Here is a 57,671-nt window from a genome sequence, read left to right on the forward strand (position 1 = left end):
CAGCGCCACGCCGATGCGGCGGGCCAGATCTTCGTTCAGTTCTTCCGGCACGCGGCCGCGGATGTCATAGGCCTTGAAGGCGGGCAGGGGCATTGATCGGGATCCTTGGGTGGCTCGGCACCCGATTGTAGTACCTGTCTTGTATGGGAAGCGTTTCCATGCCGCAACGCCACGTGACCGCCTGCTGCGCTGGCCTAGAATGGTGTGATTACATCAACGAAGTGAGGGCGTAGATGAGCAATCCGGCAACGACCGGCGGAAAGCGCGGCAAGCGCTTCGCCAGTGCGGCGGAGGCCCTGCAGGGGGTGGTCGCCGATGGCCAGACCCTGGCCGTGGGTGGCTTTGGCCTGTGTGGCATTCCCGAGGCGCTGATCGCTGCGCTGCGCGACAGCGGCGTCAAGGGCCTGACCGTGATCTCCAACAATGCCGGCGTCGATGGCTTCGGCCTGGGCCAGCTGCTGGAAACGCGGCAGATCAAGAAGATGATTTCGTCCTACGTGGGCGAGAACAAGGAGTTCGAACGGCAGTTCCTGGCCGGTGAGCTGGAGCTGGAGTTCAACCCGCAGGGCACCCTGGCCGAGCGCCTGCGTGCCGGTGGCGCAGGTATTCCGGCGTTCTTCACTGCCACCGGCTACGGCACGGTGGTGGCCGAGGGCAAGGAGACCCGCGAGTTCGACGGCAAGCACTACGTGATGGAAACCGCGCTGCGCGCCGACGTGGCACTGGTCAAGGCCTGGAAGGCCGACGAGGCTGGCAACCTGGTGTTCCGCAAGACCGCGCGCAACTTCAACCCGGCCTGCGCGATGGCCGGCAAGGTCTGCATCGTGGAGGTGGAGGAGGTGGTGCCGGTCGGTGCGATTGATCCGGACCAGGTGCACCTGCCGGGCATCTACGTGCACCGCATCGTGCACAACGCGCATCCAGAGAAGCGAATCGAACAGCGCACCATCCGCGCGGAGGGCAACTGACATGGCGTGGACCCGAGATGAAATGGCCGCACGCGCGGCGCGCGAGCTGACCGATGGTGCCTACGTGAACCTGGGCATTGGCCTGCCGACGCTGGTCGCCAACCATATTCCCGACGGCGTGGATGTATGGCTGCAGTCGGAGAACGGCCTGCTCGGCATTGGCCCGTTCCCGACCGACGCCGAGGTCGACGCCGACCTGATCAACGCCGGCAAGCAGACCGTCACCGCACGTGCGGGCGCCAGCTACTTCGGCAGCCACGACAGCTTCGCGATGATCCGCGGTGGTCACGTCAACCTGGCCATCCTCGGCGCCATGCAGGTCACCGACAAGGGCGACCTGGCCAACTGGATGGTGCCCGGCAAGATGGTCAAGGGCATGGGCGGCGCGATGGACCTGGTGGCCGGCGTGCAGCGCGTGGTGGTGCTGATGGAGCACACCGCCAAGAACGGCGAGCACAAGATCCTGGCCGAATGCACGCTGCCGCTGACCGGCGTGGGCGTGGTCGACCGCATCATCACCGACCTGGCGGTGTTCGACGTGACTGACAAGGGCCTGCTGCTGGTGGAGGCCGCGCCGGGTGTCAGTGATGACGAGCTGAAGGAAAAGACCGGCGTCGCATTCCAGCGCGGCTGATCGATACGGGCAAGGGGGCCGCGTTGTGCCCCCTTCAACGTCAGCCGCGTCGGGCGTAGGCGTACTCGTCGCTGCTGGCATCGGCCTCGCCGAGGCAGGCTGCGGCTGTCGCGACGCGCAGTCCAGCGTGTTCGCAGCAGGCACCCAGTACACGTTCAATGGCGTGGGCCAGCGTTCCATCGATCTGGCCCTGCTCGATGTCGAAAGCGCTGCGATACAGATGCGCGTCCAACAATGGACGCAGGGCCTGCAGCCGCCACCAGCCCATGCTGCCGGCGCCAAACCGACTGGTGTCCACGGGTACTTCCAACCCAAGCCGCGCCTGCAGTCGAGCCAATGCGAGACCATTGCCGCCCACGAAATCAGCGACGGGCAACAGATGCCCTTCGGCCACCACCATGCCCAGCCCAGGGTCGGCCTCGAAGGCGGCAAGGATGCGTGCGGCACGCCCGCCCTGTACCAGCCGTTGCAGTAGTTCCTGCCGCCATTGGTCGCCATCTGCGCGATGGGTTGAGCGTTTCGTATGCAGCTTAAGCACCACTTCGTGCCCGGCCTGCAGCAGCCGTTCGGCGACCTCCAGGAACGGCAGGATGTCGCGACCGTGGTTGTCCACGGCCACCACCTCGCCCTCAAGCCCATGTGTCGCCAGGGCCTGCCGAACCTGATCGATCTGCGCAGCCGGGGTGGTCACTACGATTGCCCAGTCCAGTGTTGCCTCGCGCAGAGCTCGCAGCACTTCCGGCAGCGTCTCCAGATACCAGGCGTGGAGATGCACTGCCGGTGCGGGGCGCGGCGCCGGCGCCGGCAACAACGCATCACGGGTGGCCTGCAGCCAGGCATGGCCGAGGCGGGCATCCGGTTCCAGCACGGCACCTTCAGCCCACTCGTTCCAAGCGTTTATGAACACCAGTCGCTGCGCCTGCGGTGCTGCGGAGAGGCGTTCATGGATCGTGGTGCGCAACCAGTCACGGTAACCACGTGGTGAGGCGTGCAGGTACACGCGGCCGCGACCGGAACGTCGGGCCTCGTTGTCCCAACCGGGGTTGACCCCGGGATAGAGCGGATAATCGGGCAGGGCACGGGCGGCGATTTCGCCGGCCAATTCGCGCCAATCGCGGACATCGCCATTGAAATCGGGATTGAGCAGCCACTGCTGTGCCGACAGCGAAGAGGGATTGCTCATGTTCGGCGGAAACTCGACCGCAGCGTCAAAGCCGATGTCGCGTGGATCGGGGCGCTCGAAGCCCTGGACGTAGGCCAGATGGATTTCGCCCACGCCGTTGTCGCGGCACCAGCGGCGCCAGCGCTCGGCAGTCGCACGGGCGTCGGGCAGCAGGTTCGGGCGATAGACCAGCAGCATCGGCCGCCCCTCGACCTTCAATGCACGGCGGTCGCGCAGGTAGAGCGCGACATGTGCGATGAAGGCCAGATCGTCCTCAGCGCTGTGCTGCTGGCCGATCAGGATATCGTCGTCGCGGCCGTCCCAGCGTCGCGCCCAGTTTTCATTGGCCCAGCACAGGCAGAACGGCAGGTCGATGCTGTCATCGGCCAGCCATTGCCGCAGCGGGTCCTCCATCAACGTGCGGCCGCTGAACCAGTAGTAATAGAAGCAGAACGCGCCGATGCCGTACTCGGCGGCAAGCTGCGCCTGGTCGCGCATCACCTGCGGGTTGCGCAGGTCATAGAAACCCAGATCAGCCGGAAGCCGCGGTTGGATGTGGCCTTCGAACTGCGGTAGCGCACGGGTGACGTTGCGCCATTCGGTGAAGCCCTTGCCCCACCAGGCGTCATTTTCGGGGAAGGTGTGGAATTGCGGCAGGTAGAACGCGACCAGCGTGGCGGGCATCGGGTCCGGCAGCGCGCCCTTCTGGTGCGGGCGGTGGCCGATCGCGGCCTCGTCCGCGCGCCAGCGGAGCTGCGCGCTGGCCCGCGGCCTACCCGCGTCCTGCCGTCCCTTCGGCGGCGATGGCACCCAGTCGCCGTGCCGGGCCAGCCAGCGGGTACGCAGGCGGTCGCGCTGCGCCTGCGACAGCGGCAAGACCCGGAATACCGCGCGCAGCAACGGGAACAACGACTGGCGCAGGCTCATCGGGCGTAGCCCCAACCAGTCAGGCAATCGCAGGGTATCGGTATCTGGGCAACGGTCATGGGCTCATTTTCAGTGTTGGCGGCCACGACGGCAAACGCCGGCGAACGCCGGCGTGCTAGCGTGTGGCCATGCTGTTCCCCCACGACCTGCCCGACGCCGACGTCCACCACCTGCCGGGCTGGCTGGCCGCAGCCGACGCCGACCGGCTCATGGGGGCGCTGCTGGCCGACGTGCCGTGGGAGGTCCACCGCATCCGCATGTTCGGCAACTGGGTGGATTCGCCGCGGCTGAGCTGCTGGATCGGCGATCCTCAGGCCCGCTATCGCTATTCCGGTGCCGAGTTCGTGCCGCACCCCTGGCCGCCCGTGTTGCAGGCCGTGCGCGAGCGCCTGCAGGCCGAAGGCCACGGCCGCTTCAACAGCGTGCTGCTGAACCGCTACCGCAGCGGGGGTGACTCCATGGGTTGGCACAGCGATGACGAGCCGGAGCTGGGACCGGCCCCGGTGATCGCGTCGCTGAGCCTGGGCGCCGCGCGCCGTTTCCTGCTGCGCCGACGCGACGATACGGCGCGCAAGGCCGAATTCGTGCTGGGCCACGGTGACCTGCTGCGGATGGCCGGGCAGACCCAGCGCTTCTACCAGCACGCGCTGCCGAAGATGGCGCGGGTGCAGGGCGAGCGGATCAACCTGACCTTCCGCTGGATTACGCCGCGGTGACGAAGAAGGGGTCAGATCCCTTTCCCGTCGGGGAAGGGCTCTGACCCCTGCGACGCGTCAGCGCTTGGCTGCCGTGGCGTCGGCCTGCCCGCTCACCAGCGTCCAGCCCACCACATCCTGCGCCAGCTGCTGCAGGCCGCGCTCGAACGCCGCGGTCACCGCCGGTACGTCGGTACTGCCGACCGGCTGCGCCTGGCGGAAGGTGCGGTCGGCCACCACGCGCTGGTCGGCGACGTGGATCAGCTTGGCGTTGACTTCGATCACCACGGTCGGCGTAGCCTGGCCCTGGTAATCCGATTCGAAGCGGCGCACGTCGGTGGACAGCTTGTAGTCGGCACGGATGCCGGCGGTGCTGCGCGCCACGCCGCGGATGCGGCCGGAGTCTTCAAAGCCACGCAACAGCGTGTCCTCGATCATGTCGGTGGCCGGCTGCGCCCAGCTGGCGCCCTTGTAGATCTCCAGCTGCGAGGGCGTCGGCCGCACGTTGATGCGCGGGCTGTCGACCAGGCGCGCGGCGCTGGGCTTGGCCAGCACCAGCTGCCAGCTGGCCTGCGGCCACGCCGGGTCCGCCTTGACCTGCACGGACGGCGAGTACAGCGTCACTGCGGTTTTCTCGCTGCTGCCGAGGATGGAGCAGCCGCCCAGCAGGCCGACCATCGAAGCGGCCAGCAGCAGGCGCGGAAGGGAGGGCGTGCTCATTGGGGTTCGAACTCCTTCGGTGCGTCGCGGCCCAGCAGGTAGCGCGCGGGGTTGTTCTCGAGGCGGTCGCTGACCCGGCGCAGGTCGCGGATCAGGCCGCGCAGTTCGGTCAGCGTCGGGCCCAGCTGGCCGAGGCCATCGTTTGCGAAGCTGTTGATCGCGGCGCGGTTCTCGCCAAGGATCGAATCGGCGTTGCCGGCGGCCGAGTCGAGCTTGGCCAGGGTCGCGTCGAGCTTGTCGATGATGCCGGGCAGCTGCTGCACCAGGTTCTTGTCCAGGCGCTCGATGGTGCCGTTGGTGGTCTTCAGCGTGGTGTCCAGGCTGCGGGCGGCATCGCGCGCGCTGAGCAGCAGCGCCTGCGTGCCCTGGTCGCGGTCGGCCAGGCCGCCGCTGATCGTCTCCAGGTTGGCCAGCGTGGCGTTGATCGAGGCCACGTTGCGGTCGCTGAGGATCTGGTCCATGCGCTCGACGATGCGGTTGGCCACATCGGTGATGTTCTGCAGCGCCGAGGGCGTGGTCGGGATGATCGGTGCCGGATCCTTGTTGACCGTGGTCAGCGCCGGCGACTGCGGCGTGCCGCCGCTGAGCTGGATGATCGACGGGCCGGTCAGGCTGGTGATCGCCAGCTTGGCGCGGGTATCGGTCTTGACCGGCGTGTTGGAGTTCAGGCGGATGCGCGCGACCACCTGGCGCGGGTCGTCGGGCACCAGGTTCAGTTCGGTGATCGAGCCCACCGCGATGCCGTTGTACTGCACCGGGCTGCCCACCGACAGGCCGGTCACCGCTTCGCGGAAGACCACGCGGTACTCCTGCCAGGTGCGGTCGGAGGAGTACTTGGCTGCCCACAGTCCGAAGGCCAGCAGGGCCAGGCCGGTGATCAGGGTGAACGCGCCGATCAGCACGTAGTTGGCTTTGGTTTCCATGGCTCAGGCACTCTCGATCTGTTCGCCCCGCGCGGCGCGCGCGCGGGGTCCGTGGAAGTATTCCTGGATCCACGGATGATCCAGTTTCTCGATGTCCGGCAGCGGCGCATTGGCCACCACCCTGCGGTCGGCCAGCACGGCGACGCGATCGCAGATGGCGTACAGCGTGTCCAGGTCGTGGGTGATCAGGAACACGGTCAGCCCCAGCGCTTCCTGCAGGGTCTTGATCAGGCGGTCGAAGGCGGCCGCGCCGATCGGGTCGAGGCCGGCGGTGGGTTCGTCCAGGAACAGCAGCGGCGGATCCAGCGCCAGCGCCCGCGCCAGGCCGGCGCGCTTGCGCATGCCGCCGGACAGCTGCGAGGGCAGCTTGTTGATCGCATCGGCGGGCAGGCCGGCCAGCTTCACCTTCAGCAGCGCCAGTTCGTAGTGCCAGCGCTCGGGCAGCTCGCGGTGGTGTTCCTTCAGCGGCACCTGCACGTTCTCGCCCACGGTCAGCGAGGAGAACAGGGCACCATCCTGGAACAGCACGCCGGTGTTGCGTTCGATGTGCAGGCGGCTCTCGGCGTCGTCGGCACGCGCGTCGCGGCCCAGCACTTCGATCTGGCCCTCGTCGGGCGTGCGCAGGCCCAGGATCGAGCGCATCAGCACCGACTTGCCGGTACCGGAGCCACCGACCACGCCCAGGATCTCGCCGCGGCGCACGTCCAGGTCCAGGTCTTCGTGCACGGTCTGGCTGCCGAAGCGGTTGACCAGGCCGCGCACGCGGATGGCCAGCTCGTGGCCGTCGCCATCGCGCATGTCGAGCGTTTCAGGGGAAGAGGAGGTGCTCATGTCACCAGTCCATGTGCATGAACCACAGCGCCGCGAAGGCGTCGATGATGATCACCAGCGAGATCGTCTGCACCACGCTGGAGGTGGTGCGCTCGCCGACCGACTGCGCGGTACCCTCGACCTTCAGGCCCTCCAGGCAGCCGATCAGGCCGATCACCAGCGCGAACACCGGCGCCTTCGACAAACCCACCAGCAGGTGCCGCACTTCCATCGTCTCGTGCATGCGCGCGATGTACATCTGCGGCGGGATGTCGAGGTCGAACGCACCGACGGTGATGCCGCCGGCCAGGCCCGCGATCATCGCGATGAAGGTCAGCAAGGGCAGGGTGACCAGCAGCGCCAGCAGTCGCGGCAGCACCAGCAGGTCGACCGGGTCCAGGCCCAGCGTGCGCATTGCATCGATCTCCTCGCGTGCCTTCATCGCGCCGATCTGTGCGGTGAACGCACTGGCGGTACGGCCGGCCAGCACGATCGCGGTCAGCAGCACGGCGAACTCGCGCAGGAAGGCGATGTTGACCAGCTCGACCACGTAGATCTCGGCGCCGAAGTCGCGCAGGATGGTCGAGCCGAGGAACGCGATCACCGCGCCCACCAGGTAGGACAGCAACGCCACCAGCGGCACCGCATCCAGCCCCACCTGTTCCATCTGATGCACGGTGGCGGTCAGCCGGAAGCGGCGGGGTTCCTTGACCAGCCGGGCCGCCTTGACCAGGTTCTCGCCGAGGAAACTGCACAGGGCCTTGATGTTGTGGCCAGTGGCGTGGACGCTGACACCCAGCCGCTCCAGTGCCGCCAGCACGCCGAAATCGCGCTTGGCCCTGGGCCGGTCATCGGCCACTTCCTCGATGGTGCATACCAGCGCCTGGTGGTCCGGGCGGAACTGCAGCGCGTCTTCGTGGAGATCGGCGCGATGGGCCACGCGCAGCACCTGCAGCACGCCGGCCGAATCCAGCTGCTCGATGCCGGTGGCATCGATGCCGGTCAGCTTGTCGGGAACGCCGTGCAGGACCTCCGCCGCGGCCAGCGCGGTCTTCAAGGTCCAGGTGCCGGACAGGTGGATCAGGCCCGGGTCATGGGCATCCTGTTCGAGCTGGGGGGCGAGGTTCGGGGTGACGTGGGCCATTCGGGTCGCAGCATAACCGTTCTGTCTTGGGCATCGCGTCGAACTCGGATGAATTTCTCCGGTAAGCCCCTGCCTAGGTAATACTACGGCGCATGTCCGCAGATGCTCACACGATCCCCACGCCCCAGGCCACCTACGCGCAGCGCGTGGCCTTCGTTTCCGAGATCGCCGGACGCCTGCACAGCTATGGCACCACGGCCCAGCGGCTGGAGACGGCGGTGGTGGCACTGGCCCGCCAGCTCGATCTGGATTGTGAACCGTGGTCGAATCCCACCGGTATCATCCTCAGCTTCAGCGACCCGGCGCAGGCCATCGGCTCCAGTGACATCACCCGCGTGATCCGCCTGGCGCCCGGTGAAAACGACCTGCACAAGCTCAGCGTTGCCGACCATATCGCCGAAGAAGTGTCCAACGGGCGGATGAGCATCGCCCAGGGCCACACCGCGCTGCGGCAGCTGGACAAGGATCCGGGCCGGCGCGGCAAGCTGCGCACGATCCTGTCGTTCACCCTGGGCGCGGCCGGCGTGGCCGGCATGTGGAAGCTGCCGTGGCTGGACATCGCCACCGCCGGTGTCATCGGCCTGATGATCGGCCTGCTCGGCATGGTCACCGACCGCCGCCCGGCCACCCGCGAAGCCGCCGAGGCGCTGGCCGCGCTGCTGGCCGGCATGGTTGCCACTCTGGTGGCGTCCTTCATCGGCGCGCTCAACCTCAATACGGTGATCATCGCGTCGCTGGTGGTGCTGCTGCCCGGCATGTCGCTGACCAATGCGGTCAACGAACTGGCCAGCCAGCACTGGGTATCGGGCACCGCGCGCTTTGCCGGCGCGCTGACCACCATCATGAAGCTCAGCGTCGGCGCGATGATCGCGGTGACCCTGGCCGACGTGCTCGGCCTGGACCCGGTGATACGGGCGGCGCGACCGCAGGGACCGTGGGTGGAGTGGGGTTCGCTGCTGACCGCGGCCTTTGCGTTCGCGATGCTGTTCAAGGCCAACCGCCGCGATTACCCGTGGGTGATCGCCGCCTCGGTGGCCGGCTATGCGATCTCCAAGTTCGGTGGCCACGCCTGGGGCGCGCCGGCCGGCATCTTCCTGTCGGCGATGCTGCTGACCGCCGGCGGCAATCTGTTCGGTCGCCTGGTCGGGCGTCCGGGCGCGATCATCCGCCTGCCCGGCATCATCATGATGGTGCCCGGCAGCACCAGCCTGCGCGGTGTGCTGACCCTGGTCCAGCAACAGGATGTCGGCGCCGGCCAGAGCGTGTTCCTCACCGTGCTCAACGTGGTGATGGCGCTGGTCGCCGGCCTGCTGTTCGGCAACCTGCTGATGCCCGCCCGCAAAACCCTGTGATGATGTCGGTGGGTGTGGACCTCGGTCCACACACCGGAGAATGAAAAACGCCGGCTTTCGCCGGCGTTTTTCATTGCATCCCGATCCGGCCTCAGGCCTTCTTGATCAGGAAATCTTCCGGCTTCTTGTTGCCCTTGGCGGTCAGTTCAGCCATCCAGCGCGGCTGCTTGCCACGGCCGGTCCAGGTTTCCTTCGGATTGGCCGGGTTGCGGTATTTCGGTGCCACCTTGCCCAGCTTGCGGCCGGCGGTCTTCGACGGTGCCTTGGCGGCCGGGGCGGCCTTGCGGGCACGCGTGGCCGGGGCGCTGCCGAACAGTTCTTCGATGGTGTAACCCTCGGTCTTGGCCAGCTTGGTCAGCTGGGCCCGGACCTTGGTGATCGGCCGGCGCTTGGCGACGATGGTCTGCTGCTTCTTGGCGGTACGGATCAGGGCGCCCAGCTCGCGTGCTGACAGGCCGGTCAGGTCAATGCTCATTTACGGTTACTCCGGAAACTAATGTGTGGACGGGACAAGCCAGTCCATGGCGTCGGCGGACAGAATAGAGATGAATTAAACACAGCACAAATGCAGGCGGGTCATGGCGTGGCGGTATGCAGACGCCGTCGGGGTGATTTTGACCGGATTATGTCCGCTGCAATATCGGGGAAGGCCGCGGCAGAAAAAAAAAAGACCGGGGCAGGCCCCGGTCTTTTTGCCGATCAGCCCTGCAGGCGCTGCAGCAGGGAGGCCTTGTCCAGGCTTTCCGCTTCGCTGGCGCGGCGCGAGCGGTATTCGTAGGTGCCGGCGGCCAGGCCACGTTCGCTGACCACCACGCGATGCGGAATGCCGATCAGTTCCATGTCGGCGAACATCGCGCCGGGACGCAGGCCACGGTCGTCAAGCGCGGCGTCCAGGCCGGCGTCGCGCAGTTCCTGCAGCAGGCTGGCCGCGGCATCGGCCACGGCGGCGTCGCCCTTCGGATTGATCACGCACACCACCACCTGCCACGGCGCCATCGCGTCCGGCCAGATGATGCCGGCCTCGTCATGGTTCTGTTCGATCGCGGCAGCCACAACCCGCGAGATACCGATGCCGTAGCAGCCCATCGCCATCACCGCTGCCTTGCCGTTCTCGTCCAGCACGGTGGCGTCCAGCGCCTCGGCGTACTTGCGGCCGAGCTGGAACACATGGCCGACCTCGATGCCGCGGGCGATCTTCAGTTCGCCGCCGTCCACGGCACGATCGCCGGCACGCACGTTGCGGATGTCGGCCACTTCCGGCTCCGGCAGGTCGCGGCCCCAGTTGACGCCGGCCAGGTGGAAACCGGCCTCGTTGGCGCCAACGACGAAGTCGGACATCGCCGCCACTTCGCGATCGGCGACCACGCGGATGGCCTTGGCCGGGGCGACCGGGCCGAGGAAGCCCGGCACGCTGCCCAGGTACTCGGCGATCTCCGCTTCGCTGGCGAACCGCTGCTCGTCCAGGCCGGCGACCTTGGCGAGCTTGATCTCGTTGACTTCGTGGTCGCCACGCACCAGCACCAGCACGAACTGCTGGGCCTCGCCTTCGCCGGCGATCAGTGCCACCGACTTCACCGTGCGCTGCAGGTCGATGCCGAGCAGGGCGGCGACGTCCTCGCAGGTCTTCTGGGTGGGGGTATCCACCTTGCGCATCGCTTCGGTGGCGGCGGCACGCGGTGCCGGATCAGCGGCGATCGCCGCTTCCATGTTGGCCGCGTAGTCCGAGCCGGTGGAGAACACCAGCGCGTCCTCGCCCGAATCGGCGATCACGTGGAACTCCTGCGAGGCATCGCCGCCGATCGCGCCGGAGTCTGCCTGCACCATGCGGAAGTCCAGGCCGAGGCGGGTGAAGATGCGGCTGTAGGCCGACTTCATGTTCTCGTATTCGCGCACGAGGCACTCATCGTGCAGGTGGAACGAATAGGCGTCCTTCATCAGGAATTCGCGCGAGCGCATCACGCCGAAGCGCGGGCGGATCTCGTCGCGGAACTTGGTCTGTACCTGGTAGAAATTCACCGGAAGCTGCTTGTAGCTGGACAGCTCGCTGCGCGCGAAGTCGCAGGCGGCTTCTTCGGCGGTCGGGCTGTAGCAGAACACCTGGTCCTTGCGGTCCTTGATCTTCAGCAACTGCGGGCCGAACTTCTGCCAGCGGCCGGTCTGCTCCCACAGCTCCTTCGGCTGGATGGTCGGGATCTGGAATTCCACCGCACCGGCCCGGTCCATTTCCTCGCGCACGATGCGCTCGACCTTGCGCAGCACGCGCAGGCCCAGCGGCGACCAGGTGTACAGGCCCGATGCCAGCTTGCGGATCATGCCCGCGCGCAGCATCAGCCGATGGCTGGTCAGCTCGGCGTCGCTGGGGGTTTCCTTGGTGGTGTGCAGGTGGAACTGGGAGAGGCGCATCGTCGGCTTCGGATAACGGCAGAGACCTCTATTCTGCCAGCCCGGCCGGGGGGAGGGGTATCGGCAGGGCTGCGCCCTGCACCCGCGGTAGTGCCGGCCGCTGGCCGGCAACCTCAGAAGCAACAGCCGAAGCAACAACGGGTTATGCGGCTCATGCCCCCCAACCGGACCCACCCCGCCTTAGACAGTTTCCTGCGAGCTGTCGGAATGGCTCCCGGGGTCAGATCCGTTTTCCGCAGGAAAACGGATCTGACCCCGGATTCAATTCGAGATCCGACAGATTTCATCCACGCATGGCGTGGATCTACCACCGTCACCGGGAAACTGTCGAAGGCGGGGCGGTGTCGGATTGCGGGGTGTCCGCGGCATGGATGCCGCGGCCAAGCCCCCATGGATGGGTTTACGGCGTCCCCGCAATCCGACGCCGCCCCGCCCAACCCACAGAAAGCCCAGAGCCGGCTGTTGCCCTTGCTGTTGCCTCTGCGGGTGCAGGGCTGCAAGCCCTGCCGATACCCTCATTGTGCCGGGCAGTAAGCCTTGATGGCGGCCTCCGCCAATCCCCTCTGCGCGGTGTGCTGCTCCGGGGTCAACGGGGTATCGGCCTTGCCATCGCCATCGGTGTCCTGCATCACCTGGCCACCGCCGTCCAGCAGGGCCAGGTTGGCCCGGGCCGTGCTGCACTGCTCGGGGACCGGCGCGGCCGGGGCCTCGCTGCTGGCTGCGGCCTGCGGGGTGCGCGCCTGCTCGCGGGTCTCGTACTTCCGGCCCGCCGGCGGGGTCTCCGAGTACTGGGTCACGCCCCGGGCGTCCTTCCATTTGTAGACGGGACCGGCCACGGCGTTGGCACTGACCAACAGCAGCAGGCATCCAAGGCAGGACAGGGCACGCATGGCAGACTCCACGGAATGGGCGCAGAACATCGATTGCAGCATTGGCGCCGACCGCTGGCAAGTCGATTAAACTGGATTCCATGGACCCGATCACACCGCCGCCGCGCTCGCGCACGATTTACCTGCTGCCCAACCTGTTCACCACCGCCGGCCTGTTCGCCGGCTTCTACGCGATCATCGCCGCGGCCAATGGGGATTTCGTCAACGCCAGCATCGCCGTGTTCGTGGCGGCGGTGATGGATGGCCTGGACGGGCGCGTGGCGCGCCTGACCGGCACCAGCAGCGAATTCGGCGTGCAGTACGACTCGCTGGCCGACCTGGTCAGCTTCGGCATGGCCCCGGCGCTGGTGATGTACCACTGGTCGCTGTCGTGGCTGAAGTTCGACGATCCGCTGCTCGGCCGCGTCGGCTGGGCCGTGGCCTTCCTGTATGCGGCCTGCGCGGCACTGCGCCTGGCCCGCTTCAATACCCAGGTGGCGGTGGTCGACAAACGCTGGTTCGTCGGCCTGGCCAGCCCGGCCGCAGCGGGCCTGATGATGTCCTTCGTCTGGGCCTTTGCCGATGGCAACCTGGGCTGGGATGGCAACCAGCTGCGCTATGTGGCGCTGGCGGTGACGATCATCGCTGCGCTGCTGATGGTCAGCCGCATCCGCTTCTGGAGCTTCAAGGGCGGCGGTGCCAAGGGCACCCGTTCGGACCGCGTGCCGTTCCTGGTGCTGGCACTGGTGCCGGTGGCCATCGCCATTGCGGTCATCGACCTGCCGCGCGTGCTGTTCGCGGTCGGCATCCTGTACGCCTTGTCCGGCCCGGTGATGTGGGCCGTGCAGCGCCTGCGCAAGAAAACCGAGGCGGCGTGAGCCAGGACCTGCCCGTGCTGTGGTCCCCGGCCCAGCAGGCCTGGCTGCAGGCCATGGGCTACACCGTCTATCACGACGGCCAGCTTGCGGCCGAGCTGGACGCCGCGCTGCAGTTGAGCGTGGCCGAAGCCGAGGCCAGCGTTGCCCCGCCACACCCGGTGCCGCCGCTGGAGACGGCGCGCGCGCTGCCGGCCAGGCCGGCGCCCGCCACCGGCCAGCAACGCCCGGCACCGCCGCGCCGCGAAACGCCGGTCAGGGCGCCGGACACCGTGCCGGCCGCTGAGCGACCGTTGCCCAGCGGCACCGCGCGGGAACCGGTGGTGCGCCTGCCGGACCGTCTGCAGATCGCGCTGCTGCGCGCGTCCGGCTGCAACCCGAATGACCCGGCCACGCAGGCGCTGATGGACAGCTGGCCGCTGGACCAGCTGCGCCGCGATCCGGCGGCCAAGCGTGCGCTGTGGCCGCAGCTGCGAGCCCTGCGCAAGCGGGGAACGCCATGAGCGCGGTGACCCGGCCCGGTCCGGTCAGCCTGCGCGCGCTGCGCGAGAGCGACCTCAATGCCGTGATGGCGATCGAGCTGCGGGGCTATCCCTTCCCCTGGACCCGCGGCATCTTCATCGACTGCCTGCGCGCCGGCTATCCCGGCCTGGCGATGGAGCGCGATGGCCTGCTGGTCGGCTATGGCGTGCTCAGCATCGCCGCCGATGAAGCGCACGTGCTGAACATCTGCATCGATCCGCTGGCGCAGTCGCGCGGGCTGGGCCGCCAGCTGCTGCGCGCGCTGGTGCGGCTGGCCGCCGATCGCGGCGCACAGCGCGTGTTCCTGGAAGTGCGCCCATCCAATACGCCGGCACTGGCGCTGTACCACAGCGAAGGCTTCAACGAGATCGGCCGCCGCCCGCGCTACTACCCGGCTGCACAGGGCCGCGAGGATGCGGTGGTGATGGCCATCGAGCTGGTCGACGGCGACCTGCAGGCGATGCCGCCGCTGTAAAGGGGAGGGGTTGCCGGCCAGCGGCCGGCACCACCGATGCGTCGCTCACGCCAGGCGCAACGCCAGCACACCGCCGACGATGAGCACCGCTGCCAGCCAGCGCGCGCGGGGTATCCGCTCGCGCAGCAGGAACACCGAGATCAGCAGCGCGAACAGGATCGAGGATTCGCGCAGCGCCGAGACCATCGCCACCGGCACCTGCGTCATGGCCCACAGCGCCATCGCATAGGAGGCGGTGGTGCCGACGCCGCCGGCCAGCCCCAGCGGCCAATGCTGCCGTGCATAGTGCAGCACCGCGCTGCCGCGCGTGTACACCGCCCACAGCGGCAGCGGGATGCCGGACAGCAGGAACAACCACAACGTGTAGCTGAGCGCATTGCCGGACTGGCGTGCGCCGTGCGCGTCGACCAGCGTGTAGGTGGCGATCATCGCTGCGGTCAGCAGCGGCAGTCGCAGTTGGCCGCCCCGTGCACCCAGCGCCATGCACAGGATGCCGGTGCTTACCAGCACCACCCCGAGCCAGGCTGCCGCCGGCAGCGTCTCACCCAGCAGCGCGCCCGCCAGTGCGACCAGGATCGGCGCGCAGCCACGCATCAGCGGATAGGCCAGGCTCATGTCGACCTGCTGGTAACAGCGCGCGACCAATCCGTAGTAGGTCACCTGCAGCAGCACCGACGCGGCCAGCCAGGGCCAGCTGTGCGCGGCCGGGAACGGCAGCAGGGGCAGCGCAGCGGCGGACAGCAGCGCTGCGCTGCCGGTGACCAGCACCGTGCCGAGGAACTTGTCCGGCCCGCGTTTGACGATCGCGTTCCAGCTGGCATGCAGCGCCGCGGCAGCGAGGACCAACAGGAAGATGGAAATCGGCATCCGGTGATGATGCCATGCGAGAGAAATGCAGAGTCGAGCCATGCTCGACTGCTGTCATGCGTCGAGCAGCGCTCGACTCTACAGAAGGAAACGCCGGGCAGTGCCCGGCGTTTCCCCGCGGCGGTTACAGCTTCGCGCGCTGCTCGCGCAGGCCGGCCAGCTGGGTGTTCCAGTCGACCAGGCGCACGCGTTCCTGCTCGACCACCGCCGGCGGCACCTTGTCGGTGAACCTGGCCAGCTTGGTCTCGCTCTTTTCCTGTTCGCCTTCCACGCGCTTGATCTCCTTGTCCAGGCGCGCACGCTCGGCATCAAGATCGACCAGGCCTTCCAGCGGCACCAGCAGCTTCAGCTCGCCCACGATCGCGGCGGCGGCCGGCGGCGCGCTTTCGCTCTCGGCCAGCCACTGGACGCTGTCCAGCTTCAGCAGGAACGACAGCGAGGCGCTGAAGCGTTCGATGCGCACGCGGTCCTGCGCCAGGCCGGCCTGCAGGCGCAGCGGCACCTGCCTGGACGGCGCGACGTTCAGTTCGCTGCGCACGCGACGCACCGCACTGATCACCGCCTTCAGCCATTCCACGTCGGCCTCGGCCTGGGCGAAATCGCCCTCGAACTCAGCGGCAGTGGGGTACGGGCGCAACGACAGCGTGGTTTCGGCCAGGCCCAGGCGCGGCGCCAGCTGCTGCCACAGCTGTTCGGTGATGAACGGCGTCAGCGGGTGCAGCAGGCGCAGCAGCGCTTCCAGCACGTACAGCAGGGTGTGGCGGGTGCTCTCGGCGTCGGCGGCGTCGACGCCGTTCAGCGCCGGCTTGCTCAGTTCCAGGAACCAGTCGCAGAACGCGTTCCAGGCGAATTCGTACAGGCACTGCGCCAGCAGGTCGAAACGATAGGCGGCGAAATGGCCCTGCGCTTCGGCGGTGGTGGCGGCCAGGCGCGCCAGGATCCAGCGCTCGGCATCGGTACGCGGCTTGGGCACGCCGGTGAACGCAGCACCTTCGGTGTTCATCAGCGCGAAGCGGCTGGCGTTCCACAGCTTGTTGCAGAAGTTCTTGTAGCCCTCGGCGCGGTTCATGTCGAACTTGATGTCGCGGCCGTGGGTGGCCAGCGCGGCGATGGTGAAGCGCAGCGCATCGGCACCGTGGGCCGCAATGCCGTCCGGGAATTCCCTGCGGGTGGCCTTCTCGATCTTCTCCACCATCTTCGGCTGCATCAGGCCGCCGGTGCGCTTGGCGACCAGGTCGTCGATGCTGATGCCGTCGATGATGTCCAGCGGGTCGAGCACGTTGCCCTTGCTCTTGGACATCTTCTGGCCCTGGCCGTCGCGGATCAGGCCGGTGAAGTAGACGTCCTTGAACGGGATCTTCCCGACCAGGTTGTCGGTGGCCATGATCATGCGCGCCACCCAGAAGAAGATGATGTCGAAGCCGGTGATCAGCACCGACGACGGCAGGTAGCGGTCGAAGCCGCGCTCGGCCATGGCCTGTTCGTTGGGCCAGCCCAGGGTGGAGAACGGCCACAGCTGCGAGGAGAACCAGGTCTCCAGCACGTCGCTTTCCTGGTTCAGCACCACCTCGCTGCCCAGGTTGTGCTTTGCCCGCACCTCCTCTTCACTGCGGCCGACGTAGCAGGTGCCGGTAGCGGCGTCGAACCACGCCGGAATGCGATGGCCCCACCACAGCTGGCGGCTGATGCACCAGTCCTGGATGTTGTTCATCCAGTGGCGGTAGGTGTTGATCCAGTTCGGCGGCACGAAGGCAATGCTTCCGTCCTCGACCAATTCCAGGCCACGCCTGGCCAGCTCGTCCATCTTCACGAACCACTGGTCGGTCAGGTACGGCTCGATCACTTGGCCGGTACGGTCGCCGCGCGGCACCTGCAGCTTGTGCGCCTTGGTTTCGACCAGGATGCCGAGGTCTTCCAGTTCGGCCAGCACGGCCTTGCGCGCGTCATAACGGTCCAGGCCCCGGAAGCGCTCGGGCGCGTTCTCGTTCAGCGCCGCCACCGGGGTGAACAGGTTGATCATCGGCAGGCTGTGGCGCACGCCGACTTCATAGTCATTGAAATCATGGGCCGGGGTGACCTTGACCACGCCGGTGCCGAACGCGCGGTCCACGTACTCGTCGGCGATCACCGGCACGCGGCGGCCGGTCAGCGGCAGCACCACGCTCTTGCCGATCAGGTGCGCGTAGCGCGCGTCTTCCGGGTGCACCATCACCGCGGTATCGCCCAGCAGGGTTTCCGGGCGGGTGGTGGCGACCACCAGGTAGTCGCGGGTCTCGCGCAGGGTTTCCACGCCGTCGGCATCGCGCTCGACGTGCTCGTAGCTCAGGCCTTCATCGAGCGTGTAGGCGATCGACCACAGGAAGCCATCTTCCTCGGCGCTCTCCACCTCCAGGTCGGAAATGGCGGTCTTCAGCACCGGGTCCCAGTTGACCAGGCGCTGGCCGCGGTAGATCAGGCCCTGCTCGTACCAGCGCACGAACGCTTCGTTGACCGCCGCCGACGGCTGCGGGTCCATGGTGAAAGTGCTGCGCGACCAGTCGGCGGAGGTGCCGAGGCGACGCATCTGGCGCTCGATGGTGTCGCCGGACTGCTGCTTCCACTCCCAGACCTTGCCGATGAAGCCTTCGCGGCCCAGCGAGTCGCGGGTCTCGCCCTTGCCTTCCAGCGCCAGGTTGCGGCTGACCACCATTTCGGTGGCGATGCCGGCGTGGTCGGTACCGACCTGCCACAGCGTGTCGTAGCCGCGCATGCGGTGGTAGCGCACCAGCGCATCCATCAGGGTCTGCTGGAACGCGTGGCCCATGTGCAGCGTGCCGGTCACGTTCGGCGGCGGCAGCAGGATGGTGTACGGCTCGCCCGTGCCGGACGGCTTGAAGTGGCCGGCCTTCTCCCAGGCCTCGTAGAGGTCGGTCTCGAAGGACGTCGGGTCGTAGCTGGAGGCGAGTTGGGTCATGCGGGGGAACCAGGAGGTAATCGTTGAAGGATCAGGGCGCGGCGGCGGCCCATCAAGGGGGCCGGGGCGCGCTTACATGTCGTGCTTGTTCAGGTCGTAACCGGCCGCCTTGTACTGGCGCCAGCGCTCGCGCAGCGGTTCGCGCGCTTCCGGATCGGCCGGAACCACTTCCAGCACGCGCTCGCACTGGCCCAGCCAGGGCGCGTCGCGCAGGTTGATCACCAGCGGACGCGCCGGTGCCTCGGTGCCGGGCACGGCGATCAGCACCAGGGCTTCTTCCTCGTCCATGTCTTCCCCGGCGATCTGGTGCGGGATGTAGGCATCGTTGTCGAAGGCCCACAGCAGCTCGTCCAGCTCCTCGGCCTGGGCCTGGTCGCGGGCCAGCACCAGGGTGAACAACCCGGCGTCGTTGGCCTTGCGCGCCAGCTCGCAGACCAGGCGCAGGGGCTCGGTCAGGAAACGGGGCTTGGCGATCAGGTAGAAGTCGGCGCGGGGCATGGCAGGGTCCGGGTCAGGCAGGGGCCCGGCAGTGCCGGGCGAGGCCCCGGCCGGCGTCTGCCGGCCAGGGTCGGGTACGGCATCAGGCGCGGGCGACCTGGTCCAGCAGCCACTGGCTCAGCAGGCCGACCGGGCGGCCGGTGGCCATGCCGCGCTTGCCTTCATCGCTGGCCACGCCGGCGATGTCCAGGTGGGCCCAGCGCTGGCCTTCGGTGAAGCGCGACAGGAAGCAGCCGGCGGTGATCGCGCCGGCCCAGCGGCCGCCGATGTTGTAGACGTCGGCGAAGGTCGAATCCAGCATCGGCTGGTACTCGTCCCACAGCGGCAGGCGCCAGGCACGGTCGAACACCTGCTCGCCGGCGGCCAGCAGCTCGCTGGCCAGGTCGTCGTGCTTGCTCATCAGGCCGGCGGTCTGGTGGCCCAGGGCGACCATGCAGGCACCGGTCAGGGTGGCGACGTCGACCAGCGCGGCCGGTTCGAAGCGCTGCGCATAGGTCAGCGCGTCGCACAGGATCAGGCGGCCTTCGGCGTCGGTGTTGCCGACTTCGATGGTCTTGCCCGACATCGAGGTGATCACGTCGGACGGGCGGTAGGCGTTGCCGTCGATGGCGTTTTCCACCGCCGGCACCACCACCACCAGGTTCAGCGGCAGCTTGGCCTTGACCGCCGCGACGAAGGTGCCGATGACGTTGGCGCCACCGCACATGTCGTACTTCATCTCTTCGATGCCGCCCTGGGTCTTCAGGTTGACGCCACCGGTATCGAAGGTGATGCCCTTGCCGACCAGCACGTAGGGCTTGGCGTCGCCGCCATTGTTCCACTTCAGCACGACCAGGCGCGGGCGGTTGGCCGAACCACGGGCCACCGCCAGCAGCGAGCCCATGCCCAGCGCTTCCATCTGGTGCTCGTCGAGGATCTCGGCTTCGGCACCGTCGTGCTCGCCGGCGAACTTCACGCCGACCTCGGCCAGGTAGGCCGGGGTGCAGTAGTTCGGCGGCAGGTTGCCCAGTTCGCGGGCGAACTCGACACCGGCAGCGATCGCCTGGCCCTGGGCCAGCGCCTGGGCGTCGTCACCGGCAATGGCGAGCTGGGTCAGGCCGGCATCGTCGGCCTTCTTCTTGCCCAGGGTGGCGGTGTAGCGATACGCGGCGTGATCGGCGGCGATCACCGCCTGGCGGATCGCCCAGGCCGCATCGCGGTCCTTCACGGCCACTTCGGACAGGGTGAACAGCGCGCTGCGGGCGGCACCGGCCTTCAGCGCGCGCACCGCGTCGCCCACGGCCTTCAGGTACTGCGGCACGCCGAAGCGGGCGGCGTCGCCCAGGCCGACCACCAGCACGCGCGGCGCGGTCACGCCCGGCAGGTCGTGCAGCAGGGTGGTCGCGCCGGTCTTGCCGGACAGGTCGCCACGCTGGGCCAGGGCGGCCAGGCGGCCACCGCTGGCGGCGTCCAGGGCCTGCGCGGCCGGGGTCAGGGTATGGTCGGCATACGCGCCGACCACCAGGCAATCAACGGTGGCGGCGGCCGGAGCAACGTGGTTCAGGGTGAATTCGAGGGCCATTGAGCAGATTCCATTGGCGAGTCCGTACAATCGCAGGCCGTTTACGCCCAGACAGTAGACTGGGCGGCACCGCGAACGAACCCCAGAGTTTAAACCACCGCCCCATGCTGAAGCTCGACCGATACCTGCTGGGCGATTTCGTCCAGAGTTTCCTGGCTACCCTGATCGTCCTGCTGGTGGTCAGCGTGGGCGGCGTGCTGGTGGACATCCTCGGCAACATCGCCGACGGGCGCCTGCCGGCCAAGCTGCTGTTCTCGCAGCTGGGCCTGCAGTTCATCGCCTACCTGCCGCTGATCCTGCCGCTGGCGCTGATGCTGGGCCTGCTGCTGGCCATTGCCCGCCTGTACCGCGACTCGGAGATGGCGGTCATCACCGCGATCGGGGTAGGCCCCAAGCGGCTGCTGCGGCCGCTGCTGATGCTGGTGGTGCCGGTGGTGCTGCTGGTCGGCGCCTGCTCGCTGTGGCTGGGCCCGTGGGCCGGCCGGGTGGCCGAGCAGATGATCATCGAGGCCAACCGCAGCGTGCTGATGGCCGGCCTGGAGCCGGGCCGTTTCACGCCGCTGCCCAACGGCGGCGTGGTCTACCTGTCCTCGATCTCGCCCGACGGCACCCAGCTGGGCAAGGTGTTCCTGCAGCGGCAGAAGGACGACCGCCTGGAAGTGGTGTCGGCCAACAGCGGCCGCATGTACTTCGAGGGCACCCGCCAGCGTTTCCTGGAGCTGGATGATGGCCACCAGGTGGAGGGGCCGGTGGCCGGGGCGCTCGATTACCGGCTGGCGACCTTTGCCCGCAACGACGTGGCCCTGCCCGACGGCGCGCAGACCCGCACCGAGGACGACCCGGAACTGATGCCGACCCTGCAGCTGATCGGCGATGCGCGCCCGCAGGCGCAGGCGCAGCTGCATCGCCGCCTGGCACCGCCGCTGATCGCGCTGGCCTTCGCCCTGCTGACCGTGCCGCTGGGCCGCAGTTCGCCGCGCCAGCAGCGTTATGGCCGCATGATGCTGGCCCTGATGGCCTACATGGTGGGTACCAACCTGATGTTCATCGGCAGTGGCTGGATCGCCAACGGCAAGATTCCGGCCGCGCTTGGCCTGTGGTGGTTGACGGTGCCGCTGCTGGCGCTGGCGATCTGGATGTATGTACGTGATGGCCGCCTGGGCCGCCCGAAGGGAGCCCGCGCATGAGGCTGCGCCCGATGCGTTTCGACCTCTACCTGGGTCGCTCGGTGTTCACCACGGTGCTGCTGACCTGGGCGGTGCTGGTCGGCCTGGACGTGGTGATGGCCTTCTCCGGCGAGTTCAAGGACATCGGCAAGAACGGCTATACGCTGGGCCATGCCGCCGCCTGGGTGCTGTACACGGTGCCGCGCCGCGCCTACACGATGTTCCCGACCGCCGCGGTGATCGGTGCACTGATGGGCCTGGGCCAGCTGGCGGCGACCTCGGAGCTGACCGCCCTGCGTGCGCTGGGCCTGTCGCGCAAGCGCCTGAGCGTGTCGGTGGCGATCGCGCTGTCGCTGCTGACCGCGGTGATGGTGCTCAGCGCCGAGACGCTGGGCCCGTGGGGCCAGGACCGCGCCGACGCACTGAAGTCCAGCGCCAAGTGGGGCCGTGACATCTCCACCACCCGGTACTCGGGGCTGTGGGCGCGCGAAGGCGACACCTTCCTCAACGCCCAGAGCGGCGAAGAGCAGCTGGTGGGTGACAAGGGCACGCGGCTGATCCTGCGCGACGTGCGCCTGTACCGGATCGCCGAAGACGGCAACATCGCCTCGCTGACCCATGCGGCCACGGCCGAGCATGACAAGGACGGCTGGGTGCTGACCGGTGTGCGCCGCGATACCTTCGGCGAGCGCTCGGCCACCCGCCAGGAAGTGGCGCGTGAGCCGTGGAACTCGAAGCTGGATGCGGCGGCGCTGGCCACCGGCATCGCCAAGCCGCGCAATCTCAGCTTGGCCGAGCTGAGTACCAGCATCGCCTACCGCCAGCGCAACGGGCTGGATGCGCGCGATTTCGAGGATGTGTACTGGAGCCGCTGGTTCTACCCGGTGAACGTGCTGGCGCTGTGCCTGGCGGCGGTGCCGTTCGCGTTCGGGTCGCTGCGCAGTGGCGGCATGGGCAAGCGCCTGTTCCTGGGCATTCTGTTCGCGCTGGGCTTCTGGCTGCTGCAGCTGTTCTTCGGTCGCATGGCCGGCGCGCTGAAGTTCGATTACCGCATTGCCTATGCGCTGCCGCCGATCGTCATGCTGGCCGTGTCCGGACTGTTGTTCCGGCGCAAGTCGGGCTGACCCTCGTTGGTGTAGCGCCGAGCGCTGCGCAGGGTCGGATTGAAGGGTGACGCATCACCGCTTGGGCATGCGCACCAGGCGGGTGCCGCTGGCGCGGTCGTGCCAGGTCAGGCGTTCGCGGTCGACCCACGCCCACCAGAATCCCAGCCCGCCCAGCAGCAGTGACAGCGTGCCAATGGCGAAGCGCCGCCATAGCTGGCCGCGCCGCAACGGCGTGCCATCGCGCGATTGCACTTTCAGCCGCCACGGCCGCATGCCCAGCGTCTGCCCGCCGCGACGCCAGCTGGCAGTGGCGTACCAGCCGGTGATGACCCAGCAGGTCGCCCACAGCAGCCACTGCCAGGCACTGAACGGCGCGATGTTCTCGCGCTGCGCGTGGCCGCTGAAGGTGTAGGCCAGGGTGAACAACGTGCCGGCCAGCATCCACAGCGCCAGCACCGGCAACGCGTCATAGACCATTGCCAGCAGGCGCCACGGCAACAGTGCGCGCGGGCGGGGCAGTTCGCTGGCGGCTGCGGGGGCCGTGTCGGTGGCGGGGCGGGACATGCGCCGAGCATACGCAAAGCTGGCCGTGCCCGCAGTGGCCCTCGTATCCTGCACGCATGGCCCTTGTTTCCACCCCCGCCGAACGCCGCCAGCTGGTCCAGCAACTGCCCGAACTGCGCGCCGACGACAGCGCACGCATCCAGCGCTTTCTCGATGCGATCTGGGCCGAGAACGGCCTGGCCCGCGCCACCCTCGACAGCTACCGCCGCGATCTGGAAGGCCTGGCGCGCTGGATGGATGGACGTGACGGTGGCCTGGCCGGCATCGAACGCCCGGGGTTGTTCGATTACCTGGCCTGGCGCACCCGCCATGGCTGGTCGCCGCGCAGCAATGCGCGGTTGTTGTCGGCGCTGCGGGCCTTCTTCGCCGATGGCGTGCGCCGTGGCGAACGCAGCGAGGATCCCAGCGCGCTGCTGGATCCGCCCAAGCTGCCACGCTTGCTGCCCAAGGCGCTGGCCGAAAGCCAGATCGATGCGCTGCTGGCGGCGCCGGACATCGACAGCCCGCTGGGGCTGCGCGACCGCGCCATGCTGGAGCTGATGTACGCCGCCGGCCTGCGCGTCAGCGAGCTGGTGCTGCTGCCGGCCACCGCGGTCAACCTGCGCCAGGGCGTGCTGCGGGTCACCGGCAAGGGCAGCAAGGAACGGCTGGTGCCGTTGGGCGAGGAATCGCAGCACTGGCTGGAGCGTTACCTGCAGCAGTCGCGCCCGCAGCTGGTCGGCAAGGGCAAGGTGCAGGCCCTGCGCGATGGGCAGACCCCGTTGTTCATCGAGCCGACCCTGCAGGCGCTGACCCGGCAGGCATTCTGGCACCTGGTCAAGCGCCACGCGCAGGTGGCTGGCATCGACCCGGCACGGATCAGTCCGCATGGGCTGCGGCACAGCTTCGCCACCCATCTGCTCAACCGGGGTGCCGACCTGCGCGCGCTGCAGATGCTGCTCGGGCACAGCTCGCTATCCACCACCCAGATCTACACCCTGGTGGCGCGCGAACACCTGCAGAAGCTGCATGCCCGCCATCATCCACGCGGCTGAGCGCGGGCCTGAATCGCTGCCCGGGCCCGTCCATGGCAGCGCGGCCCGCTGCCGGCGGCTGTGTCAGAATCCGGGATCTTCTTCTGCCGCGGATCGTTCCATGCTCCGATTTGCCATCGCCGCCGTGTTCGGTGCGCTCAGCCTGACCGCCTGCGCCCAGCCGGCCCCGCCGGCCGCCAAGGCGCCCACCGCTGCGGCCAAGGCCAGCCCGGCCGCGAACGCTTCGGCCGACCAGGCCGTGCGCGCCGCGCTGACCGCGCTCAATCCCGGCTTCCAGGTGGACTACATCGGTGCTGCACCGTTCCCCGGCTTCCGCGAGGTCGTCGTTTCCGGGCAGCTGCTGTATGTGTCCGATGATGGTCGCTACCTGTTCCAGTCGCAGCCCTACGACACCCGCGCCAAAGGCCCGGCCAACAGCGAAGGCCTGCTCGGCTACCGTCGCGGCCTGCTGGCCAAGGCCAACCACGGTGATCGCATCGTGTTCGCCGCGCCGAACGCGAAATACACCATCAGCGTGTTTACCGACATCGAGTGCGGATACTGCCGCAAGCTGCACCAGGACATCGCCGAGCTCAACCGCAACGGCATCACCGTCGAGTATCTCGCGTTCCCGCGCATGGGGCTGGGCAGCAAGGACTACACCGACATGATTTCGGTCTGGTGCGCAGCGGATCGTCGCCAGGCCCTGACCAACGCCAAGCGCGGCGGCAGCGTGCCGGCCAAGAACTGCACCAACCCGGTGGCAATGCAGTACGCGCTGGGCCAGCAGCTGGGCGTGAATGGCACGCCGGCGATCTTCGCGCCGGATGGCACCCAGCTGGGCGGTTACCTGCCGCCGGCACAGCTGCGTGCGGCGCTGGAAAAGCTGTCGGCCAAGCGCTGATCGGCGCTGCAGGCAGGAGGCCGGGGATGCGTGTATCGCATCCCCGGCTTTTTTATTACTTCAGGCCATCACTGACCGCCTTGGTCAGCGTGCCCTGCGCATCGTCACCGCTGAACTCCCAGACGAACGCGCCGCCCAGGCCCTGGGTCTTCACGTAACCCATCTTGCGGGTGATGTTGGCCGGGGTGTCGAAGCTCCACAACGTGCTGCCGTTGTAGATCCAGGTGGCGCCGGCGGTGTTGTCGGTGTAGCCCGGCCACGCCAGGTTCTTCAGCACCTTCCAGTCCTCGATGCCGGCCTCGTAGGTACCCGGGGCGGCGCCGCTCGCGGTCTGGTACAGGCCGTTGTTGGCATTGGCCACGCCGGTCCAGCCACGCCCGTAGTAGCCGATGCCCAGGTTGAGCTTGGCGGCGGGCACGCCACGGCTGATGAAGGCCTCGATGGCGTCGTTGCTGTTGTACAGCTTCTGGTCGCCGGTGGACGGATCATTGGGCGAATCGAACAGCGCCGACTGGTGATTGGTCTTCGCATCCCACGCGCCGTGGAAGTCGTAGGTCATCACGTTGATGTAGTCCAGGTACGGGTGGTACGCGGCCGGATCGGTGACGCGGATCTTGTCGATGCCCGCACCCACCGCCACCGTCAGCAACAGGCCCGGACGCACTGCATCAAGCTGGCGGCGGAACTCGGCCATCAGCGCGGTGAAGTTGGCGTTGTCTTCCGGCTTGCCGCATTCGATGCCGCAGGCCACCGGGTATTCCCAGTCGATGTCGATGCCGTCGAACACGCCCAGTGCGGCACCGGCACCACCGGCACCGTCGGTCACCGGCAGGTTGCCCTTGATGTAGGCGTCGATGCACGAGGCGACGAACGCCTGGCGGTTTTCCGGGCGCGCCGCGCTGGAGAAGCCGCGCGACCAGGTCCAGCCACCCAGCGAGATCAGTACCTTCAGGTTCGGATACTTGGCCTTGAGCTGCTTGAGCTGGTTCCAGTTGCCGCGCAGCGGCTGGTCCCAGGTATCGGCGCTGCCGCTGACGCTCTCGGCGGCACTGAAGGCCTTGGTGTAGTCGGCGAAGGCATCGCCACCGGCACCGCTGTTCGGATCCGACGGCTGGGTGATGCCCACTTCGCAGCGGTTGTTGCGCACGTTGCCGAACGCGTAGTTGATGTGGGTCAGGCGCGCGGCCGAGCCGCTGCTGTCGATGTTCTTGACCCGGTAGTTGCGGCCATAGATGCCCCACTGGGTGAAGTAGCCGATGACCCGCTTGCCGGTGGTGCCGCCGTCACCGGCCAGCGTGGTGGCGCTGATCTCGGTGCCTTGTGCCGAGGCATTGCCGGCGTTGTCGCGGGCACGTACGCGGTAGCGGTAGGTGGTCGATGCAGTCAGCCCGCCATCGACGTAGCTGGCGCTGGACGGCGAACCGACCAGGCTGCCGTTGCGGTACACGTCATAGCCGGCCAGGCCACTGCCGCCGGTGTTGTCGGTGGACGGGCTCCAGCTGAGGGCGATGCTGTTGGCGGTACGGGTGCCGACCGCCAGCCCGCCCGGCACGCTCGGTGCGGTGGTGTCGCCACCGGCGGCGTTGACGGTGATGGTGATCGTCGCGGTGCTGGCGGTGGCGTTGTTGTTGTCGGTGGCGACCGCGCGCAGGGTGTGGCTGCCGGCACTGGCATTGGCCCAGCTGGCCGCATACGGCGCACTGGTGGCCACGCCGAGCGTGCTGCCATCGCGGAAGAACTCGACCTTGGCGACGCTGCCGTCCGGATCACTGGCGGTGGCGGTCACGTTGACCGTGCTGCCGGCACTGAAGGTGGCACCGTTGGCCGGCGAGGTCAGGCTGACCACCGGCGGCTGGTTGACGCCGCCGCCATCGCAGGCGCCGAGGTTGGTGTAGTAGGGCGCACCGGCCGGATGGTCCGGCGGCGCGTTCCAGATGTCCTGGTTCGCCCGATAGAGGACGCCTCCTTTCTGCAGGGTGTCGCCGGCCCGGTAGATCTTGGCCTGGTCCCACTGCGCCACCCCGGCACAGCTGGCGGCCTGCGCCAGGCCGGGCAGGGCGGCGGTACCGGCGGCCAGGGCAAGCAGCCAGGCCAGGTGGCGGGGACGACAGCTTCGGGTCGAACGTTCGGCACTGCGCACAATCGGGTCGTACATGGGTGAGTCTCCGATCAAAGGGCGCGCGGGCCCCGATGGCGCCGCGCGTGACGCAGGTCCGGGCGTCGCCCGGGAAGGCGACGGAGGGGCCGGACGGAGGCACCTGGGAGGCCGGGGAGAGAGTCCGGCACCAGGTGGGGACAACGTTGTCATCAATTGCGTGGTCAATCCGTGAGCAAGCGCATGGTTCGGCGATTTGGGCGGAAAGCGGCGCTGGCGCGCAGTCGGCGGCCATCGGCGGAGCCCCCTCGTGGCTGGCTTGCCGCTAACAGCGGATTTCTGGGGGTTGGCCGGGCGGGTGGGCTCAGGCGGGGACGCCGTGAACCCGTCCATGGGGGCTTGGCCGCGGCATCCATGCCGCGGACACCCCGCCTGAGCCCACCCGCCCGGCCACGGACAGGTTCCTGCGCGGCCAGCCACGAAAGACAGAAGAAAAAAACAAAGGCAAAAGCCGGTCGCTGCGCTCTTCAATGCCTGATTTCTGACATTTCCTAGGTGCCGGCCAGCGGCCGGCACTACCGGGGAGCATCCACGCATGGCGTGGATCTACCGCAGCTCGCGGAAATCTGTCGAAGGCGGGGTGGGTCCGGTGGCGGGGGTGTCCGCGGCATGGATGCCGCGGCCAAGCCCCCAGGGATGGGTTTACGGCGTCCCCCGCCACCGGCCCCCCCCCGCCATCCCACGGAAATCCTGCTTTTGCTTTGGCAGCTGCTGTTGCTGTTGCTGTTGCCCTGGCCTCGGCGGGTGCCGGGCGCCGCCCGGCCAAAGCCATCCCCCTGCTTCCGGTACAATGTCGGGCCCGTTTCCCAACTACGGTTCCCCGGACATGATGGTCCTCGAGGGCGCGCCCGCCCTGTCGCCGTTCCGCCGCGAACGTCTTGAATCCCGCCTGCAGTCCATCGCTCCCTCCCTGCGCATCAGCGGTGCCTGGCACGTCTACTTCGTGCAGCCCGAAGGCAGTGCCGCCCCCGACCTGGCCACCCTGTGCCGCATCCTCGAAGCAGCGCCGCAGGGCGAGGCCGTGGCCGACGGCGCGGTCAGCCGCATCGTGGTGCCGCGCCTGGGCACGCTGTCACCGTGGTCGAGCAAGGCCACCGAACTGGTGCGCGGTGCCGGCCAGCCGGTGAGCCGGGTCGAGCGCGGCCTGCGCATCGACGTGCAGGGCTGGCCGGCCGATGCCGCCGCCCAGCAGGCGCTGGCCAAGGCGCTGCACGACCCGATGACGCAGTCGGTGCTGGAAACGGTCGAGCAGGGCCAGGCGCTGTTCTCCGCGCCGGCGCGGGGTGAGCTGGAACGCGTGCCGGTGGACCAGCTGGAGGCCGCCAACCAGCGCCTCGGCCTGGCCATGGCCCAGGACGAGATCGACTACCTGCGTGAACGCTTCACCGCGCTGGGCCGGTCGCCGTCGGACGTGGAACTGATGATGTTCGCGCAGGCCAATTCCGAGCACTGCCGGCACAAGATCTTCAACGCCAGCTGGACCATCGACGGCCAGGAACAGGACCGCTCGCTGTTCCGGATGATCAAGAACACCCACCAGCAGACCCCGCAGCACACGCTCAGCGCGTACAGCGACAACGCTGCGGTGATCGAAGGCCATCCGGCCTCGCGCTACCGTCCCGATCCGGCCAGTGGCGAATACCGCCGCGAGCCGCAGGTACCCAGCGCCTTCCAGATCAAGGTGGAAACGCACAACCATCCGACCGCGATCGCGCCGTTCCCCGGTGCCTCGACCGGTGCCGGTGGCGAGATCCGCGACGAGGGCGCGACCGGCCGTGGCGGCAAGCCGAAGGCGGGCCTGACCGGCTTCTCGGTCTCGCACCTGCGCATCCCCGAGCTGCCGCAGCCGTGGGAAGCGCCGCGCGCGCTGAACCCGCGCATGGCGCCGGCGCTGGAAATCATGACCGACGGCCCGCTCGGCGGCGCCGCGTTCAACAACGAGTTCGGCCGCCCCAACCTGCTCGGCTACTTCCGTAGCTTCGAATTGCCCGAAGGCGCCGATCTGGTGCGCGCGTACGACAAGCCGATCATGCTGGCCGGTGGCCTCGGCGCGATCGACCGCGTCCAGGTCGACAAGATCCCGCTGCAGGCCGGTGATGCGGTCATCGTGCTCGGCGGGCCGGCGATGCTGATCGGCCTGGGCGGCGGTGCCGCCAGTTCGGTGGCCTCCGGTGAAAGCGCCGAGGACCTGGACTTCGCCAGCGTGCAGCGCGACAACCCGGAAATGGAGCGTCGCTGCCAGGAGGTCATCGACCGCTGCGTGGCGATGGGCGCCAACAACCCAATCAAGTTCTTCCACGACGTCGGCGCCGGTGGCCTGTCCAACGCCATCCCCGAGCTGCTGCACGACTCGAACGTCGGTGGTGTCATCGACCTGGGCAAGGTGCCCACCGATGATCCGTCGCTGTCGCCGATGCAGCTGTGGTGCAACGAGTCGCAGGAACGCTACGTGCTGGGCGTGGCCCAGGAACGCCTGGCCGAGTTCGCCGCCCTGTGCGCCCGCGAACGCTGCCCCTTCGCGGCCGTCGGCGTGGCCACCGCTGAAGAGCATCTGGTGGTGGCCTACGGCGCCGTGCCGGGCCACACCCCGACCGATGCACCGATCGACCTGCCGATGGACGTGCTGTTCGGCAAGCCGCCGAAGATGCATCGCGATACCGTGCATCCGCCGGCACCGCGCTGGCCGGCGCTGAAGACCGGCGGCCTGGACCTGCATGAGGCCGGCCTGCGCGTGCTGGCGCACCCGACCGTGGCCTCGAAGAATTTCCTGGTCACCATCGGTGACCGCAGCGTCGGCGGCCTGACCGCGCGCGAACAGATGGTCGGCCCGTGGCAGCTGCCGGTGGCCGACGTGGCGATCACCCTGGCCGACTTCGACGGCGTGGCCGGTGAGGCGATGTCGATCGGCGAGCGCACCCCGCTGGCCCTGCTCGATGCGGCGGCTTCGGCACGCATGGCGGTGGGCGAAGCGCTGACCAACCTGTGCGCGGCCCCGGTCGATGCGCTGGATGAAATCAAGCTGTCGGCGAACTGGATGGCCGCGGCTGGCCACCCGGGCGAAGACGCGCTGCTGTACGACGCGGTGAAGGCGGTGGGCATGGAACTGTGCCCGCAGCTGGACATCAGCATCCCGGTGGGCAAGGACTCGCTGTCGATGCAGGCGCAGTGGCACGACCAGGGCGAAGCGCACAAGAGCGTGTCGCCGGTGTCGCTGGTGATCTCGGCGTTCGCGCCGGTTGCCGATGTGCGCCAGCAGCTGACCCCGCTGCTCGACCGCGACGTGGAAAGCGAGCTGTGGCTGATCGGCCTCGGTGCCGGCAAGCAGCGCCTGGGCGGTTCGATCCTGGCCCAGGTGCACGCCGACCATGGCGACCTGCCGGCCTTCGCCGGTGCCGCTCCGGACCTGGACGATCCGCAGCGCCTGCGTGGCTTCTTCGAGCTGATCCGCGATGCGCGCCAGGCCGGCCTGCTGCTGGCCTACCACGACCGCAGCGACGGTGGTGCCTTCGCCGCGCTGTGCGAAATGGCCTTCACCTCGCGGATGGGCCTGGACATCACCCTCGATGCGTGGGGCGATGATCCGTTCCGCAGCCTGTTCAACGAGGAACTGGGTGCGGTGGTGCAGATCGCACGCGAAGACCGCGCCGCGTTCGCTGACCTGGTCGAGCGCCATGCACTGACCGAATGCGCACAGCGCATCGCCAAACCAACCACCGCACCGGTGGTGCGTGTGTCGCTGGGCGGTGGCAACCTGGCCGAATGGCGCTGGGAAGCGCTGTTCGACGCCTGGTGGTCGGTCACTCACGCGATGCAGAAGCGCCGCGACAATCCGGCCAATGCCGACGCCGAGCGCGGGGTGGCACGTGCCTTCAACGCACCGGGCCTGAAGCCGAAGCTCAGCTTTGATCTCAACGAAGATGTCGCAGCACCGTTCATCAGCACCGGTGCGCGTCCGCGCGTGGCGGTGCTGCGCGAGCAGGGCGTCAACGGCCAGATTGAAATGGCCAACGCCTTCGAACGTGCCGGCTTCCGCGCCTTCGACGTGCACATGAGCGACCTGATCGAAGGCCGCGTGGCGCTGCAGGAGTTCACCGGCCTGGTCGCCTGTGGTGGCTTCAGCTATGGCGATGTGCTCGGTGCCGGCCGTGGCTGGGCCACCTCGATCCTGGAGCGCAGTGCGCTGCGTGATGCCTTCGCCGCGTTCTTCGCGCGCGAAGACAGCTTCGCGCTGGGCGTGTGCAACGGCTGCCAGATGATGAGCCAGCTCAAGGGCATCATTCCGGGTGCCGAGCACTGGCCGCAGTTCCGCCGCAATGCCAGCGAGCAGTTCGAAGCCCGTACCGCGCTGCTGGAAGTGGTGGAGTCGCCGTCGATCCTGCTGCGTGGCATGGCCGGCTCGCGCCTGCCGGTGGCGGTGGCGCATGGTGAAGGCCAGGCAGTGTTCGACACGGCCGTCGACCAGGCCGCGGCCCGCGTCTCGCTGCGCTACATCGATGGCCATGGCAACGTTGCCAGCCAGTATCCGCTGAATCCGAACGGTTCGCCGGACGGCATCACCGGCCTCACCAGCAGCGACGGTCGCGTCACCATCATGATGCCGCACCCGGAGCGCACCCCGCGCGCGCTCAACCTGAGCTGGGCGCCCGCCGAATGGCAGGGGGATTCGCCGTGGATGCGCATGTTCCGCAATGCACGGGTGTGGTGCGGCTGATCGCATCATTCCGCGCAGGGCGCAATGCCATCGCGTATGGAAAAACCCGCTGCATTGCCAGCGGGTTTTTCTTTGCGCGTGTGAAACTCCAGTCGCGCCCGCTAGTTACATCGATTTTCATGCGCCAGCCGTTCGTCACGTCTGCATAACGAAATCCTTTTATAAACCCGTGAAATAGTGAACTGCTTCACGGCAATAGGATTTGTCGTGTCAAAGTCTTGACGTTCTCCAAAGTTGCCGTTAACACTTGAAGCCCGTTTCAGAATCATTCATTTCGCAGTAACCGCTTGGCGCACGCGCTCGGGTTTCTGTCGCTGCGCGCCGTTCGGCAATACCCGCAGTAAATCACGCGAATAGACGCCCCCAGGGGGGACGTTGGGCCGCACGGCCCGGCGGTGGCGTTGCTTTGCCCAAAACCAGTCCAATCAGGAGCCGTACCGATGAATCGGATTTATCGCAAGGTCTGGAACAAAGCATTGGGTCAGTTGGTCGTGGCCTCGGAACTGGCCTCTTCCGACAGCAGCGGTGGTGTGGTCGACCAGCGCCGCGACACGACGCAGGCAACGCCAGCCGCGCTGGCTGTGGCACTGGGGCTGGTACTGGGATTGGGCATGAGCAGTGCCGCCGTTGCGCAGTCGGTGCAGATCGGCGGCAGCGCTACCTGCGTGGCGTTCAGTGGCAAGCTGCTGGAAAAGTGCCTGGTTGAAGGCACGGCCAGCGCCAAGGGCAGCAACGCGGTGGCGATCGGCGGCAACAGCAGCGCGAGCGCGGCCAACAGCGTGGCGCTGGGCGCCGGTTCCAAGGCCGCGCGCGCCAACACCGTGTCCGTCGGCGATGCCGGCAAGGAACGGCAGATCACCAACGTGGCCGCCGGCACCCAGGCCACCGATGCGGTGAACAAGGCGCAGCTGGATGCGCAGGCGCGCGCCACGCAGGCGGCGCTGGCGGACGTGGCCGCCGATGGCGAGCGCTACTTCAAGGCTGATGGCGCCGGTGATGACAGCGACGCAGCGAAGATCGACGGGCAGGGCGCGGTGGCCGCCGGTGCCGGTGCACAGGCGTTGGCCAACGCCACGACTGCCATCGGCACCCAGGCCATTGCCGCCGGCCTGGGCGCCAGCGCATTCGGCCAGGGCGCCCTGGCCATCGGCGACGCCAGCGTGGTGGTCGGGCAGAGTGCGGCCGCGTTCGGCCTCGGTGACACCGCCGTCGGCGCCAGCGCCTATGCCGCCAGCGAGAACGGCGCGGCTACCGCACTGGGTGCCTTGTCCGAAGCAAGCGCCGACGGCGCCACTGCCGTCGGTGGCGGTGCCGTGGCGATGGGCCCGGGCAGTACCGCTCTGGGCCGTGGCGCCACTGCCGCCAATGAAGCATCGATCGCGGTGGGTGCGTTCAGCACCGCCGTGGGTGAGTACAGCACCGCGCTGGGTTCCAACTCGGCGGCGGTCGCCACCGGCAGCGTGGCGCTGGGTGCCGGCTCGCTGGCCGATCGCGTCGATACGGTGTCCGTCGGTGCCGCCGAGTACGGCCTGACCCGCCAGATCACCAGCGTCGCGGCGGGCACCGAAGACACCGATGCGGTCAATGTCGGCCAGTTGAAGGACGTGGCCGCCGTGGCCGATGCCACCGCCAGGCACTTCCAGGCCACGGGCAGCCGCAACAGCGATGCGGGCGCGCTGGCCGAAGGCGACGAGGCACTGGCGGCCGGCGAGGCGGCCAATGCGATCGGCAACGGCGCCACCGCCGTGGGCGCGGGCGCCAATGCCGTCGCACAGAACGCGACTGCGGTGGGCAACAACGCGCTGGCCTCAGGTCAGAACAGTGCCGCGTTCGGCAACAACGCGCAGGCGAACGGTCCGGGCAGCGTCGCTGTCGGTGGTGCTGCGGTGGATGCCGATGGCAATCCGCTGATCACCAGTGGTGGCGTGCCGGTCGAAACCGGCGCCACCAGCGCCGGTGTCGGTGGCACCGCGGTGGGCGCCAGTGCCGAAGCCAGCGGCTTTGCGGCGTCGTCCTACGGCGTCGGTGCCTATGCCGCCGGTGCCCAGGCCTCCGCGTTCGGTGCGGTCGCCAATGCCATCGGTGATTACTCCACTGCGCTGGGTACGCAGAGCAACGCCACCGGCACCAGCAGCGTGGCCATCGGTGGCCCGGCCGACCTGATTCCGGGCCTGGGTTTCTTCGTGCAGACCCAGGCCAGCGGCGAAGCGGCAACGGCCGTCGGCGCCGGTGCCATCGCAAGCGGTGACCGCGCGGTGGCCAACGGCAGCCTGACCGAAGCCTCCGGCGCGGAATCCACCGCCGTCGGCTACTTCGCTTACGCCCCGGGTGAGAATGCCAGCGCACTCGGCGCGCAGACCTGGGCCAGCGGCGCACAGAGCACGGCCGTCGGGTACTACGCCACTGCGCGTGGCGCCAACAGCGTCGCGCTTGGCGCGAATTCCGAAGCGGTGCGCGCCAACAGCGTGGCCGTGGGCAGTGCCGGCAACGAACGGCAGATCACCAGCGTGGCCGCGGGCAGCGAAGCCACCGATGCAGTGAACAAGGCGCAGCTGGACGCCGTGGCCAGTACCGCGGACAACACCGCGCGCTTCTTCCAGGCCCAGCCGGAAGCGGGCAGTGATGCCGGTGCGCTCGCCGAGGGCGAAGGCGCGGTGGCGGCCGGTTCGTCGAGCAATGCGATCGGCGCCGGCGCGGTTGCACATGGCGCGGCCGCTTCGGCCATCGGTGACGACGCCGTGGCGGTGGGTCGCAACAGCAACGCCACCGGCAACGGCGGTGTTGCCATCGGTGGCCTCGGCCAGGCCTACGACGAGTACAACCAGCCGATCATCGGTGCCGACGGAACGGCGCAGCAGGTGAGCACCACCGCCGTCGCCAACGCCACCGCAGTGGGCAGCGGCGCACAGGCCACCGGTGCCGCCAGCAGCGCGTTCGGCAATGCGGCCAAGGCCAGCGGGGACAACAGCTTCGCTGCTGGCGGCACGTCGCGTGCAACCGGCGGCTACGCGGTTGCGGTTGGCGACAGTGCCTTCGCCAGCAGTGACGACAGCACCGCCGTCGGTGGCTACAGCTGGGCCACGGCCAGTGGCGCCAGTGCCTTCGGTTCCGGTGCGTGGGCCACGGCCACCAATGCCTCTGCGTTCGGCAATGCGGCGTGGGCCAGTGGCAGCGGCGCAACGTCCATCGGTTACAACAGCTGGGCCAACGGTGCCAGCGCCACGGCGGTCGGCCGGGGCGCCTTCGGCTATGGCGACAACAGTGTGGCGCTGGGCTTCCAGGCGCTCGGCAACAGCGTCAACAGCATCGCCATCGGCACCAACACGGTCGCCGGTGGTGAAAGCGCGATCGCGCTCGGCGCCGGCAGCAACGCCAGTGCCAGCAACGCCGTCGCGCTGGGCGCCGGCTCGGTTGCCAACCGCGCCCGCAGCGTTTCGGTCGGCAGCGCCGGCAACGAGCGCCAGCTGACCAACGTCGCTGCCGGTACCCAGGCCACCGATGCGGTGAACAAGGCACAGCTCGACGCGGTTGCGACCACCGCCACCACCACCAGCCGCTTCTTCCAGGCCAGCGGCAACGGCGACGACGTGGCCGGTGCCCTGGTGGACGGTGACAACGCGCTGGCTGCCGGTGATGCGGCCAATGCCATCGGCAACGGTGCCACCGCGCTCGGCAGCGGTGCCAACGCGCTGGCCACCAACGCGCAGGCACTGGGCTTCAACGCCCTGGCCAGTGCCGCCAACGCCAGCGCCGTCGGCGCCAACGCGCAGGCGACCGGCGAGTACGCCACCGCACAGGGTGCGGAGAGCGAGGCCAGCGGCGAGCAGAGTGCGGCGTTCGGCGCCGCCAGCATCGCCAGCGGCGCCGGCAGCACCGCCAATGGCGTGCTGTCCGAAGCTTCCGGCGAAGAAGCCGTGGCGGTGGGCTACTTCAGCAGCGCCAGTGGCAGCGGCGCCACTGCGGTCGGCAGCGAAAGCGTCGCCAGCGGCACTGCGTCGGCCGCATTCGGCATCGGCGCCGAAGCGACCGGCGGCTACAGCACCGCCATCGGTGGCTACGCGCAGGCCTCGGCGTTCAACGCCACTGCCTTCGGCAACTTCGCCAATGCCTCCGGTTCCAACAGCGTGGCGCTGGGCGGCGACGCCGAAGCCTCGGGTGCCTACAGCACGGCCACCGGCCAGGGCAGCCTGGCGACCGGCACCAACAGCGTCGCCGTCGGCGGCTCGCTGTTCGGCGTGCTGGCCACCGAAGCATCGGGCAACTACTCGACCGCTGTCGGTGGCGGCGCCTGGTCGGCTGGCATCAACAGCACCGCGCTGGGCAACGCCGCCGAATCGCGCGCGGCCAACAGCGTGGCGCTGGGCGCCGACTCGATCGCCGACCGTGACAACACCGTGTCGGTCGGCGGTGGTGGCAACACCCGCCAGATCACCAACGTGGCCGCTGGCACGCAGGGCACCGATGCGGTCAACAAGAACCAGCTTGATGCCGTTGCCGACGCAGCGGAAAAGACCAGCAGGCAATTCCAGGCCAGTGGCAACGCCGACGGTGAAACCGGCGCACTGGTCGAGGGCGACAACGCGCTGGCGGCCGGTGATGCGGCCAACGCGATCGGCAACGGTGCCACCGCGCTCGGTAGCGGCGCCAATGCGCTGGCGGCCAACGCCACCGCCGTCGGCATCGACGCGCTGGCCACCGGCAACAACGCTGCGGCGCTGGGCAGCACCGCACAGGCCACCGGCGAGGACAGCCTCGCGCTCGGCACCGGCGCCAGCGCCAGCGAGCTGGGGGCCAGTGCCGTGGGTGCGCGGGCCCAGGCCAGCGGTGCGTACAGCACCGCAACCGGCACCGAATCCAATGCCAGCGGCACGCAGGCACTGGCCAGTGGCTTCCGCAGTGCCGCCTCCGCCGATGGCACCACCGCCGTCGGTGGCTATGCCGAAGCCAGCGGTCGCCTCGGCACCGCGCTGGGCTACGGTTCGGCCGCCAGTGGCGCCAACACCACGGCGGTCGGCTTCGGTGCCGCGGCGGCCGGTAGCGGAGCCGTTGCGGTCGGCCAGTCCAGCGAAGCCAGTGGCGCCGAGAGCGTGGCCATCGGTGGCAGCACCTTCTTCGGCCTGATCCCGTCGCGCGCCAGCGGCACCGGCGCGGCGGCCTTCGGTGCCGGCGCCTGGGCGACCGAAGATTACGCCACCGCGATCGGCTGGAATTCGTGGGCGGATGCGGCAGATGCCACGGCACTGGGCGCCAGTGCCACCGCCAGTGGGTTGAACAGCGTGGCGCTGGGCGCCGGCTCCAAGGCCGAGCGCGACAATACCGTGGCCGTGGGCACCGCCGGCGGCGAGCGCCAGGTGACGCATGTGGCGGCGGGCACCGAGGCTACCGACGCGGTGAACAAGGGCCAGCTGGACGCGGTTGCCAGCGTTGCCGACAGGACGGGCCGGCAGTTCCAGGCCAGCGGCAACGCCGATGGCGAAGCCGGTGCACGGGTGGAGGGCGACGATGCGCTCGCCGCTGGCAACGCGGCCAATGCGATTGGCAACGGCGCCACCGCAGTGGGCAGCGGCGCAACGGTGGTCGCGGCCAATGCAACGGCGGTCGGCGTCGACGCGCTGGCCACGGCCGAGCAGGGTGTGGCGATCGGCAGCGGTGCCAGCAGCACCGCAGGCGGTGCCGTCGCACTGGGTGCACAGAGCAGCAGCGGCGGCGCCGCCAGCATTGCGATCGGCGCGCAGTCGCAGTCGCAGGGCATCGGGGCGACCGCTGTCGGCGGCATGGCCGAGGCCGCCGGCCTGGCGGCCACCGCAGTGGGCTACGGCGCGATCGCCGATGGTCGCGAAACCACGGCAGTCGGCAACTTCGCACAGGCCAGTGGCTGGCGCGCCACGGCGTTTGGTGCAGGCGCCAGCGCCGGCTTCTTCGGCACCGCGATCGGCAGTGCCGCGCAGGCCGCTGACGTGTCCACGGCGGTGGGCCAGGGCACCATCGCGGAGATCGCCGGCGCCGGCTTTGGCGTGCAGGCCAAGGCGGGCGAGTACGGCACCGCTCTGGGCAACAACGCCGCGACCGGATTGAACGGCGTGGCGGTCGGCTTCAATGCACTGGCCGGACAGGATGCCGCCAGCGTCAGCGCTGGCCGGTTCACCACCGCCATCGGCAGCGAGGCGTGGGCCACCGAAGACGGCGCCACCGTGGTCGGCTACAACAGCTACGCGCAGGCCAGCAACGCGACGGTGCTCGGCAGCAACACCTGGACCACCAAGGACGCCGGCAACAGCGTCGCGTTGGGTGCGGGCTCGCTGGCCGACCGCGCCAACGCGGTGTCGGTGGGTGCCGCGCAGGAGTGGGTCGATGCTGCCGGCGTGACCCACAGCGCGATCAACCGCCAGCTGACCAATGTCGCGGCCGGTACGCAGGCCACCGATGCGGTGAACAAGGGCCAGCTGGATGCAGTGGCCGCCACCGCCGATGCGGTCGGGCAACGCTTCAAGGCCAACGGTTCGGGTACCGCCAGTGCCACCGGCGCCGATGCCGTGGCCATCGGCGGCAACGCCACCGCCAGTGGCAGCCGCAGCAATGCGCTGGGCAGCGGCGCCACGGCCATCGGCAACGCGGCACTGGCACTGGGCGCCAACAGCGGCGCCAGCGGCAACAACTCGGTGGCATTGGGTGCCGGTTCGCGTGCGCTGGAGGCCAATGTGGTCTCGGTCGGCGGTGGCAACGGCACCGCCGGTCCGGCCACGCGGCGCATCGTCAACGTGGCCGACGGGCGCATCGCGGCCGGCAGTACCGATGCGGTCACCGGTTCCCAGCTCAATGTCACCAACCAGCGCGTCGGCGCCGTGGAAACCCGCGTCGGTGATTTCGACGCGCGTATCGCCACGGTCGAGACCACGGCGGCCAGCGCGGTCGGCTATGACGATGCCAGCCGTGAGCGCCTGACCCTGTCCGGCATCCAGGGCACCACCATCGACAATGTCGGCGCCGGCAGCATCGCCGCCGGCAGCCGCCAGGCGATCAATGGCGGGCAGTTGTTCCAGTCGCTCAGTGACGCCGCCAGCTTCCTCGGCGGTGGCGCCAGCGTCGGCATGCAAGGCGTGTTCGTGGCACCGAACTATGTGATCCAGGGCGCTACCTACAGCAACGTCGGCGATGCGCTGGGTGCGTTGGACCGCAAGGTGAGCGAGATCGACCGCCGCACCGCCGGTGGCACGCGCGCCGGCACGGCCAGCCTGCGCGCAATGAGTGCGTCGCTGGATGACGGTTCGGCCAACCTGGGGGATGCCGCCGTGGCAGCCGATGCCGCACCGGCCGCGTCGACCGCTGGCAGCGCGCGCGTGCAGGGCACGCCGACCGTGGCCGCAGCGGGCGCCGGGATTCCAGTCGGAACCCCGGCGACCGGCGCCAATGCCGTGGCCATGGGCGAGGGGGCCGTCGCCAGCGGCGCGTCGTCCACGGCCATTGGCCAGGGTGCGAACGCCACGGCCGCAAATGCCGTGGCACTGGGCCAGGGTTCGGTCGCCGACCGTGCCAACACCGTGTCGGTCGGCAGCGAAGGCAACGAACGCCAGGTCACCAACGTCGCCGCCGGCACCACCGCCACCGACGCCGTCAACAAGGGCCAGCTGGATCGTGGCGTGGCCACGGCGAACAGCTACACCGATAGTCGCGTGCAGGCCGTCGCCGACAGCTTCGATGTGTTCAAGGGCGAAATCGATGGACGCCTGCGCCACATGGACCGCCGCATTGACCGCCAGGGCGCGATGAGCGCGGCGATGCTCAACATGGCCACCAGTGCCGCGGGCATCCGCACCCAGAACCGGGTCGGCGTCGGCATCGGTTTCCAGGGTGGCGAATCGGCGTTGTCACTGGGTTACCAGCGCGCGATCAGCGATCGCGCCACGGTCACCTTCGGCGGCGCCTTCAGCAGCGATGACAGCTCGGTCGGCGTGGGCGCCGGCTTCGGCTGGTAAGCCCGTCCATCGCGCCGGCGGCCACCCACGCCGGCGCATCACCTGCAACGAGGGCCTGGGGGGAGGTCACGGCAATCCCGGCTGGGCCGGCCGGGAGTCGTCAAGGAATGATGGCCGCAGTGTTGGTTCGATCCATGACCCAGAAGAGGAATTCGACGTGATCAAGAAGCAGAACCTTCGCATCAATGTGCTTGCCGCCGCCGTGCTGTCGATGACCGCGGTGGGTGCCATCCACGCCGCCGGGTTGCCGACCCGTGAACCGGTGCGCCAGGCCAGCACCGCCGAGCCGGGCGCCGAGCGCATCATCGTCAAGTACCGTGCCGGCACCGCTGCGGCGGGCGACCGTTCGGCCAAGCTGTCCACCGTGCAGTCCGCGCTGACCCGCGCCAGCCTGTCCGGTGGCACCGCCCGCGCCAGCACGCTTGGCCCGCAGGTCGTGCGCAGGCTCGGCGTCGGTGCCGACCTGATCCGTCTGCAGGGGCGCCTGGCGCCTGCGGAACTGCAGCGCGTGCTGAAGGAACTGAAGGCCGACCCGGCCGTGCAGTACGCCGAAGCCGACGTGAAGCTGCGCCGCACCGAGCTGCGTGCCGGTGACGTGCAGCCGGCGCTGGCACCGAACGATCCGTACTACCAGCAGTACCAGTGGCACCTGCACAACGCCACCGGTGGCATCAACGCGCCGTCTGCGTGGGATGTGTCGCAGGGCGAGGGCGTGGTGGTGGCCGTGCTCGACACCGGCATCCTGCCGCAGCACCCGGACCTGGTCGGCAACCTGCTGGAAGGCTACGACTTCATCAGCGATGCCGAGACGTCGCGCCGTGCCACCAACGATCGCGTGCCGGGCGCGCAGGACTATGGTGACTGGGTCGAGAACGACAACGAGTGCTACACCGGCTCCGTCGCCGAGGACAGTTCCTGGCACGGTACCCATGTGGCCGGTACCGTGGCCGAGCAGACCAACAACGGCGTCGGCATGGCCGGTGTCGCGCACAAGGCCAAGGTGCTGCCGGTCCGCGTGCTTGGCAAGTGCGGTGGCTACCTCTCCGATATCGCCGACGCCATCACCTGGGCGTCCGGCGGCACCGTAGCGGGCGTGCCCGCCAATGCCAACCCGGCCGAGATCATCAACATGAGCCTCGGCGGCAGCGGCAGCTGTGACGGGACCTACCAGGACGCCATCAACGGCGCGATCTCGCGCGGCACCACCGTGGTGGTGGCCGCCGGCAACGAGACCGACAACGCATCCAAGTACCGTCCGGCCAGCTGCGATGGCGTGGTGACCGTCGGCGCCACCCGTATCACCGGCGGCATCACCTACTACTCCAACTACGGCACGCGCGTGGACCTGTCCGGCCCCGGCGGCGGTGGCAGCGTGGACGGCAACCCGGGTGGCTACATCTGGCAGTCCGGTTCGGATGCGGCCACCACCCCGCAGTCGGGCAGCTACAGCTACATGGGCATGGGCGGCACGTCGATGGCGTCGCCGCACGTGGCAGCGGTCGCTGCGCTGGTGCAGAGCGCGCTGATCGCCAAGGGCAAGGATCCGCTGGCCCCGGCGGCGATGCGCACGCTGCTGAAGGAGACCGCGCGTCCCTTCCCGGTCAGCATCCCGGCTGCCACCCCGATCGGTACCGGTATCGTTGATGCCAAGGCGGCGCTGGCCAAGGCGCTGGAAGAGCCGTGCACCGAGAACTGCGGGCCGGTGGCGACGCCGCTGACCAACAAGGCCGCCGTGGGGGGCCTGAACGGTGCGGCCGGCAGCAGCCGCCTGTACAGCTTCGAGGCGGCCGCCGGCAAGCAGCTCAGCGTGATCACCTACGGCGGTACCGGCAACGTCTCGGTCTACATCGCCCAGGGACGCGAACCGAGTGCCAGCGACAACGACGCCAAGTCGACCCGCCCTGGCACGTCCGAAACGGTGCGGGTGAACAAGCCGGTCGCGGGCACCTACTACATCAAGGTGGTGGGCGAAGCGGCATACAACGGCGTGAGCATTCTCGCCACGCAGTAAGCACCCGTTGTCGTAGTTGAACGGCCGACGCCCGTCACCCTGTGTGACGGGCTTCGTCTTTTTACGAAAGGTGGCCGCGGGGCAGCGGAAATCACGGCTTAACTGCTAAAGTCGGGCCGATTGACAGGAGAGTCATGTGAACGCGCTCGCTGCACCCGTTACCGACGACGCCGAAGGCCACATTCTCGATGCGCTGCTGGCACGCGGCCGGCTCAAGGAAGGCGACCTGGCGCGCGCGCGGCCGCTGCATGCCGAGGCCGGCGGCAGCCTGCTGGGCCTGCTGGTGCGGCTGGGCCTGGTGTCTGAACGCGACCAGGCGCTGGCCAGCGCCGAAGTGCTGGGCCTGCCGCTGCTGGAGGGCAAGCAGGTGCCCGAAGCGCCGCCGCAGGCGCTGGCCGAAGGGTTGCCGCTGTCGCTGCGTTTCCTCAAGCAGTTCCACGTGTGCCCGCTGGAACTGGATGAACACGGGGTGCGGCTGTGGCTGGCCGATGCCCATGACGCCTATCCGCAGCAGGCCGTGCAGCTGGCGCTGGGGGTCCCGGTGACGCCGGTGCTGGGCATGCGCGCGGAGATCGATGATCTGGTCGAGCGCTGGTTCGGCCAGGGCCGCAGCGCGATGGGGGCGATCGTGGAAACCGCCGATGGCGAGGGCGGTGCCGTCGACGATATCGAGCACCTGCGCGATCTTGCGTCGGAAGCGCCGGTGATCCGCCTGGTCAACCTGGTGATCCAGCGTGCGGTGGAGCTGCGCGCCTCGGACATCCATGTCGAACCGTTCGAGAGCCGGCTGAAGGTCCGCTACCGCGTCGATGGCGTGCTGGTGGAGGGCGAAAGCCCGCCGGCCAACCTCACTGCCGCAGTGATCAGCCGCATCAAGATCATGGCCCGGCTCAACATCGCCGAACGGCGCCTGCCGCAGGACGGCCGCATCATGCTGCGCGTGCAGGGCAAGGAACTGGACCTGCGCGTGAGCACCGTGCCGACCGCGCACGGCGAAAGCGTGGTGATGCGACTGCTCGACCGCGAGACAGTGGTGTTCGATTTCCATCGGCTGGGTTTCACCGACGCCTTCCTGCCGCAGTTCCGCAAAGTGCTGGAACAGCCGCATGGCATCCTGCTGGTGACCGGCCCGACCGGTTCGGGCAAGACCACCACGCTGTACACCGCGCTGAGCCAGCTCAACACCGCCGACGTCAAGATCATCACGGTCGAAGACCCGGTCGAGTACCAGATCGAGGGCATCAACCAGATCCAGGCCAAGCCGCAGATCGGCCTGGACTTCGCCAATGCGCTGCGCAGCATCGTCCGCCAGGATCCGGACATCATCATGATCGGTGAAATGCGCGACCTGGAAACCGCGCGCATTGCGATCCAGTCGGCGCTGACCGGCCACTTGGTGCTGTCCACCTTGCACACCAACAATGCGGCCGGTGGCATCACCCGGCTGCTCGACATGGGCGTGGAAGACTACCTGCTCACCTCCACCATCAACGGCATCCTGGCCCAGCGCCTGGTACGCCGGCTGGAGCCGACCCACGCCGAGCGCTACGCAGCCTCGCCGGAGGAGATCGAACGGTTCGAACTGCGCCGCCTGCAGCCGCAAGGGCCGATCCATCTGTACCGCCCCAAGCCGTCTGCGCTGGCGCCGACCGGCTATCTGGGGCGTACCACCATCATGGAATTCCTGGTGATGAACGATGCGCTTCGCCGTGCGGTGATGCGTCGCGACGGCATGGGCGAGATCGAACGCATCGCCCGCGAGGCCGGCATGCGCACGATGTACGAAGATGGCCTGTCCAAGGCGCTGAGCGGGCAGACCACCATCGAGGAAGTGCTGCGCGTGACCGAGGAAAGCTGATGCGCGCAGGACGCCGGGGCTGACATGCCGAACTATCGCTACAAGGCGCTCAACCCGCATGGCGAGGTCTTCGACGGGCAGATGGAAGCGGCCAGCGAGGCCGAGCTGATCGCGCGCCTGCAGGACCAGGGCCACCTGCCGATGGAGACGCAGCTGGCCGACGCCGGCGCGATCGGCGGCAGTAGCTGGCGCAACCTGCTGCAGCAGCGCCCGCTGCAGGGTGCCGCATTGCTGCAGTTCACCCAGCAGCTGGCGACCCTGCTCGGTGCTGGCCAGCCACTGGATCGCGCGCTGTCGATCCTGCTGGGGTTGCCCGAGGACGAACGATCACGCCGCGCGATCACCGACATCCGCGACGTGGTGCGCGGCGGTGCGCCCCTGTCCACCGCGCTGGAACGCCAGCATGGGCTGTTCTCGCGCCTGTACGTGAACATGGTGCGTGCCGGCGAGGCCGGTGGCAGCCTGCATGAAACCTTGCAGCGCCTGGCCGACTACCTTGAGCGCAGCCGTGCGCTGCAGGGCAAGGTCATCAACGCACTGGTCTATCCGGCGATCCTGCTGGTGGTGGTCGGTGGCGCGCTGTTGTTCCTGCTCGGCTACGTGGTGCCGCAGTTCGCGCAGATGTACGAAAGCCTGGACGTGGCGCTGCCGTGGTTCACCAACGCGGTACTGCAGCTGGGCCTGTTCGTGCGTGACTGGTGGGTGCTGCTGCTGGTGGTGCCCGGCGTGCTGGTGCTGTTCTTCGAGCGCAAGGCGCGGCAACCGGCGTTCCGTCTGGCGCTGGATGGCTGGCTGCTGCAGCGGCGTGGCATCGGCCGACTCATCGGCGAGCTGGAAACCGCCCGGCTGGCGCGCACGCTGGGCACACTGCTGCGCAATGGCGTGCCGCTGCTGGGGGCACTGGGCATCGCGCGCAACGTGCTGGGCAACCGTGCCCTGGCCGCCGATGTCGAAACCGCCGCCGATGAAGTGAAGAACGGTGCCGGCCTGTCGCTGGCGCTGTCGCGCGGCAAGCGGTTCCCGCGCCTGGCGCTGCAGATGATCCAGGTCGGCGAGGAATCCGGCGCGCTCGATACCATGCTGCTGAAAGCCGCCGATACCTTTGAACAGGACAGCGCCCGGCGCATCGACCGCATGCTGGCGGCGATGGTGCCGGCGATCACCCTGGTGCTGGCCTCGGTGGTCGGTGCGGTGATCGTGGCCGTGCTGGTGCCGCTGTACGACCTGACCAATGCCATCGGTTGACGATGGCACGCTCCGCAACCCTGACACTCCGCAACTGAAAGGACCGTCCATGATTGCCAGTCGCCGACCGATCCGCCTTTCCTTCGCCGCCGCGCGCAACCAGTCGGGCATGAGCCTGCTGGAGATCATCATCGTCATCGTGCTGATCGGCGCGGTGCTGACCCTGGTCGCCAGCCGCGTGCTGGGCGGTGCCGACCGTGGCAAGGCCAACATCGCCAAGGCGCAGGTGCAGACCGTCGCCTCCAAGATCGACAACTACCAGATCGACACCGGCAAGCTGCCGGGCACGCTCAATGACCTGGTGACAGCGCCGGCCGGCGTCGGCGGCTGGCTCGGCCCGTACGCCAAGCCGGCCGACCTGAATGATCCGTGGGGCCACGCGCTGGAATACCGCGCACCCGGCGAAGGCCAGCCGTACGAGCTGGTCAGCCTGGGCAAGGATGGCAAGGCCGGTGGCAGCAGCGTCGACGCCGATATCCGCTATCAGCCGTAAGCGCGCATGACGCCTTTCCTGCCGCGCCGGGTGCCGCACCCGCGCCTGCCCGGCAGGCGCGCGGCGGGCCTGTCGCTGCTGGAGATGCTGCTGGTGATCGCGCTGATCGCGGCGATCGGCCTGATCACCGCTGCCGGCCTGTCACGAGGGTTCGCCGGCATGCAGCTGCGCGGCGCCGGGAAGGACATCGCCAACCAGCTACGCATGGTGCGCGCGCAGGCGATTTCCCGTGGTGAGCCGCAGCGCTTCGTGATCGAGCCGGCGCGGCGGCGCTGGGAGGGAGCCAACCGGCGCCAGGGCGAGGTGCCGGCACAACTGCAGGTGCAGTTCGAAGGCGCCGCGCAGCTGGCCACGGCACCGGGGCAGGGCGTGATCGAGTTCCATCCCGATGGCGGCTCCAGCGGCGGCCGCATCCGGTTGCAGCGCGACGGCGCCGAGTGGCGCATCGAAGTCGGCTGGCTCACCGGCGAGGTCCGCTCCGGGCCCTGGCGGGCGCCATGAAGCGGCGCGCGCGTGGCTTCACCCTGCTGGAAGTGATCATCGCCTTCGCCCTGCTGGGCCTGGCGCTGACCCTGCTGCTGGGCAGCCTGTCCGGTGGCGCGAAACAGGTGCGTGACGCCGAACTGCGCACGCGCGCGGTGCTGCATGCACAGTCACTGCTGGCCCAGGCCGGCGTCGACACGCCGTTGCAGGTGGGCAGCCAGCAGGGTGACTGGGAACAGGGGCGCTATCACTGGGAGCTGCAGGTCCAGCCGTGGGTCGAACCACGCGCCGGCAACGTCGTGCAGGCCACGTCACCGGGTGCCCCATGGCTGGCCGAGCTGCAGCTGCAGGTGCGCTGGGGCGACAGCGAGCGCGAACAACTGCACTGGCGCAGCCTGCGCCTGTTGCCGCCCGACCTGGAGAACGCGCGATGAAGCAGCGCGCCGCGGGCTTCACCCTGGTCGAAGTGATGCTGGCGACGGTGCTGCTGGCTGGCGGCCTGGCATTGGCCTTTGCCAGCGTGCGCTCGGCGATGGCGGTCAGCCAGCGCGGCGAGCAGATCGCTGCCGAAAGCGAACGCATGCGCGCCGTCGAGTCGTTGTTGCGCAGGCAGCTGGCGGGTGCACTGCGCACCCCGCTGGAGGCCCCGGACCCCACCCGCGAGCCGGTCTTCTTCCAAGGTGAGGAGCAGCGCATGTTGTTCGCCGCCGACCTGCCCGGTTACCTCGGCCGTGGCGGACCCTACCTGCACGCGCTGCAGGTGGACGGACGCGGTGGCCAACAGCGCCTGTTGCTGGACCTGGTGCTGCTGCAGGAAGGCGAGCGCATCGCCGAGAATCCGCCGCGCCCGCCGGAGGTGCTGGTGGAGAACCTGAAGTCGGTGCAGCTGCGCTACCGCGGCATCGATGCCAGCACCGGGCAGGTCACCGACTGGCTGCCGCGCTGGGACGACACCCGCCGCCTGCCGATGCTGGTGGAAATCCAGATCGAGCCGAACCGCGGCACGCCGTGGCCGCCGCTGGTGGTGGCGCTGCGTGCCGGTGGCAGTGGAGGCGCACGATGAGCCGGCAGGGCGGGGCGGCATTGGTGCTGGTGCTGTGGCTGATCGCGTTGATGACGGCGCTGGTCGGTGCATTCGCGCTGAGCGCACGGGTCGAGCACCTGCAGCAGCGCGTGCTGGATGACGATGCACGCGGGCAGGAACGTGCGCGCGCCGGCCTTGAATATGCCCTGCTGCGGCTGTCGGCCGATCCGCAACGCGCGCCCTGGCGTGCCGATGGCCGTACCTACCGCTGGCAGTTCGACGACGCCAGCATCGAGATCAAGGTGCTGGACGAGAACGGCAAGATCAACCTGAATCTGGCCGATGCGGCGCTGCTGACCGCCTTCCTCAAGGCGCTGGGCGAAGACGATGCCCAGGCCCGGCAGCTGGCCGGGGCGATCATCGACTGGCGCGACGAGGACAGCCTGCTGCAGCCGGGAGGGGGCGCCGAAGCGCAGGACTACGCCGCAGCCGGATTGCCCTACGGCCCCCGCAACAAGCGCTTCGAGACCCTGGGCGAGCTGCAGCGGGTGCTGGGCATGCGCGGCCCGCTGTACCGGGCGATGCTGCCGCACCTGACCCTGTACAGCCGCCAAGCACGCCCGGATCCGCAGTTCGCCAGCGCACCGGTGCTGACCGCGCTGGGCCTGGATGCGGACAGTGTGATGGCGCAGCGCGCACAGCAGGAGCGTGATGCAGATTCCGCTGGCGGTACGACAACGCTTGCCAGCAGCAGCGGCACCTATAGTATCGAGTCCGGTGCCATCGACAGCAGTGGACGCAGGTCGGTGGTGCAGGCAGTGGTACGCAGTGGCTCGGGCGGGGTTCCCGGGCGGACTTACACAGTGCTTCGCTGGGAGCAGGGAATGACAGCAAGATGACGGCGTGGCAGGACAGTCTGCGGCAGGTGCAGGGCCGGATCGGCCCGGGCGCGGGCCGTTTCCTGCGCTGGTGGCGTCAGTCGCTGCTGGCCTGGGTGCCGGTGCGCTGGCAATGGGCGCTGGGCTGGGGTCAGGCACGCCTGCTGTTGCAGCAGCAGGGGGGCGAGCTGCAGGTCTGGCGCGAGGCCGGTGAGCGCCGCGAAGCGGTGGCGCGCCTGCCGTGGCCGCTGTCGCCGGCGGACCTGGACCGCGTGCTGGAGCCCCGCCTGCGTACTCTGCCGCGGGTGTGGCTGCTGCCGGCGACGGACGTCCTGCGGCGTACCCTGCGCCTGCCCGCCGCTGCGGCCGATCGCCTGCGCGCGGTGGTCGGTTTCGAGATCGACCGGCAGACGCCGTTCGAAGCGTCCCAGGTCAGCTATGACGTGCGTGAACTGGGCGCGGCCGGCGAAGGCCAGCTGCAGGTCGAACTGGTGGCGTGGCCGTTGCGGCAGCTGGACGCATGGCGCAGTGGGGTGGGCCCGTGGGCCGACGCACTGGCCGGTGTCGATGCCATCGATGTGCAGGGCAACGTGCTGCAGGTGAACCTGCTGCCGCCCGCGCAGCGCCAGGTGCGTCCGGACCCGATGCGGCGCTGGAACCTGCTGCTGGCGGTGGCGGCAGCGGTGATGCTGGTGCTGGCAGCAGTGCAGCTGCTGGACAACCGCCGGGCTGCCGCCGACGCGCTGCGTGAGCAGGTCGAGCGCAGCGCGCGCAGTGCGCGTGGCGTGGCCAGCGAACGCGCGCAGCTGCAGGCGCTGATCGATGGTGCCGCGTTCCTGGAGAAACAGCGCAGCCAGCGCGCCGGTACCGTGGAAATCTGGAATGAACTGACCCGGCGCCTGCCGGAAGGCACCTATCTGGAAAAGCTGGCGATCGAGAACAACAACCTGCAGCTGATCGGCCTGAGCCGCGAGGCATCGCAGCTCGTGCAGCTGCTGCAGGATGCACCGCAGTGGCGCAAGGTCAACCTGACCGGGGTGCTGCAGGCCGATGGCGCCGCCAGTGGCCGTGACCGCTTCACCATGACTGCCGAGCTGCAGCCCTTGCCGGCCGCGGCACCGAGCCCGGAGGCGGCCGATGCCGATGCCAAGCGCACGCCGTGACCGCTGGCTGGCGCTGGCACTGCTGCTGGCCGTGCTCGGCGTGGCGTATCTGTTGCTGGTGCACCCATGGTTCACACAGCCGCTGCGTGCGATCGATGCCGATGTCGCCGCGCTGCGCGAGCGCGAGGCGCGCGTGCAGGCGCAGCTGCAGCAGCGGCCGCAGATCGAACAGCGCCTGCGTGCCACCCGCGAGGCATTGCAGCAGCGGCCGGGCTTCCTGCGCGAAGCCACGGCCGAAGCCGCTGCCGCCGCGCTGGGTGCCCGCCTGCAGGATGCCGTGGCGATGGCCAGCCCGGGCAACCGCAGCTGCACCATCAGCAACCGCACGCCGCTGGCGGACAACCGCCGCGATGCCGAGTTCGTGCGTGTCGCGATGCAGGTGCGGCTGCGCTGCGGCGTGGCCGAACTGGCCACCGTGCTGCACAGCCTTGAAACCGGCAGCCCACGCCTGTTCGTCGACAACCTCAACCTGATCGCGCAGCGTTTCCAGCAATCGCCGAATGAATCGGGGCTGGGCCTGGACGTGTCGTTCGAGCTGGCCGGCTACCTGCTGCCGGGCGCCGCCGCCGACGGCGCGGCGACAACGCCTGCTGCAGCGCCCGCAGTGCTGCCTTCACCGGCCGAGGCGACCCCTGCGCCGCCGCCGGCCGCCCCGTCCGAAGGGCAGGAGGTGGCCGATGAAACGTGAACAGATCAGCCTGCGCACCGGCTTCCTGCTGGCGTTGGCCGGTTGGGCCGCTGCCGTCTGGCTGGCCACCGGCTTCGGGCTGGGCAGCCATCTGCCCGGTGCCGGCGGTGATGCCGACGCCGCGCCTGCGCTGCCGTCATTGCCGCCGCTGGCGGCCGAGCGCATGGCCAGCGCCGACAGCTACAGCGCAATCGGCGAGCGCCCGCTGTTCGCCGAAGACCGCAGGCCGCGCCCGTACCTGCTGGGTGGCAGCGAACCCGCGGCCAGTGCCGCGCTGCGCCTGACCGGCGTGCTGTTGACCGGCGACTTCGGCATGGCCACCTTCACCACCGAGCAGAACCGCTCGCTGCGGCTGCGCCTCAACGGCGAAGCCGTGGACGGCTGGCAGCTGGTGGCGCTGCAGCCGCGGCAGGCGACCGTGATCGGCCCCGGTGGCAACCAGGTCCTTGAACTGGCGGTGTTCAACGGCCAGGGCGGAGAGCCGCCAACCGTGCTGCGGGGTGCCAATGGCGCGGTGCCGCCAGCGCCGGGCAGCGGGGCACCGCCACCGGTGCAGCCCCCCGCAGCGCCGGTCGCTGCACCGGGGGGCAGTGCACAGCGCAGTACCGGCAATGCCGCTGCCGCCGCCGCGCCGGCCGCACCCACGAACACGCCACCGGCCAACACCAACGGGCCCAGCGAAGCGCAGATGCAGGCCATCCGCGAACGCATCCAGGCCCGCCGTCGCCAGCTGCAGCAACAGCAGCAACAACCGTCGCCGCCCCCGGGCGATGGCACCAACCGATAGAGTGAATGCATGAACCTGCGTTTTCTTCCCTGGTCCTTTGCCCTCGCGCTGCTGGTCGGCTGCAGTACGGTGTCCGCGCCGCACGTGCAGCGCAACGGCAACCTGTCGCCCAGCGCCGGCGCCGGCCAGGCGGCCGATGGCGTCGCCGATGCCGCCCGCGAGAGCCAGGGCGCGCCGCAGGCGGTGATCCGCCGTGGCACCGGCACGATGATCAACCGTGAGGCCGCGCGCGCCCCGGCGCCGGCGCTGCATGGCGCCAGCACCGGCGAGGCCACCTTCAACTTCGAAGGCGAATCGCTGCATGCGGTGGTCAAGGCCATCCTCGGCGACATGCTGGGCCAGAACTACGTGATCGCACCGGGCGTGCAGGGCACGGTCACCCTGGCCACGCCCAAGCCGGTCTCGCCGGCGCAGGCGCTGAACCTGCTCGAGATGGTGCTGGGCTGGAACAACGCGCGCATGGTCTACAGCGGCGGGCGCTACAACATCGTCGCCGCCGACCAGGCCCTGGCCGGCACGGTGGCACCGAGCACCGCGCCGGCCGCCAGCGCGCGCGGCTTCGAGGTGCGCGTGGTCCCGCTGCAGTTCATTTCCGCCACCGAGATGAAGAAGGTGCTGGAGCCGTATGCGCGCCCCAACGCCATCGTCAACGTCGACAGCGGGCGCAACGTGATCACCCTCGGCGGCACCCGCGCCGAGCTGGAAAACTACCTGCGCACCGTCGAGATCTTCGATGTCGACTGGTTGTCGGGCATGTCGGTGGGCGTGTTCCCGATCCAGTCGGGCAAGGCCGAGCAGGTCGCGGCCGACCTGGAGAAAGTGTTCGGCGAGGAGAGCAAGACGCCCAGCGCCGGCATGTTCCGCTTCCTGCCGCTGGAGAACGCCAACGCCGTGCTGGTGATCACCCCGCAGGTGCGCTACCTGGACCAGATCCAGCAGTGGCTGGACCGCATCGACACCGCCGGCGGCAGTGCCCGCCTGTTCTCCTACGAACTGCGTTACATCAAGGCGCGCGACCTGGCCGAGCGCCTCAGCGAGGCCTTTGCCAGCAGTGGCAACCGGGGCGGTTCCAGCCCGGCCTCGCTCGCGCCGGGGGCGATCCCGTCGCAGCTGGGCGGTGACGGCGATCGTGGCATGGATACCACCAGCAGCACCCTGGGCTCGACGCTGGGCGGTACCAGTGGCAGCGGCGGCAGCGGCAATGGCAGCCTGAACCTGCCGCAGCGCCAGCCCGGCAACGTCAGCGTCAGCCTGGAAGTGGAAGGCGACCGCGTCGGCGTATCGGCGGTGGAGGAAACCAACACCCTGCTGGTGCGGTCCAGCCCGCAGGCCTGGCGCTCGATCCGCGAGGTGATCGAGAAGCTGGACGTGATGCCGCTGCAGGTGCACATCGAGGCGCAGGTGGCCGAAGTCGCGCTGACCGGCGACCTGAAGTACGGCGTGAACTGGTTCTTCGACAATGCCGTGGCCGGTCGCGCGCTCACCGGAGCCCTGGCGGGCCTGACCCTGCCGCCGGCTGCAGGTGGTTCGTGGAACACCTTCGCCGGCGGCGTCACCGGCAACGACGGCGTCGGCTGGGCCTTCACCGGCCACAACGCGGCCGCGGTGGTCAGTGCGCTGGACAAGGTGACCGACCTGCGCCTGCTGCAGACGCCGTCGGTGTTCGTGCGCAACAACGCCGAGGCCACGCTCAACGTGGGCGACAAGGTGCCGATCAACACCACCACGGTGAACACCGGCGTGGGCACCAGCACCTACAGCTCGGTGCAGTACATCGACACCGGTGTGATCCTCAAGGTGCGCCCGCGCGTGACCCGCGACGGCACCGTGTTCCTGGACATCGTGCAGGAAGTCAGCAGCGCCTCGGACGTGCCCGACAGCTGCAACCCCACCGAGCGCAACTGCAACCCGCGCATCTCGACCAAGAAGCTGTCCACCGAAGCAGCGGTGCAGAGTGGCGACACCATCATGCTGGCGGGCCTGATCACCGACTCGGCCACCGATGGCAGCAGCGGCATTCCGGGCCTGAGCAGGATTCCGGTGGTCGGTGCGCTGTTCGGGCAGAAGACGCGCACCAGCCGTCGTTCGGAAGTGATCGTGCTGCTGACGCCGACCATCGTCCGCAGCAACCAGGAGTCGCGCAACCTGACCGACGAGTACAGCAAGCGCTTCCGTGCGATGGAGCCGCTGAACGCGCCGCGCGCGAAGAAGTAAGGGGGTTACGGCCGGGCGGCGCCCGGCACCCGCGGTAGTGCCGGCCGCTGGCCGGCAAGAGCAGCGGCGACAGCCAAAGCCAAAGCCAAATCAACAGCGGGTTTACTGAGGGAGGTGGGTCGGCGTGGGGTGGCAGGACACGCCGTAAACCCCCAGACCGGCCCAGCCGCTGGCGGCTGTGCGTTCGGGCGCTTGCGAAGCAGTGCTTCGCAAGCAAAGCGCCCTCACCCCTGGGGGCTCGATGGCGCCATCCTTGGCGCCAACGGTCCTGCCACCCCACGCCGACCCACCTCTGACAGATTCCCGCGGCTGTTGGCAGGTGTCGACCTTGGTCGACACCTCTGTCAGAGACCGATATACGCAAATGGGATCTGACGCCAGGCTTTGCTGGCAGATCGAAGAAATCTGTCGAAGGCGGGGTGGGTCCGGTTGCGGGGGTGTCCGCGGCATGGATGCCGCGGCCAAGCCCCCATGGTTGGGTTTACGGCGTCCCTCGCAACCGGACCCACCCCGCCAACCCACGGAATGTGGGCCTCTGCTCTTGATGTTGCCGGCCAGCGGCCGGCACTACCGCGGGTGCTGGGTGCAACCCGGCCGATACCCGCCCGGTGCTACGCTGTGGCCACCGACAACCACGGAGGCGGGATGGGGGCGATCGTGTTGTTGCCGCTGTGCGTGGACGATGCCGCGCTCGACCGCTGCCTGGCCGCGCTGGATGCCGGCACGGCGCCGGGCACCGCGGTCTGGCTGGCCGATGATGCGCAGACCGGGCCGCGTGCGCAGGCCGTGGTCGAACACTGGTTGGCACATACGCCGTTGCAGGCCGAATACACCCGGCGCGCGCGGCCACTGGGCGAAGTTGCCCATCTGGACGAAATGCTGCGCGCCTGCGATGGCCTGGACGTGGCCGTGCTCGCACCGGACAGCGCGCCCGCGCCGGGATGGCTGCAGCAGCTGCAGGACGCCTTCGCCCGCGATGCCTCCATCGCCACCGCGACGCCCTGGTGCAACGCCGGCGAGACTGCGGCCTGGCCAAGGCTGGGCGAGATCAATCCCGAACCCCATGACCCCGCAGTGCTCGCGCAGACCTGCGCCACGCTGCCGACGCTGCATCCGGAACTGCCTTCTGCAGTCACCCATGCGGTGCTGGTGCGGGGCAACGCGCGCCGTCGTGCCGGTGGCCTGGACGTGGAGAGCTATGCGGGCTGGAATGCCGCGCTGGTCGATCTCAGCCTGCGCATGGCTGGCCTGGGGTGGCGCAATGTGTTGTGCGAGACCGCCTTCGTCAGCCGGGCAGGGGAGGCGGTCAGCCGCGACGGTGATCTGGAAGCGCTGGCGGCGCGCTGGCCGGCCTGGGTGCCGCGCCTGGCCGACTTCCTGATGCATGATCCGCTGCACGGGCTGCGTGCCGACCTGCAGCAGCGCATGCGGCAGGCGATAATGCCGCGGGAACAGGGCGACCTGTTCGTTCCGTCCGCGTAGGAGTTCCCCGTTTGAATGCAGCCATTGCCGCCATCGTCGTCACCTACCAGAGTGGCAGCACCATCGATGCCTGCCTCTCGCGGCTGCGCCAGGCAGAGGAGGTGGCCGAGATCCGGGTGATCGACAATGGTTCGCTGGATGGCACCCTGGACATCGTGCAGCGCCATGCCAGCCACGATGCCCGCGTACGCTTCGTCGGCAACCCGGACAATCCCGGCTTCGCCGCCGCCAACAACCAGGGCGTGGCCGACTCGCACAGCCCGTGGCTGGCCTTCATCAACCCGGACCTGATGGTCGAGCCGGGCACGCTGGCCGAGCTGCGCCGCCGGGCCGAAGCGCTGGGTGACTGCCTGCTGGGCGTCGAACAGGTGGACGAGCAGGGTCATGCCGACGAGGCGGTGCGTCGCCGCGATCCGGATTTCCTGATGATGCTGCGCTCGCCCGGCAAGGGCTCGAAGCTGGCGGTGGCGCGCGACCCGCACCAGGCACTGCAGCGGGTGCCGGCATTGTCCGGCGCGCTGTTGATGATGCCGCGCGCACTGTTCGACCGTATCGGCGGCTGGGACGCGGGCTACCGGCTGCATGCCGAGGACCTGGACCTGTGCCGGCGCGCGCGCCAGGCCGGTGCGGTGGTGGCCATCGCCAATGATCTGCAGGTTACCCACGTGCGCGGTGTCTCCAGCCGCTCGCGGCCGTTCTTCGTGGAGTGGCACAAGCACAGGGGACTGTGGCGCTATTTCCAGAAGTTCGAGGCCGGGCAGCGTTCGCTGCCGGTGCGGGCTGCGGTGTGGGCCGCGATCTGGGCACACGCGCTGATGCTGGTGCCGCGCCTGCTGCGCAGGTCGCTGTAGCACCGGGCCCACGCGCGGCTCAGGCAACGCACCAGCCGAGCGTGGCTCGGCCCTACGAAGGCGGGCGCGCCCACGGTTCACTCCGCCGGGCGCATAATCCGCCCCATGCCTATCATCCAGTCCCTGCTCGACACCGATCTGTACAAGTTCACCATGATGCAGGCGGTGCTCCACCAGCACCCCGGCGCCCAGGTGCAGTACCGGTTCAAGTGCCGCACCCCCGGCATCGACCTGGCCCGTTACATCGACCAGATCGACGAAGAAATCGACCACCTGTGCAGCCTGCGTTTCAGCGACGCGGAACTGGACTACATGCGCGGCCTGCGCTTCGTGAAGCCGGACTTCGCCGATTTCCTCGGCCTGTTCCATCTGGACCGCAAGTACATCCAGCTGCGCGCGTCGACGGCCGTGCCTGGCGAGATCGAGCTGGACATCACCGGCCCGTGGCTGCACACCATCCTGTTTGAAGTGCCGCTGCTGGCGATCATCAACGAAGTGTGGTTCCGCAACACCACCACGGCCGACTTCGCCGAAGGTGAGCGCCGCCTGCAGGCCAAGGCCGCGCTGCTGCGCGATACCCCCGGCTTCGAGCAGTGCCGCATTGCCGACTATGGCAGCCGCCGCCGCTACTCGCGTGACTGGCATGCCCGCCTGCTGCCGCTGCTGCGCGACGCCCTCGGCCCGCAGCTGGTCGGCACCAGCAACGTGCACTTCGCCCGCCTGTACGGCATGACCCCGCACGGCACCATGGCGCACGAGTACCTGCAGGCATTCCAGGCACTGGGCCCGCGCCTGCGGGATTCGCAGGTGGCGGCGCTGGAATCGTGGGCGCGCGAATACCGTGGCGACCTCGGCATCGCGCTGTCCGACGTGGTGGGCCTGGACGCGTTCCTGCGCGATTTCGACATGTATTTCTGCAAGCTGTTCGACGGCGTGCGCCACGACTCCGGCGATCCGTTCGACTGGGGCGACCGCATGCTGGCGCACTTCCAGCAGCGCCGGGTTGATCCGCGCAGCAAGGTGCTGGTGTTCAGCGACGGGCTGGACATTGCCAAGGTGATGCGCCTGTACGATTACTTCCGCGGGCGCTGCCAGGTCGCGTTCGGCGTCGGCACGCACCTGACCAATGATCTGGGGCCGACGCCGCTCAACATCGTCATCAAGATGGTCCGCTGCAATGGCCAGCCGGTGGCCAAGCTCAGCGATTCGCCGGGCAAGAGCATGTGCGACGACCCGGGTTACCTGGCCTACCTGCGCCAGGTCTTCGAGCTGCCTCAGCCGGCGTAACGCCGCCGGCCCTCAACGGCGCTTACAGGTAGTCGACCACCACCAGGTAGGCGCCCTGCAGCGGCTGCTGCTTGGCGGCCTGCACGCTGTAACGCTCGGAGAAGGCGATATCGCCGGCGCGCATCGCGCTGGCCGACACCGACAGCTTCTGGCCCTGGCGCTTGCCATCGCGCAGCGTCGCGGCCTGGCCATCGGCCAGCGCCGTCACGGCCACCGTCGAGCCCTTGGCCGATGGCGGGCACGCGGCCAGGCTCAGCTCACCCTGGGACAGGTTCGTCGTGCAGCCCGGCTCGGCGATGCGGCCGCTGAAACGGATGCTGCCACTGCTGGCCTGGGCCAGCGCACTGACGGACATCAGGGCCACGCACAGCAGAATGGAGTTCCTCATGACACGTTCTCTGGTTCGGTGTGTCCTAGTTAGCGACAGGTTCGATCAGCCTTTAATAGGACGATTCCGAATCTGCTAGGGCCATCACCAAGAAAGAGTGATGCGCATCAAACAAAGCGATTTCCGCCTGAAAAAAGCCTGTTTTCGCGCATGCCGAACGCGTCAGCCATTGCGTCATTTACGGTCGCTTGTGCCCCGCCCATGGCTGCGTCAATTCTCCCGCGCGCCCAGGGATACGATTTCGCCTATCACGTCACACTTGGAGCGTCAATAAATCGACGTTCAGAAAAATAATGAGACTTTCATCACAGTTGTGCATATACTTGCGTCACGGATTCAGGGAGAGGTACGTCCGAGTCCGGCCACAGGTGAGACGCAAGGATGGGTCTTGTTAGCCCGGCAGTGCTCCTTGCTTCCTCCTCTACTTCTCATCTCTTCAGTAGGGTTAGGTAAAAGCGAATGCACAAGATCAACCTCATTGCCGCTCTGATGCTGGCCGCCGCTCCGCTGGCCGCCAACGCCGCCGACGGCACCATCACCTTCAATGGCAAGGTGACCGACAAGACCTGCACCATCTCGACCCCGGGCGGCAAGGACTTCGCCGTGACCCTGCCGACCGTGTCCAAGAACACCCTGGCCACCGCCGGTGCCGTTGCGGGCCGTACCCCGTTCGCCATCAACCTGACCAAGTGCAGCGCCGGCAACGTCGCCACCTACTTCGAGCCGGGTTCGACCGTTGACTTCAACAGCGGCCGTCTGGTCAACCAGGCGTCGGCCAACGCCGCCACCAACGTGCAGCTGCAGCTGCTGGGCTCGAACAACCAGTTCCTGCCGATCAAGGCTGCTGGCGCTGGCCTGGCCCAGACCAA

At 68.8% G+C, this 57,671-nt stretch carries 45 protein-coding genes (2 of these 45 only partly in view); 29 read left to right on the forward strand and 16 right to left on the reverse strand.

The window, feature by feature from the left end; genetic code table 11:
* Window positions 1-93 carry the beginning of a phosphomannomutase/phosphoglucomutase gene (locus tag NSQ78_RS02930; protein ID WP_064237605.1) on the reverse strand. 1,254 nt of this gene lie to the left of the window's left edge, so the window shows 93 of its 1,347 coding nt (coding positions 1-93); its start codon is at window positions 91-93; the stop codon falls past the left edge of the window.
* Between the two features lie 140 nt (window positions 94-233).
* Here NSQ78_RS02930 and NSQ78_RS02935 point away from each other — a divergent pair, with 140 nt between their 5' ends.
* On the forward strand, window positions 234-968 hold the full coding sequence (locus tag NSQ78_RS02935) for a CoA transferase subunit A (protein ID WP_064237606.1): 735 nt from the start codon (window positions 234-236) through the stop codon (window positions 966-968).
* Between the two features lies 1 nt (window position 969).
* Entirely contained in the window at window positions 970-1,602 is a 633-nt protein-coding gene (locus NSQ78_RS02940) for a CoA transferase subunit B (protein WP_049465320.1), read from the forward strand.
* A 40-nt stretch (window positions 1,603-1,642) separates the two neighbouring features.
* Here NSQ78_RS02940 and NSQ78_RS02945 read toward each other — a convergent pair whose 3' ends face one another.
* Window positions 1,643-3,691: a glycoside hydrolase family 99-like domain-containing protein gene (locus NSQ78_RS02945; protein WP_064237607.1), complete on the reverse strand. Its 2,049-nt coding sequence runs from the start codon at window positions 3,689-3,691 to the stop codon at window positions 1,643-1,645.
* Window positions 3,692-3,819: 128 nt separating this feature from the next.
* On the opposite strand from NSQ78_RS02945, the gene NSQ78_RS02950 reads away from it, so the two are divergent.
* On the forward strand, window positions 3,820-4,407 hold the full coding sequence (locus NSQ78_RS02950; RefSeq protein WP_064237608.1) for an alpha-ketoglutarate-dependent dioxygenase AlkB: 588 nt from the start codon (window positions 3,820-3,822) through the stop codon (window positions 4,405-4,407).
* A 57-nt stretch (window positions 4,408-4,464) separates the two neighbouring features.
* Here NSQ78_RS02950 and NSQ78_RS02955 read toward each other — a convergent pair whose 3' ends face one another.
* From NSQ78_RS02955 to NSQ78_RS02970, 4 genes are read right to left on the reverse strand one after another with little or no spacing between them, the layout of a single operon-like run.
* Entirely contained in the window at window positions 4,465-5,106 is a 642-nt protein-coding gene (locus NSQ78_RS02955) for an ABC-type transport auxiliary lipoprotein family protein (RefSeq protein ID WP_064237609.1), read from the reverse strand.
* Window positions 5,103-6,029, reverse strand: coding sequence for an MlaD family protein (locus tag NSQ78_RS02960; protein WP_049465312.1), 927 nt, complete (start codon window positions 6,027-6,029; stop codon window positions 5,103-5,105). Before NSQ78_RS02960 ends, NSQ78_RS02955 begins: the two co-directional genes overlap by 4 nt.
* A 3-nt stretch (window positions 6,030-6,032) precedes the next feature.
* Complete coding sequence (locus NSQ78_RS02965; protein WP_049465310.1) at window positions 6,033-6,860, reverse strand: ABC transporter ATP-binding protein; 828 nt, start codon at window positions 6,858-6,860, stop codon at window positions 6,033-6,035.
* Window position 6,861: 1 nt separating this feature from the next.
* Window positions 6,862-7,983, reverse strand: coding sequence for an ABC transporter permease (locus NSQ78_RS02970; RefSeq protein WP_049465308.1), 1,122 nt, complete (start codon window positions 7,981-7,983; stop codon window positions 6,862-6,864).
* A gap of 92 nt (window positions 7,984-8,075) precedes the next feature.
* On the opposite strand from NSQ78_RS02970, the gene NSQ78_RS02975 reads away from it, so the two are divergent.
* The gene (locus tag NSQ78_RS02975) at window positions 8,076-9,335 is read left to right on the forward strand and encodes a threonine/serine exporter family protein (protein WP_046428410.1); all 1,260 of its coding nucleotides are present in this window, start codon (window positions 8,076-8,078) and stop codon (window positions 9,333-9,335) included.
* 91 nt (window positions 9,336-9,426) lie between these two features.
* On the opposite strand, the gene NSQ78_RS02980 is transcribed toward NSQ78_RS02975, so the two are convergent.
* The 3 genes from NSQ78_RS02980 to NSQ78_RS02990 all read right to left on the reverse strand — a co-directional run bounded on the left by NSQ78_RS02980 (window position 9,427) and on the right by NSQ78_RS02990 (window position 12,628).
* Complete coding sequence (locus NSQ78_RS02980; protein WP_010480700.1) at window positions 9,427-9,810, reverse strand: H-NS histone family protein; 384 nt, start codon at window positions 9,808-9,810, stop codon at window positions 9,427-9,429.
* 224 nt (window positions 9,811-10,034) lie between these two features.
* On the reverse strand, window positions 10,035-11,738 hold the full coding sequence (locus NSQ78_RS02985; RefSeq protein WP_064237611.1) for a proline--tRNA ligase: 1,704 nt from the start codon (window positions 11,736-11,738) through the stop codon (window positions 10,035-10,037).
* Between the two features lie 515 nt (window positions 11,739-12,253).
* Entirely contained in the window at window positions 12,254-12,628 is a 375-nt protein-coding gene (locus NSQ78_RS02990) for a DUF4124 domain-containing protein (RefSeq protein ID WP_064239604.1), read from the reverse strand.
* Window positions 12,629-12,708: 80 nt separating this feature from the next.
* On the opposite strand from NSQ78_RS02990, the gene pssA reads away from it, so the two are divergent.
* From pssA to rimI, 3 genes are read left to right on the forward strand one after another with little or no spacing between them, the layout of a single operon-like run.
* The gene (gene pssA / locus NSQ78_RS02995) at window positions 12,709-13,485 is read left to right on the forward strand and encodes a CDP-diacylglycerol--serine O-phosphatidyltransferase (RefSeq protein WP_049465105.1); all 777 of its coding nucleotides are present in this window, start codon (window positions 12,709-12,711) and stop codon (window positions 13,483-13,485) included.
* On the forward strand, window positions 13,482-13,985 hold the full coding sequence (locus tag NSQ78_RS03000) for a hypothetical protein (protein WP_049465107.1): 504 nt from the start codon (window positions 13,482-13,484) through the stop codon (window positions 13,983-13,985). Before pssA ends, NSQ78_RS03000 begins: the two co-directional genes overlap by 4 nt.
* Window positions 13,982-14,479 (forward strand): ribosomal protein S18-alanine N-acetyltransferase, encoded by a 498-nt coding sequence (rimI, locus tag NSQ78_RS03005; RefSeq protein WP_053462112.1) that lies wholly within the window; start codon window positions 13,982-13,984, stop codon window positions 14,477-14,479. The genes NSQ78_RS03000 and rimI overlap by 4 nt, the downstream gene beginning before the upstream one ends.
* A 45-nt stretch (window positions 14,480-14,524) precedes the next feature.
* On the opposite strand, the gene NSQ78_RS03010 is transcribed toward rimI, so the two are convergent.
* The 4 genes from NSQ78_RS03010 to NSQ78_RS03025 all read right to left on the reverse strand — a co-directional run bounded on the left by NSQ78_RS03010 (window position 14,525) and on the right by NSQ78_RS03025 (window position 20,358).
* Window positions 14,525-15,346 (reverse strand): EamA family transporter, encoded by an 822-nt coding sequence (locus NSQ78_RS03010; RefSeq protein WP_064237612.1) that lies wholly within the window; start codon window positions 15,344-15,346, stop codon window positions 14,525-14,527.
* Window positions 15,347-15,470: 124 nt separating this feature from the next.
* Complete coding sequence (locus NSQ78_RS03015; protein ID WP_064237613.1) at window positions 15,471-18,299, reverse strand: valine--tRNA ligase; 2,829 nt, start codon at window positions 18,297-18,299, stop codon at window positions 15,471-15,473.
* Window positions 18,300-18,371: 72 nt separating this feature from the next.
* Window positions 18,372-18,797, reverse strand: coding sequence for a DNA polymerase III subunit chi (locus tag NSQ78_RS03020; protein ID WP_049418512.1), 426 nt, complete (start codon window positions 18,795-18,797; stop codon window positions 18,372-18,374).
* An 82-nt stretch (window positions 18,798-18,879) separates the two neighbouring features.
* Window positions 18,880-20,358, reverse strand: coding sequence for a leucyl aminopeptidase (locus NSQ78_RS03025; protein ID WP_064237614.1), 1,479 nt, complete (start codon window positions 20,356-20,358; stop codon window positions 18,880-18,882).
* A gap of 104 nt (window positions 20,359-20,462) precedes the next feature.
* Here NSQ78_RS03025 and lptF point away from each other — a divergent pair, with 104 nt between their 5' ends.
* Window positions 20,463-21,545 carry an LPS export ABC transporter permease LptF gene (gene lptF, locus NSQ78_RS03030; protein ID WP_049465119.1) on the forward strand — a complete coding sequence of 361 codons (1,083 nt, stop codon included), beginning with the start codon at window positions 20,463-20,465 and terminating at the stop codon, window positions 21,543-21,545.
* A complete protein-coding gene (gene lptG / locus NSQ78_RS03035) occupies window positions 21,542-22,648 on the forward strand; it encodes an LPS export ABC transporter permease LptG (protein ID WP_064237616.1) in 1,107 nt (368 codons plus the stop codon). Before lptF ends, lptG begins: the two co-directional genes overlap by 4 nt.
* Window positions 22,649-22,702: 54 nt before the next feature.
* Here lptG and NSQ78_RS03040 read toward each other — a convergent pair whose 3' ends face one another.
* Window positions 22,703-23,194 carry an RDD family protein gene (locus NSQ78_RS03040; protein WP_064237617.1) on the reverse strand — a complete coding sequence of 164 codons (492 nt, stop codon included), beginning with the start codon at window positions 23,192-23,194 and terminating at the stop codon, window positions 22,703-22,705.
* Between the two features lie 56 nt (window positions 23,195-23,250).
* Between NSQ78_RS03040 and xerD the strand changes: the two genes are divergently transcribed.
* Window positions 23,251-24,228, forward strand: coding sequence for a site-specific tyrosine recombinase XerD (gene xerD / locus NSQ78_RS03045; RefSeq protein WP_064237618.1), 978 nt, complete (start codon window positions 23,251-23,253; stop codon window positions 24,226-24,228).
* A 100-nt stretch (window positions 24,229-24,328) separates the two neighbouring features.
* The gene (locus NSQ78_RS03050; RefSeq protein WP_057494134.1) at window positions 24,329-25,111 is read left to right on the forward strand and encodes a thioredoxin fold domain-containing protein; all 783 of its coding nucleotides are present in this window, start codon (window positions 24,329-24,331) and stop codon (window positions 25,109-25,111) included.
* A 55-nt stretch (window positions 25,112-25,166) separates the two neighbouring features.
* Here NSQ78_RS03050 and NSQ78_RS03055 read toward each other — a convergent pair whose 3' ends face one another.
* A complete protein-coding gene (locus NSQ78_RS03055) occupies window positions 25,167-27,266 on the reverse strand; it encodes a glycosyl hydrolase family 18 protein (protein ID WP_049465129.1) in 2,100 nt (699 codons plus the stop codon).
* Window positions 27,267-28,092: 826 nt separating this feature from the next.
* Between NSQ78_RS03055 and purL the strand changes: the two genes are divergently transcribed.
* The 17 genes from purL (at window position 28,093) to pncB (ending at window position 56,414) form a co-directional block, all read left to right on the forward strand.
* Entirely contained in the window at window positions 28,093-31,977 is a 3,885-nt protein-coding gene (gene purL, locus NSQ78_RS03060) for a phosphoribosylformylglycinamidine synthase (RefSeq protein WP_223224859.1), read from the forward strand.
* A gap of 440 nt (window positions 31,978-32,417) precedes the next feature.
* Window positions 32,418-39,950: an ESPR-type extended signal peptide-containing protein gene (locus NSQ78_RS03065; protein WP_064237620.1), complete on the forward strand. Its 7,533-nt coding sequence runs from the start codon at window positions 32,418-32,420 to the stop codon at window positions 39,948-39,950.
* Window positions 39,951-40,107: 157 nt separating this feature from the next.
* Window positions 40,108-41,961 carry a S8 family peptidase gene (locus tag NSQ78_RS03070; protein WP_064237621.1) on the forward strand — a complete coding sequence of 618 codons (1,854 nt, stop codon included), beginning with the start codon at window positions 40,108-40,110 and terminating at the stop codon, window positions 41,959-41,961.
* 136 nt (window positions 41,962-42,097) lie between these two features.
* Window positions 42,098-43,819, forward strand: a complete 1,722-nt coding sequence (gene gspE, locus NSQ78_RS03075) for a type II secretion system ATPase GspE (protein ID WP_064237622.1) — start codon at window positions 42,098-42,100, stop codon at window positions 43,817-43,819.
* A 24-nt stretch (window positions 43,820-43,843) separates the two neighbouring features.
* Window positions 43,844-45,064, forward strand: coding sequence for a type II secretion system F family protein (locus NSQ78_RS03080; RefSeq protein WP_032956504.1), 1,221 nt, complete (start codon window positions 43,844-43,846; stop codon window positions 45,062-45,064).
* 49 nt (window positions 45,065-45,113) lie between these two features.
* A complete protein-coding gene (gspG, locus tag NSQ78_RS03085; RefSeq protein ID WP_049464282.1) occupies window positions 45,114-45,557 on the forward strand; it encodes a type II secretion system major pseudopilin GspG in 444 nt (147 codons plus the stop codon).
* 6 nt (window positions 45,558-45,563) lie between these two features.
* Complete coding sequence (locus NSQ78_RS03090) at window positions 45,564-46,058, forward strand: GspH/FimT family pseudopilin (RefSeq protein WP_064237623.1); 495 nt, start codon at window positions 45,564-45,566, stop codon at window positions 46,056-46,058.
* Window positions 46,055-46,474, forward strand: a complete 420-nt coding sequence (locus NSQ78_RS03095; RefSeq protein ID WP_064237624.1) for a prepilin-type N-terminal cleavage/methylation domain-containing protein — start codon at window positions 46,055-46,057, stop codon at window positions 46,472-46,474. The genes NSQ78_RS03090 and NSQ78_RS03095 overlap by 4 nt, the downstream gene beginning before the upstream one ends.
* Window positions 46,471-47,103, forward strand: a complete 633-nt coding sequence (locus NSQ78_RS03100; RefSeq protein ID WP_064237625.1) for a type II secretion system protein J — start codon at window positions 46,471-46,473, stop codon at window positions 47,101-47,103. The genes NSQ78_RS03095 and NSQ78_RS03100 overlap by 4 nt, the downstream gene beginning before the upstream one ends.
* Entirely contained in the window at window positions 47,100-47,963 is an 864-nt protein-coding gene (locus tag NSQ78_RS03105; protein ID WP_064237626.1) for a general secretion pathway protein GspK, read from the forward strand. The genes NSQ78_RS03100 and NSQ78_RS03105 overlap by 4 nt, the downstream gene beginning before the upstream one ends.
* On the forward strand, window positions 47,960-49,105 hold the full coding sequence (locus NSQ78_RS03110; RefSeq protein WP_049464292.1) for a PilN domain-containing protein: 1,146 nt from the start codon (window positions 47,960-47,962) through the stop codon (window positions 49,103-49,105). The genes NSQ78_RS03105 and NSQ78_RS03110 overlap by 4 nt, the downstream gene beginning before the upstream one ends.
* On the forward strand, window positions 49,086-49,793 hold the full coding sequence (gene gspM / locus NSQ78_RS03115) for a type II secretion system protein GspM (RefSeq protein ID WP_238585492.1): 708 nt from the start codon (window positions 49,086-49,088) through the stop codon (window positions 49,791-49,793). Before NSQ78_RS03110 ends, gspM begins: the two co-directional genes overlap by 20 nt.
* Complete coding sequence (locus NSQ78_RS03120; protein ID WP_064237628.1) at window positions 49,783-50,580, forward strand: hypothetical protein; 798 nt, start codon at window positions 49,783-49,785, stop codon at window positions 50,578-50,580. The genes gspM and NSQ78_RS03120 overlap by 11 nt, the downstream gene beginning before the upstream one ends.
* A gap of 9 nt (window positions 50,581-50,589) precedes the next feature.
* Window positions 50,590-52,794, forward strand: a complete 2,205-nt coding sequence (gspD, locus tag NSQ78_RS03125) for a type II secretion system secretin GspD (RefSeq protein ID WP_064237629.1) — start codon at window positions 50,590-50,592, stop codon at window positions 52,792-52,794.
* Between the two features lie 645 nt (window positions 52,795-53,439).
* Complete coding sequence (locus NSQ78_RS03130; protein ID WP_064237630.1) at window positions 53,440-54,276, forward strand: glycosyltransferase; 837 nt, start codon at window positions 53,440-53,442, stop codon at window positions 54,274-54,276.
* 11 nt (window positions 54,277-54,287) lie between these two features.
* Entirely contained in the window at window positions 54,288-55,127 is an 840-nt protein-coding gene (locus NSQ78_RS03135) for a glycosyltransferase family 2 protein (RefSeq protein WP_053462134.1), read from the forward strand.
* Window positions 55,128-55,232: 105 nt separating this feature from the next.
* A complete protein-coding gene (gene pncB, locus NSQ78_RS03140; protein ID WP_053462135.1) occupies window positions 55,233-56,414 on the forward strand; it encodes a nicotinate phosphoribosyltransferase in 1,182 nt (393 codons plus the stop codon).
* A gap of 22 nt (window positions 56,415-56,436) precedes the next feature.
* On the opposite strand, the gene NSQ78_RS03145 is transcribed toward pncB, so the two are convergent.
* Entirely contained in the window at window positions 56,437-56,802 is a 366-nt protein-coding gene (locus tag NSQ78_RS03145; protein WP_049468305.1) for a hypothetical protein, read from the reverse strand.
* A gap of 459 nt (window positions 56,803-57,261) precedes the next feature.
* Between NSQ78_RS03145 and NSQ78_RS03150 the strand changes: the two genes are divergently transcribed.
* Window positions 57,262-57,671: the 5' portion of a fimbrial protein gene (locus tag NSQ78_RS03150; protein ID WP_005415238.1), read on the forward strand. It continues 130 nt past the right edge of the window; the window shows 410 of its 540 coding nt (coding positions 1-410); the start codon lies at window positions 57,262-57,264; its stop codon lies off the right edge, out of view.

Source organism: Stenotrophomonas sp. FSL W7-1447 (assembly GCF_037966425.1).
In the GTDB taxonomy this organism is placed as follows: Bacteria; Pseudomonadota; Gammaproteobacteria; order Xanthomonadales; family Xanthomonadaceae; genus Stenotrophomonas; species Stenotrophomonas pavanii.

Coding starts and splice junctions, on each gene's coding strand:
- NSQ78_RS02935 (WP_064237606.1), top strand. CDS start 234: ATGAGCAATCCGGCAACGACCGGCGGAAAGCGCGGCAAGCGCTTCGCC.
- NSQ78_RS02940 (WP_049465320.1), top strand. CDS start 970: ATGGCGTGGACCCGAGATGAAATGGCCGCACGCGCGGCGCGCGAGCTG.
- NSQ78_RS02945 (WP_064237607.1), bottom strand. CDS start 3,691: ATGAGCCTGCGCCAGTCGTTGTTCCCGTTGCTGCGCGCGGTATTCCGG.
- NSQ78_RS02950 (WP_064237608.1), top strand. CDS start 3,820: ATGCTGTTCCCCCACGACCTGCCCGACGCCGACGTCCACCACCTGCCG.
- NSQ78_RS02955 (WP_064237609.1), bottom strand. CDS start 5,106: ATGAGCACGCCCTCCCTTCCGCGCCTGCTGCTGGCCGCTTCGATGGTC.
- NSQ78_RS02960 (WP_049465312.1), bottom strand. CDS start 6,029: ATGGAAACCAAAGCCAACTACGTGCTGATCGGCGCGTTCACCCTGATC.
- NSQ78_RS02965 (WP_049465310.1), bottom strand. CDS start 6,860: ATGAGCACCTCCTCTTCCCCTGAAACGCTCGACATGCGCGATGGCGAC.
- NSQ78_RS02970 (WP_049465308.1), bottom strand. CDS start 7,983: ATGGCCCACGTCACCCCGAACCTCGCCCCCCAGCTCGAACAGGATGCC.
- NSQ78_RS02975 (WP_046428410.1), top strand. CDS start 8,076: ATGTCCGCAGATGCTCACACGATCCCCACGCCCCAGGCCACCTACGCG.
- NSQ78_RS02980 (WP_010480700.1), bottom strand. CDS start 9,810: ATGAGCATTGACCTGACCGGCCTGTCAGCACGCGAGCTGGGCGCCCTG.
- NSQ78_RS02985 (WP_064237611.1), bottom strand. CDS start 11,738: ATGCGCCTCTCCCAGTTCCACCTGCACACCACCAAGGAAACCCCCAGC.
- NSQ78_RS02990 (WP_064239604.1), bottom strand. CDS start 12,628: ATGCGTGCCCTGTCCTGCCTTGGATGCCTGCTGCTGTTGGTCAGTGCC.
- pssA (WP_049465105.1), top strand. CDS start 12,709: ATGGACCCGATCACACCGCCGCCGCGCTCGCGCACGATTTACCTGCTG.
- rimI (WP_053462112.1), top strand. CDS start 13,982: ATGAGCGCGGTGACCCGGCCCGGTCCGGTCAGCCTGCGCGCGCTGCGC.
- NSQ78_RS03010 (WP_064237612.1), bottom strand. CDS start 15,346: ATGCCGATTTCCATCTTCCTGTTGGTCCTCGCTGCCGCGGCGCTGCAT.
- NSQ78_RS03015 (WP_064237613.1), bottom strand. CDS start 18,299: ATGACCCAACTCGCCTCCAGCTACGACCCGACGTCCTTCGAGACCGAC.
- NSQ78_RS03020 (WP_049418512.1), bottom strand. CDS start 18,797: ATGCCCCGCGCCGACTTCTACCTGATCGCCAAGCCCCGTTTCCTGACC.
- NSQ78_RS03025 (WP_064237614.1), bottom strand. CDS start 20,358: ATGGCCCTCGAATTCACCCTGAACCACGTTGCTCCGGCCGCCGCCACC.
- lptF (WP_049465119.1), top strand. CDS start 20,463: ATGCTGAAGCTCGACCGATACCTGCTGGGCGATTTCGTCCAGAGTTTC.
- lptG (WP_064237616.1), top strand. CDS start 21,542: ATGAGGCTGCGCCCGATGCGTTTCGACCTCTACCTGGGTCGCTCGGTG.
- NSQ78_RS03040 (WP_064237617.1), bottom strand. CDS start 23,194: ATGTCCCGCCCCGCCACCGACACGGCCCCCGCAGCCGCCAGCGAACTG.
- xerD (WP_064237618.1), top strand. CDS start 23,251: ATGGCCCTTGTTTCCACCCCCGCCGAACGCCGCCAGCTGGTCCAGCAA.
- NSQ78_RS03050 (WP_057494134.1), top strand. CDS start 24,329: ATGCTCCGATTTGCCATCGCCGCCGTGTTCGGTGCGCTCAGCCTGACC.
- NSQ78_RS03055 (WP_049465129.1), bottom strand. CDS start 27,266: ATGTACGACCCGATTGTGCGCAGTGCCGAACGTTCGACCCGAAGCTGT.
- purL (WP_223224859.1), top strand. CDS start 28,093: ATGATGGTCCTCGAGGGCGCGCCCGCCCTGTCGCCGTTCCGCCGCGAA.
- NSQ78_RS03065 (WP_064237620.1), top strand. CDS start 32,418: ATGAATCGGATTTATCGCAAGGTCTGGAACAAAGCATTGGGTCAGTTG.
- NSQ78_RS03080 (WP_032956504.1), top strand. CDS start 43,844: ATGCCGAACTATCGCTACAAGGCGCTCAACCCGCATGGCGAGGTCTTC.
- gspG (WP_049464282.1), top strand. CDS start 45,114: ATGATTGCCAGTCGCCGACCGATCCGCCTTTCCTTCGCCGCCGCGCGC.
- NSQ78_RS03090 (WP_064237623.1), top strand. CDS start 45,564: ATGACGCCTTTCCTGCCGCGCCGGGTGCCGCACCCGCGCCTGCCCGGC.
- NSQ78_RS03095 (WP_064237624.1), top strand. CDS start 46,055: ATGAAGCGGCGCGCGCGTGGCTTCACCCTGCTGGAAGTGATCATCGCC.
- NSQ78_RS03100 (WP_064237625.1), top strand. CDS start 46,471: ATGAAGCAGCGCGCCGCGGGCTTCACCCTGGTCGAAGTGATGCTGGCG.
- NSQ78_RS03105 (WP_064237626.1), top strand. CDS start 47,100: ATGAGCCGGCAGGGCGGGGCGGCATTGGTGCTGGTGCTGTGGCTGATC.
- NSQ78_RS03110 (WP_049464292.1), top strand. CDS start 47,960: ATGACGGCGTGGCAGGACAGTCTGCGGCAGGTGCAGGGCCGGATCGGC.
- gspM (WP_238585492.1), top strand. CDS start 49,086: ATGCCAAGCGCACGCCGTGACCGCTGGCTGGCGCTGGCACTGCTGCTG.
- NSQ78_RS03120 (WP_064237628.1), top strand. CDS start 49,783: ATGAAACGTGAACAGATCAGCCTGCGCACCGGCTTCCTGCTGGCGTTG.
- gspD (WP_064237629.1), top strand. CDS start 50,590: ATGAACCTGCGTTTTCTTCCCTGGTCCTTTGCCCTCGCGCTGCTGGTC.
- NSQ78_RS03130 (WP_064237630.1), top strand. CDS start 53,440: ATGGGGGCGATCGTGTTGTTGCCGCTGTGCGTGGACGATGCCGCGCTC.
- pncB (WP_053462135.1), top strand. CDS start 55,233: ATGCCTATCATCCAGTCCCTGCTCGACACCGATCTGTACAAGTTCACC.
- NSQ78_RS03145 (WP_049468305.1), bottom strand. CDS start 56,802: ATGAGGAACTCCATTCTGCTGTGCGTGGCCCTGATGTCCGTCAGTGCG.